This is a genomic window from Streptomyces sp. Z26 (genome assembly GCF_003665095.1).
GTDB lineage: Bacteria > Actinomycetota > Actinomycetes > Streptomycetales > Streptomycetaceae > Streptomyces > Streptomyces phytohabitans.
Genome location: NZ_RCHV01000002.1, coordinates 4,234,532 through 4,291,214 on the forward strand (window position 1 = coordinate 4,234,532; position 56,683 = coordinate 4,291,214).

Genomic DNA, 56,683 nt, shown 5'->3' on the forward strand with positions numbered 1-56,683 from the left:
CCGTCCCGGGGCGTGGGCAGCGGGAGGGACAGGGGCATGGCTCCTCGGAACACGGGGTGACGGTGACGGCGGTCCCGCGGGATCGCGGACGCCGGGCCGGGTGACGGCGGCCCGCGCGGCGCGCGGCGGCGCGGCGTCGGGGCGGCGGCGGGGCGTGGGGCCACCGTAGCGAGGCGCCCGGGGCGCACGTCCGACGTCTGCGCGATTTTCACCCGGACGGGTACCTTCCGGGCGCGGGGCCCGGCGCCCGCCGCGCGCGGCCGCGCCCCTACCGCCGGGGCGGGCGGGGGCGGCGCCCGCCGGGCCGTGGCCCTACGGTGTGCGCATGGGACGTGACTGGCTGAACGGGTCGAGGCTCCTGGTGCTGTGCGCCGCGCTGCTCGGCATCGCCGCCGTGGGCGTCGTCGCCCTCGCGCTCTCCGGCGGTGGCGACGACGGTGACGGCGGCGGCGACGGCGGCGGTCGGGCCGGGGACGGCGCGGCCAGCACCGCGCCGGAGGAGTCCGGGCCGCCCGCCCCGAAGCGCCCCGCCCGGCTCGGCCCGGCACCCGCGGCCGTACCCGCCGTACGCGACTGGCGTCCCGTACGCGGTCCCGGCTGGCGCCCGGACGACGGCGGGCGCGTGGTCGCCGACGCCGACGGGTCGCTCGCGGACGAGGCGCGGCTGCTCGCGCGGGAGCTGCGGATGCCGTACGCCGAGGGGCCCGCCCGCAACGGCGACGTGGAGCTGCGCACGGTCGACGACCCGGCGACCCCGCGCGAGGCGTACGTGCTGACCAGCCGCGACGGCCGGGTGCGGATCACCGGCTCGTCGGACGCCGGGGTGTTCTACGGCACCCGCACGCTGCTCCAGACGGTGCGGGCGCGCGGCGGGTTCGCGGACGGGGTGGTGCGGGACCGGCCGGACCGGCCGCAGCGCGGCTTCATGCTGGACATCGCGCGCAAGCACTTCGACGCCGACTGGATCGAGGACCGCGTCCGCGAGCTGGGCGACCTCAAGCTCAACCAGCTCCAGCTGCACCTCTCCGACGACCAGGCGTTCCGCGTCGAGAGCGACTCCCACCCGGAGATCGTCTCGAAGCCGCACCTGACCAAGCGCGAGGTGCGCGACATCGTGCGACTGGCCGCGTCCCGGCACATCACGGTGATCCCGGAGATCGACTCGCCCGGCCACCTCGGCGCCGTCCTGCGCGCCCACCCGGACCTCCAGCTGCGGAACGCGTCGGGCGCGCGGGTGCAGGGCGCCGTCGACATCGCGAACCCGAAGGCCGGGAAGCTGGTGGACGAGCTGCTGGCGGAGTACGCCGAGCTGTTCCCCGGCCCGTACTGGCACCTGGGCGGCGACGAGTACCGCGCGCTGATGGCCGAGGACCCGGGCGCCGCCTACCCGAAGCTGGCCGCCGCCGCCCGCGAGCGCCACGGCGCGGACGCCGGCGTGACCGACCTGGCGACGGCCTGGCTCAACGACCGGGCCGCGGCCGTACGGAAGCACGGCAAGACACCGCAGGTCTGGAACGACGGCATGCACCGCGGCGGCGAGGTCAAGCCGAGCGAGCAGCGTCAGGTCGCGTACTGGACGGGCAAGGAGATCGGGGAGCGGCAGCCGGAGGAGTACCTGAAGGAGGGGTGGCGGCTGATCAACCTGAACGACGAGTACCTCTACTACGTCCTCGGGGAGCCCAACGACTTCACGTACCCGACCGGCGAGCGGATCTACGAGCGGTGGACGCCCGCCGTCGTACGCGGCACCGGCAGCGTGCCGGACGCGCTCGCCGGGCCGGACCGCATCCTCGGCGGGCGCTTCGCGGTCTGGTGCGACCTCTCGGACGCGCAGACCACGGCGCAGGTGGCGAAGGGCATCCGGATGCCGCTGCGCGCGACGGCGCAGAAGCTGTGGGACCCGCGCGACCCCGAGCTGAGCTGGGCGGACTTCCGGGCGCTGGCCGACCAGGTGGACTGACCGGGGCGGGAAGCGGAGTCGGGGTCGGGGACTCCGGTGGGGCCCGGAACGGGCCCGGAAACGGAAGACGGCCGAGGTCGCCACCCCCCACAGGAGAGACCTCGGCCGTCCTCACGGTACGGACGCACCAACCAGCAGCAGGTCCGTATCTTCTACAGCGCCGGGTCCCCGAAAACTGTTACCGCCCCCGCGTCACGCCTCCGCGACGGCCGCGGAACCGGCGCGCGCGGGCTACTCACGCGTCCGGCATGGACGCGGGCGCACACTTGGTCGTACCGTTCAGCAAACGCATCGACGCAGATCGATGCAGAGTGCAAGCAGCGACACGAGCGGTGTCCGGCCAGGGACACCGGAGAACGGATCGCGACGTCGCGGATGGCGAGGACACGGGCGTGCAGGGGGATGACGCGGAGCTGACCGCCGCGGTGCGCGCGGCACAGGACGGAGACGAGAGCGCCTTCCGTACCGTGTACCGCACCGTGCACCCGAGGCTGCTCGGATACGTACGGACGCTGGTGCCCGACGCCGACGCGGAGGACGTCGCCTCCGAGGCGTGGCTCCAGATCGCCCGGGACCTGACCCGCTTCAGCGGCGACGCCGACCGCTTCCGCGGCTGGGCCGCCCGTATCGCCCGCAACCGCGCCCTGGACCACATCCGGATGCGCGGCCGCCGCCCCGCCGTCGCGGGAGACGACACCGAACTCGCCTCGCTCCCCGGCGGCGCCGACACCGCCGACCTCGCCATGGAGTCCCTCGGCACCGGACGGACGATGCGCGCCATCGCCACCCTCCCGCGCGACCAGGCCGAGGCGGTCGTGCTGCGCGTCGTCGTCGGACTCGACGCCAAGAGCGCCGCGGAGGTGCTCGGGAAGCGGCCCGGCGCGGTCCGTACGGCCGCCCACCGCGGACTGCGCAAACTCGCCGAACTGCTCGACGGGGACGCGGAGGGGCCGGAGGGCGAGGCGCCCCTGCACGCCGACGGGAACGGCGGCGCGCCCCCGCCGCGCCGCGACCCCTCCCCACGGGGTCTGCGGCGCGGTGTGACGCGGAACGCCGCGCGAACGCTGAAGGAAACGTGATGTCGGACAACCGGTACGAATGGCTGGACAAAGAGACCGCGGAGCGTCTGCTGCGCGGTCTGCCGGTCGACAGCACCCGGCTGAACGGCAGCGCCGACAGCGCGGAGCGGCTGGCGACGGCCCTCGGGGCGCTGTCCGCGGAGCCGGCTGACGGCCTGCTGCGCCGCACCGCCGCCGAGGTGCCGGGGGAACTCCCGGGCGAGGCGGCGGCGATGGACGCGTTCCGCTCGGCGCAGGAGGGGGTCCTGCGCAGCCGCCCCGTGGCGACGGTGCCTGACGCCGTACCCGAGGCGGCCGTGTCGGGCGCGCGGGTCGGCGCCGCGGCGGGGGCGGGAGCCTGGTCCGGGTCAGGGGCCCGGTCCGGTTCCCCTTCCGTACCGGCGTTCCCCGCGGTCGGATCGCGTACGGGTGTCGGCGGCGGCCGTCGCCCGTGGACCGTCACGCTGCCCGGCCTGGCCGGGCTGGCGGGCAGGCCCCTGCGGGCCGGATTCGCGATGGCCGTCGCGGGCTGCGCGCTCGGCGGCGTCGCGGTCGCGGCGGGCGCGGGCGTGCTCCCGACACCCTTCGGCGGCGTGGGCGGCGGCCCGGCGAAGCCCGGGGTGAGCGCCTCGACGACGGAGAGCGCGGAGAACGAGGAGCGCGAGGGCGTCGGTGACGACGCGGACGGGCGCAAGGGCGGCCGTGAGGGGAGACCCGGCTCGTCGGAGGGCGAGCGTGGCGGCCCCACGGGCGGAAAGTCCTCCGCGCCCGGCAAGGGCGTGATCGGCGAGGGATGGAACGGCGAGCGGCTGCCGGACGACGCCGCCACGGCGGCCATCGTGCAGGCGGTGTGCAAGGCGTACGCGGACGGCACCATCGCGGGTGACGACCGGCGGAAGCTGGAGAAGGCGGCGGGCGGCCCGGCGGCCGTCGAGGCGTACTGCGCGAAGTTCGGCGGCACCCCGGGCGCGAGCACCCCCGGCGGCGGTACGCCGGGCGGCGGGCTCCCCGGTGGCACCCCGGGCGGCGGCGAAGGCGGCGAGGGCGGGGAGTCCGGCGACGGGTCGACCGGTGATCCGGGTGGCGACGGCGGTACGGGTGAGCCGGGCGGACCGGGCGGCGAGGGCGGCGACTCGGGCGACCCCGGCGGCGAGGGCGGCGACTCGGGCGAGTCCGGGGACGGTACGACGGGCGGCGAGACCGGCGGCGAGTCGGGCGACGGCTCGTCCGGCGGTGACGCGGGCGGCACGGAGTCCGGCGGTACGGAGTCCGGCGGCACCGGGTCCGGCGGCGAGACGGGCGGGACCACGAGCGCCGACACGAGCGGCGGGTCCGCCGACGACTCCACGGGCGGCGACGGTTCCGGCCCGTCCGGCACCTCGGACCCGGGGTCCGGCGGCGGCGCGGCGACCCGCGACGGCACGGCCTCCTGACGCGTCCGCGCGGGAGGCGCCCTGTCGCGGCGGGGTGGTACGGGGGCGCGACGGCGGATTCCGTCAGCCCTCCGACGCCCGGACGCCACCACTTTTTCAGACAGTCGGAAGACCGGTGTGACACTTTCGCTGCGCGTGACGCTGAAGAGAATGAGCCGACTGGTCATCGGCGGCGCGAGATACCCGGGGTTCCCCCGTACCTCAGGGTTCGCGCGATGGCGCGGACGGGACACGTTCCCCCGGTCCCGTCCGCGCCACACAAACAAACGGGGGCCACGGGGGCCGTCCCCCGGGGCGCACCACCCTTGATCCGCTCCTATCGGCGGGTGTGCGGGTGGCGCCCCGGGGGATGGCGATTTCTCGCCCCTCTTACGGTGCCGCCCCCGCCTCTTCCGCCCGCTCCCCGGCTTCTTCCGGCCGCTGTGCCCCCGGTGCTGCCGGGGGCGTTGTCGACGGCGCGTCCATGGACCAGGATGGTTGGACTACCGGCGAGTAACAGGAGGGGTTCACGTGCCCGGACCGGACGAGGACGTCCCCGCGAGCCCCGCCCCCGACACCGCCCTCGGCGCCGTAGCGCCGCCCGCCCCCGCTCCTGACGCCGGGCCCGCTTCCCCCGGGGAGGCCGCTCCCGCGCCCGCACCCGGCCTCGCCGCGCAGGCGCGCGCGCTCGCCGCGGGCGAGGTCACGTCGCGGGCGCTCACCGAGCGGGCACTCGCCCGTATCGACGCCACACAGACCACGTTGAACGCCTTCCGCATCGTCCGCCACGAAGCGGCGCTCGCCGAGGCGGACGCCGCCGACGCGCGGCTCGCGGCGGGGGAGCGGGCGCCGCTGCTCGGGGTGCCGGTCGCGGTCAAGGACGACACGGACGTGGCCGGGGAGCCCACCGCGTTCGGCTGCCCCGGGGACTTCACGCCCAAGACGGCGGACGCGGAGGCCGTACGGCGGCTGCGGGCGGCCGGTGCCGTCCTCGTCGGCAAGACGAACACCCCGGAGCTGGGCCAGTGGCCGTTCACCGAGGGGCCCGCCTTCGGCGCCACCCGCAACCCGTGGGACCTGGCGTACGCCCCGGGCGGCTCGTCCGGCGGCTCCGCCGCGGCCGTCGCCGCCGGGCTGGTCGGCGGCGCCCTCGGCTCCGACGGGGCGGGCTCGGTGCGCATCCCGTCGGCGTGGACGCACCTCGTGGGCATCAAGCCGCAGCGCGGCCGGATCTCGTCGTGGCCGGACCCGGAGGCCTTCCACGGCATCACCGTGCACGGCACCCTCGCGCGTACGGTCGCCGACGCGGCCCTCCTCCTCCAGGCCGCCAGCGGCTCGACCGCCGGGGACCTGCACCGGCCGCCGCCCGTGGACGTCGTGGCGGCGGCCGGGCGGGAACCGGGGCGGCTGCGGATCGCGCTGTCGTTCGCGACGGCGTTCACCGGTACGCCCAAGGAGCTGGACCCGGTCGTACGGGCCCGGGTGTCGGACCTCGCGGAGCGGCTGGCCGCGCTCGGCCACGAGGTCGTGCCGGTGGACCCGCCGTACGGCCTGATCGGCGCGACGTTCGTGCCGCGCGCCACCGCGGGCGTACGCGCCTGGACCCGGCGGGTGCCGGACCGCGCGCTGCTCGACCCGCGGACGCGCGGCGTGGCCCGTACGGGTGGGCTGCTCGGCGGCCCGGCGCTGCGGCTCGCGCGCGCGGCGGAGGAGCCGTTGCGGCGGCGGGTGGGCGCGGTGTTCCGCCGCCACGACGTGGTGCTGGCGCCGACGACGGCGACCCCGCCGCCGCGGATCGGTGACTTCGACGGGCTGTCGGGCTGGCGGACGGACCGCCGGATGATCGCCCACTGCCCGTACGCCTGGCCCTGGAACGTGCTCGGCTGGCCCGGTGTCAACGTCCCGGCCGGTTTCACGGACGGCGGGCTGCCGCTGGGCGCGCAGCTGCTGGGCCCGGCGGGCAGCGAGCCGCTGCTGGTGTCGCTGGCCGCGCAACTGGAGGCGGACCGGCGCTGGTACGAGCGGTGGCCGTCACCGGTGCACGGCGCGGGCGCGGGCGCCGGGGCCGCCGCCGGGTGACCGGGGACGGGCGCGGCCGTGTGACCCTGGTCGGGCCGGGCCGTCCGCCCGGCCACGGGTTCCGTGAGCCGAATGGGGTGGTGTGAGCATGTCCGTACCGCGGGTGGTCGTCGTCATGGGGGTCTCCGGCACGGGCAAGTCGACCGTGGGGGAGCTGGTGGCGGAAGCGTTGGGCGTGCCGTACGCGGAGGCCGACGCGTTCCACCCCGAGGCGAACATCGCCAAGATGTCCGCCGGCACACCCCTCGACGACGCCGACCGCGCGCCGTGGCTCGACGCGATCGGGGCGTGGGCGGCCGACCGTACGGCACGCGGGTTGGGCGGGGTCGTCAGCTGCTCGGCGCTGAAGCGCCGCTACCGCGACCGGCTGCGGGCCGCCGACCCCGCGCTGTTCTTCCTGCACCTGGACGGCTCGCGCGAGCTGGTCGCGGAGCGGCTGGCCGGGCGGCGCGGGCACTTCATGCCGCGCGCGCTGCTGGACTCGCAGTTCGCGGACCTGGAGCCGCTGGAGCCGGACGAGCGGGGCGCCGCGCTGACGATCGACGCGGAGCCGCGTACGCTCGCCGCCCGCGCCGTCGCCCTGCTGGGGGCGCCGCCGGAGGGCGGCCCGGAGGCGGGCGGTGCGGAGTCCGGCGACACTACATGAGGCCGAGCCGGGTCACGAGCACGGCGACGAGCACCAGCAGCGTCCAGCCGAGCGCGTGCTCCAACAGGTCCTGGAACCCGTCGTCGTCGGGCCCGCCGGTGCGGGAGAGGGACGTACGGGAGAGGGCCGCGCGGGAGAAGGGCGCGGTCAGCCGGGTCGCGAGCGCATGGGTCATGGGTGTTCCTCGTGCTCGGTGGGCGTACGTGGTGCGCGGCGGCGGACCGTACGGGCGGCGGGGCGCGGGGCCCTCGTACCGTCCGGTCGTCCGGCCCGGTCGTCCCGCCCACCTTGCGCAAACCACCCGCTCCGCGACCAGCCGTCCGCGTGCTTTGTGAGGCTTCACACCCCGGCCGCGCGCCGCGCGCCCGCACCCGTGTGACCGGTGGGGCGTGTGGTGCCCACGGTCCGGGTGCGGCGCGGGCACGTCGCGGCGCGCGGTCGGGGTGCGCTCAGCGCGCGGGCGCCGACGCGCGCACCGGCCCGTACGGCGGCGCGTACCGCCGCGCGTACGCCGCCACCTCCGCCGGGTCGTCCGTGGCCAGCCCCACGTAGCCGTCCGGGCGGACGAGGTACAGCGCGGGGCCGGTGCCGTACGCCGCGTGGGCGTGCGGCTCGGTGGGCGTGACCGCGTACGCGCGGACGGGGAGCGGCCCGCTGCCCGGCGGCGGCGGCAGCGGCGGCAGCGGGGCGCCGCCCACCGCGAGCAGCGTCCAGTGCGGCCCGCGGAACGCGTCGAAGAGGCGTACCCGCGCCCCTTCCGCCAGCGCGCACTCCGCGTCCGGCGCCCGGTCGCCCGCGCGCAGCGTCCCGCCGGGCGCGCGCCGGGTGTCGCGGCTGAGCGGCCCGTCCCGGTAGCCGAGGTCCAGCTGGTGCGTCTCGCGCCCGCGCCGCCGCCCCTCCGGGCGGCCCGCCTCGGCGGCCCGGTGCAGCCGGGTGCTGAGGCCGATGACGTCCTCGGCGACGGGCCGCCGCTCCCGCTCGTACGAGTCGACCAGCGCCTCCGCGTCGGCGGCGGCCACGCCGTCCGCGAGGGCCGTGGCCAGCTTCCAGCCCAGGTTGTACGCGTCCTGCACGCTCGTGTTCAGCCCCTGCCCGCCGTCCGGGGTGTGCAGGTGCGCCGCGTCGCCCGCGAGCAGCACCCGCCCGTCCCGGAACCGGTCGGCCAGCGCGGCGCGCGGCCGGAACGCCGACACCCAGCCCACGTCCCGTACGGCGGACGCGGCGAACGGCGTGCGCTCCGCGACGAGCCGCCGTACGCCCGCCGGGCTGGTGTCCGGGCGGGCGCCGTCCCCGTACCGCGCGACGATCTGGAACTGGTCCGTGCCCGCCAGCGGACAGCAGGCGACGGCCCCGCCCGGGGCGTCCGCCCAGACGTGCCAGTGGTCCCGCGACATGCCGTCGACGCGGGCGTCGGCGACGAGCACCTGCGTGTCCGAGACGGCGCCGCCGGTCATGTCGACGCCGAGCAGCGCGCGTACGGTGCTGCGCCCGCCGTCGGCGGCGACCAGCCAGCGCGCCCGTACGGACGTGCCGTCGTCGAGGCGCGCCGTCACGCCGTGCGCGTCCTGCGCCAGATCGGCCAGCCCGGCGCCGAACCGCACGTCGCCGCCGAGCGCGCGCAGCCGCTCGTACAGCACCCGCTGGGTGCGCCACTGCGGCAGCATCCGGCCCTCCGGGTACGGGACGCCGGGTACGGGCCCGGTGGGGCGGGCGACCATCTCGTACGCGCCGAGCGGCCGGTCGCCGTCCCAGCCGAGCATCGGCGGGTACGGGCCGCCCGCCGCGAGGACGGCGTCGACGACGCCGAGGTCGTCGAGGACCTCCAGGGTGCGGGGTTGGAGGCCCTTGCCGCGCGAGCCGGGGAACAGCGCGGCGTTCCGTTCGAGGAGCAGCGCGGGTACGCCGCGGCGGGCGAGGTCGACGGCCAGGGCGAGGCCGGTGGGTCCGGCTCCGACGACGAGCACGGCGGGGTCGGCACCCGCGTGCTTAACGTTGTTAAGTGGGCTCATGGGGGAAGCCTCGACTTAACGGTGTTAAATTGTCAAGCGTGGACGACGAGAAGAAGCCCCCGAGGGCGCGCGCCGCACGACGGCCCGGACTGGAGCGCGGCCAGGTGGTGGACGCCGCGCTGCGGCTGCTGAACGAGGTCGGGCTCGAAGGGCTCACCCTGCGCCGCATCGCCAAGGAGCTGGACGTCCAGGCGCCCGCGCTCTACTGGCACTTCGCGGGCAAGCGGGAACTGCTCGACGAGATGGCCACCGCGATGTTCCGCGCCGTCCTCGGCGGCGGCGACGGTGCTGGCGGCGGCGCGGCGGTGGCCGCCGACGGCGGTGACTGGCGGGAGTGGCTGGCCGGGACGCAACGGGCGCTGCGGCGCGGGCTGTTGGCGTACCGCGACGGCGCGAAGGTCTTCAGCGGCTCCCGCTTCACGGACTTCGGGCACGCGGCGGTCCTGGAGTCGTCCCTGCGTACGCTCGTCGCCGCCGGATTCACCCCGGACGCCGCCGCCCGCGCGCTCGCCGTCGCGTCCGCGTTCACCCTCGGCTTCGTCACCGAGGAACAGGGCGTCCACCCGGTGCCGGGCGAGCGCCGCCCCGGCTACGACGTCGCGGAGCGCGCCGAACGCATCGGCGCGGACCACCCGCTGGCGGCGCGGGCGGGTGCCGAACTCTTCGGGAACTACGAGGAGCGCTTCGAGGAGGGCCTGGAGGTCGTCGTCGCGGGCATCGAGGCGAGGCTGCTGCCCCGCACGTGACGGCCGCCCCGCCGCTGACCGCCGCCCACCGGGCCGCCGCCGCGGGGGCCCGTCACGTCGCGAACGCCTTGCGCAGCCGCGGCGTCAACGGCCGCTCCACCAGCCTGTGCAGCAGCCACGCCAGCAGCAGCAGACCACCGATCGCCAGCGGCAGCACGGCCCACGACGGCAGCCCGAAGTCCCGGTGCAGGACGCGCACGACGACCCAGCCGAGGTGCTCGTGCACCAGGTAGAACGGGTACGTGAGCGCGCCCGCGACCGTCAGCCAGCCCCAGTCCGCCCACTGGAAGCGGCCCAGGGCGATGGCGGCCACCAGCACGTAGCCGAGGGTCACGACGGCGATGATGCCGAGCGACGAGCGGTACGCGAACGGCGAGTCGGCGACCGGCCGCCACAGGCTGGCGACGGCGTAGTGCTGGCCGATCAGCCAGCTGCTGACGACGATCGCCCAGGCCGTCGCGTCGTGCCCGAAGCGGTGCACCAGGTGGAGGCCGACGCCGCCGATGAAGAACGGCGCGTACTCCGGCATCACGACCAGCGTCAGCGGCTCCCAGTCCGACGCCTGCGCCAGCACGGCGGCCATCATCCAGCCCGCGCAGAAGAACACGACGCGCCGCCGGGTGGCACCGGGGATGACGACGAACAGCGCGAAGAGCAGGTAGAAGCGCATCTCGACCCAGAGCGTCCAGTCGACGCCCAGCACGCGGTCGGTGCCGACGGGCTCCTGGAGCATCGTGAGGTTCACCAGCATGTCGCTGGGCGACACCGCCTCGTACGTCACCCAGGGCAGCGCGAAGACCAGGGTGACCAGCACCACGGCCGCCCAGTACGCGGGCATCAGCCGCGAGATCCGGGAGGCGGTGAAGGCGCGCAGGCCGCGCCCCCAGCCGCTCATGCAGATCACGAAGCCGCTGATGACGAAGAAGACGTGGACGCCCAGGCAGCCGTACGAGAACAGCTGCGACAGCGTCGGGAACTGCTGGGACGGCGAGGAGCCCCAGGCGTCGGTGATCTCGCCGTTGCGGCCGCCGAGGTGGTAGCAGGCGACCATCAGCGCCGCGACCAGGCGCAGCCCGTCCAGCGCGCGCAGCCGGGGCGGCCCGGACCGGCGGGCGGTGGCGCGCTCCCGTGGCGGGGCCGACGTGGCCGCCGCCGAGGTGGGGGCGGCCGGGGCGGTGGACGCCCCGGTCAGGCGCGCGGCGGTACCGGCGACCGCCGCGGTTATCGGGACGCTCATGTCGACGTACTCATTTCCCCGTGCTCCGAACGTGTTCGCTCGCCGTGCTCGTCCCGCCGTGCCTGCTCCGGCGTCCCCGCGTCGGCGCGCCTACTTCAGCGTGCTCCGCTTGATGGCCCGCGCGTGCCGGGCGACCCTGCGCACCACGGCGTTGCGCGGCAGGAACGACAGCTGGGCCGGTACGGCGCCGGGCAGCCCCAGCGCGGTGAGCCTGCGCCGCTTGAAGTACGTCCAGGTGCGCTCGTCCAGCCGCGTCGACAGGTACTGCTCCGCCTCCGGCCGCAGCCCCGGGTAGATCTGCGCCTGCATGCAGAAGCCGACCGCCCGCACCAGCCCGGTGAGGTCGCGCCGTACCGCCTCCGCGTCCGGCGTCCGCCAGGACTCCACGGCCGCCGGGTCGGCGAGGTCGGGCAGCAGCGCGTCCACGAGCGTGACGGGGACGCGGTTGCTGTTCTGGTACGGCGTCAGCCGCTCCAGCAGCAGGTCCGTACCCGTACGCGCGACGCGCAGCCCGTAGAACGCCGACGCCGTCATCAGCGCCGTGGAGAAGCAGCCGACGACGAGCGCCGGGCGCAGCCGCTCGTACAGCACCTCCGCGAGCACCGGGTCGTCCAGCACGGTGAGTTCGACGCCCAGCTCCCCGGCCTCCTTCTCCAGTACGCGGGACTGGCGGGCGGGTGCCACCGGGTGCGGCTTGAACACCACGCGGCGGTGGCCGAGGGCGACGGCACCGCGCAGCATCCGTACGTGCAGCCGCTCCTCCTCCTCGGCGGAGAGGATGTCCAGCGCCGAGAGGTACTGCCCCAGCAGCAGCGCCGGTGCCGGGCCCTGCCCCACCTTCGCGGTGACGGACTCCGGGACGTCCTCGGTCAGTTCGGCCAGCACGTCCCGGAACGCGTCGGTGGGCACCGTCTCCGGCGCCACCCCGAACTCGGTGAGCAGCAGCGGGCGCAGGCCCGGCAGCAGGTCCAGGTGGAGCACGCGGCGGACCCGGGTGCCCACCAGCGGGTCCAGCTTGTTGCGCGTCGGGCCGTAGCTCATCAGCCCGTCCGCGTACACGTCGATCGGCGCGTCCGGGAACATCTGGCAGAGCGCCAGCGCCGGGTTGACCTGGATCGACTCGACGACCAGCTCGACCGCGTCCTGGTGCGGCTCACCGAGGCCCCAGAGCAGCCGCAGATGGCGCTCCCACAGCGGCACGTCGTCGCCGCGCGGGGACCAGCCGCCGGGGTGGAACGGGCGGATCGTCTCGTTCCACGACAGCACCCGGTCGAAGCGGTCGCGCAGCCGCTCGAAGCCCGCCATCCGGTCGAGCGCGGGCGAGGTCTCGGGCGTCGCGGCGTTGTTGCTGACGAGCAGCAGCCGCCGGTCGGCGGAGTCGAAGCAGCCGGAGTCCAGGGCGGCGGCCAGGGTGGCGGCGCCGTAGAGGGACGAGGCGAAGAAGATCTGCGTACGCATCAGGCGGCCGCCTCCGCGTTCACCGGGCGCCTGCGCAGGCGGCGCAGCCGGGACGCGCGCTGCACGTCCATCGAGTCGAGGGCCTCGGTGAGCACGTCGGCGGGCAGCCGCTTCAGTGCCGCGGCGCTCATCTGGCGCAGCTTGCGTGCCACTTGCGGTTCGAACCTTCCGCTGCTCAGGTGGTGGGAGATGATCGCGCAGTACGTGCGTACGGCCTTCGGCAGCAGCTTGTCCGCCTCCGGGTCGCGGGACGTCTCGTCGATCACCCGGTCGAAGGCGGTGATGAAGTCCAGCTGCCGCACGTCCCCGATCTGCGTCAGCGACGACGCGACGCCCCGCCGGTAGAAGACGCCGGTCAGGCCGACCACGGCGAACGACTTCGCCTCGCGGTGCAGCCGCCAGATCCACGGCCGGTCCTCGGCGGTGCGCAGACCGTCCACGAAGTGCAGCAGCCCGTCGTCGAGGAGCCTGCGGTGGTAGATGCCCGCCCAGGCGTACGCGTAGTCGACGGAGGTCGTGCGGTCGGCGGGCAGGATCGCGTCCCGGGGGCTCAGTACGACGCCCCGGCGGCCGTGCGGCACGCGCGAGAGGGTGCGGGCGCGGCCGGTGCACTGGACGTGGTCCGTGCGCACGAAGTCGCAGCCGAGGCCCTCGATGGTGTCGAGGAGCTGGCGGTAGTAGCCCGGGGCGAGCCAGTCGTCACCGTCGAGGAACGTGACGTACTCGCCGTTCGCCGCGTCCAGTCCGGTGTTGCGGGCGGTCGCGAGGCCGCCGTTCTTCTCGTGCCGCACCCGCACCACGCCCCGGATGTCGCGCTCGGCGCGTTCCAGGATTTCCGGTGTCCCGTCGGACGAACAGTCGTCGACGAGAATGAATTCGAAATCCGCGCGCGCGTTGGCCTGCAGACTTCTGAGGGTGTCCAGGGCATAGGACTGCACGTTGTAGAACGGCACGATGACGGAGAGCTTGACCACCCGCGAGACATTAGGTGTCCGCCCGGCATTCGTCTTGACCTGCGGAGTACGCGCGGGTGAACGCCGTGTGGCGGAATGGTTAACCCACCGGCCGGGCAAGGCGGTTGGCCGGACGTCGATCCGCTGTTAACCGTCTGTTGTACTGGCGTTGGGCCGCGAAACGAAATGCCTTCCTAGCGTCGGTGACGTGCCCACTCGTACTTCTGAACCCGCCACCTCCCCGGTCCGGGTCGCCGTTCTCGCGGACTCCGACACGCGCTGGAAATGGGGCGTGCTGACCGCCCGCCGAATCGCTCCGGACGCCCGGATCGAGGGCCTCCTGCTGCGCGGCCGGGCCACCCCGACCCCGCGCCAGCTCGCCGAGGTGGGCGTCGAGGTCGACTCCGTACGGGAGGTCACCGGCACGCACTTCGTCCGTACGGCCGGGCGCGACGCGTACGACGTGATCGTCCTCGCCTGCGTCGGCGGCGCCGTGCAGGCGATGGTGCACGGTCTCGCGGCGAACGCGCGGGCCGCCGCCGGGGCCGGGGACACGGCGGGGGCCCGCCGCCCGGTGCTCGTCACCGGCTACGTGGGGATCGTCTACGAGAAGCTGGCCGACGGCCTGCTGCTCCGGCACGGCGCCGACATGGTGCTCGCCAACTCCCGCTACGACGCCGAGCGGTTCCGCGCGGTGTACGAGGGGGTCGGCGCGGACGGCGGGAGCGTCGTCGAGTGTGCCCTGCCCTTCCTGGGCGGCACCGGGCCGCGTCCGGACGGGGGGCCGGACGCGGTCGGCACGGCCGGGAAGCCCGCCGGTTCCCACCCGTTCACCGTGGCGTTCGCCGTCCAGCCGTCCGTACCGGACAACCGCGGCGACCGCGCGTACCTGCTCCGCCGCGCCGCCGAGCACGCCCGGCTGCACCCGGACCGCGAGGTGCTGGTGAAGCTCCGCAGCAAGCCGGGCGAGCACACCACGCACATCGAGGAGGAGCCGTACCAGCGGCTCGCCGAGCGGCTGCCCGGCGGCCTCCCCGCCAACTGCCGCCTGGTGTACGGGCACATGGGCGAGGTCCTGGACCGTACGGACCTGCTCGTCACCGTCAGCTCCACGGCCGCCCTGGAGTCCCTGCACCGCGCGGTGCCCACCGCCGTCCTCACCGACCTCGGCGTCCGCGAGGCCCTCGGCAACCACCACTTCCTCGGCTCCGGCTGCCTCGTCTCCTGGGACCAGCTCGACGCGGGCGAACTGCCGAAGGCCGACCCGGGGTGGACCGCCCGGCAGGGCGTCTGCCCGACCGACGGCGGCGCGGCCACCTCGTACGCGACGGCGTTCGACACCGCCCGCGACCACCTCGCGGACCTCGTCGCGCGCGACAGCCTGCCGCTGCCCGCGCCCTTCTACACCCCGGCCACCGCGCCCGGCTACCTGCCGCGGGTCCTCGCCCGCTACGGCTTCGCGCCCGACGGCACCCCCCGCCCCGGCACCGACACCGCCGAGGACGCGACCGGCATGCGCCGGGCCGTACGGAACGCCGTACGCGAGGCGGCGCGCGGCGCGTACCGGCACGGCGTCCAGCGCGTCGCCCCGGTGATCCGCCGGATGGGGGAGCTGTGAGCACGTCCGACCACCAGGCCGCACAGGCCGCGAAGGGAACACAGATGGCACACCCCGAGCCGACGGCAGAACCCGCCGCCGTACGGAACGACGGCGTCGGGGAACAGCACGTGCTGGCCGTCATCCCCGCGCGCGGCGGCTCGAAGGGCGTGCCCGCCAAGAACCTCGCCGAGGTCGGCGGCGTCCCCCTCGTGTCCCGCGCGGTGCTCGCCTGCCGGGCGGCCCGCCTCGTCACGCACGTCGCCGTCTCCACCGACGACGCCTCCATCGCCGCCGCCGCGCGCGCGGCGGGCGCCGAGATCGTGGAACGCCCCGACGACATCGCGGGCGACCTGGCCACCAGTGAGGCCGCCGTACTGCACGCCATGGACACGCACGAGGCGCGGCACGGGCACCCCGTGGACGCGGTGCTGCTGGTGCAGTGCACCAGCCCGTTCATCGCGGCGGAGGACATCGAGGGCGTCACGGCGGCGGTCGTCGAGGGCGGCGCGGACAGCGCGCTCACGGTCGCCGCGTTCCACGGCTTCGTCTGGCGCGACACCGACCGCGACACCCACCGTGACGCCCACCGGGGGAGCGCCGCCGAGCGGGACGCCGTCGGCGTCAACCACGACAAGGCGTTCCGCCCCCGCCGCCAGGACCGGCCGCAGGACTTCCTGGAGACGGGCGCCGCGTACGCCATGGACGGCCCCGGCTTCCGCAAGGCGGGCCACCGCTTCTTCGGCCGCACCGAGACGGTCCGTACGGACCCGGCGCGCGTGCTGGAGATCGACGACCCGCACGACCTCGCCCGCGCGCGTGCTCTCGCGCCGCTCCTCGACGCGGGCTCCGAAACGACCGCGGCGGCGGCCCCGCGCCCCACGCGCGCCGACATCGACGCGGTCGTACTCGACTTCGACGGCACCCAGACCGACGACAGGGTGCTCGTCGACTCCGAAGGACGGGAACTGGTCGCGGTGCACCGCGGCGACGGCCTCGGCATCGCCGCGCTCCGCCGGGACGCGCTGAAGATGCTGATCCTGTCCACGGAGCAGAATCCGGTCGTCGCCGCACGGGCGAACAAGCTCAAGATCCCCGTGCTGCACGGCATCGACCGGAAGGACCTCGCACTGCGCACCTGGTGCGAGGAGCAGGGCATCGCGCCGGAGCGCGTGCTCTACGTCGGGAACGACGTCAACGACCTGCCGTGCTTCGACCTCGTCGGCTGGCCCGTCGCGGTCGCGAGCGCACACGACGTCGTACGCGGCGCGGCCCGCGCGGTCACCTCCGCACCCGGTGGTGCCGGCGCGATCCGCGAGATCGCCTCGTGGGTCCTCGGCCCCTCTCTCTGACCCCCCTCAGCCCTCAGCTCCTAGCAGAAGGAACCCCTCTCCTCATGACCAACAGCAACCGCCTCCGGACCCTGGGTGACAAGACCGCCGGACCCGGCCAGCCCGTCTACATCACCGGTGAGATCGGCATCAACCACAACGGTGACCTGGAGAACGCCTTCAAGCTGATCGACGTCGCCGCCGAAGCGGGCTGCGACGCGGTCAAGTTCCAGAAGCGCACGCCCGAGATCTGCACCCCGCGCGACCAGTGGGACATCGAGCGCGACACCCCCTGGGGCCGGATGACGTACATCGACTACCGCCACCGCGTCGAGTTCGACGAGGACGGCTACCGCGCTATCGACGAGCACTGCCGCAAGGCGGGCATCCACTGGTTCGCGTCGCCGTGGGACACCGAGGCCGTCGCGTTCCTGGAGAAGTTCGACCTCCCGGCGCACAAGGTCGCGTCCGCGTCGCTGACCGACGACGAGCTGCTGCGCGCCCTGCGGGCCACCGGCCGTACGGTCATCCTCTCCACCGGTATGTCGACGCCGAAGCAGATCCGGCACGCGGTCGAGGTCCTGGGCAGCGAGAACATCCTGCTCTGCCACGCCACGTCGACGTACCCGGCCAAGGCCGAGGAACTCAACATGCGGATGATCCACACCCTCCAGGCCGAGTTCCCGAACGTGCCGATCGGCTACAGCGGCCACGAGACGGGCCTCCAGACGACCCTGGCGGCCGTCGCGCTCGGCGCCACGTTCGTCGAGCGGCACATCACCCTCGACCGCGCCATGTGGGGCTCCGACCAGGCCGCCTCCGTGGAGCCGCAGGGCCTCCAGCGCCTCGTCCGCGACATCCGCACCATCGAGGAGTCGCTCGGCGACGGCGTCAAGAAGGTCTACGAGAGCGAGCTGGGCCCGATGAAGAAGCTGCGCCGCGTCCAGGGCGTCGTGGCCGACGCCGAGCCCGCGACCGTCTGATCCGGCCGACGCGTTGAGCCACGCCGACACAGCCCCCGAGCCGGACCCGGCCGAGCCGCGCGTCGACGCGCGCCGCGCCGGGCCGGCCCGGGGGGACGGTCGCTACGCCGCCACCCTCGCGTTCGTGGAGAGCCCGGTCCAGCTGCTGAACGTACTGGAGTGGGCGCACACGAGCACGGGGCCGGCGGGGCAGGACACCGGGCCGTACGGGGACACCCGGCGGCCCGGGGACACGGGCCCGGCCGGGGACGCCGGGCGGCCCGACGGGGCGGGACGGCAGCGGCGCCGGACGGGCTGGTCCGGCAAGGCGCGGGCGTCGGCGGGTGCCCGGCCCGCGTTCGAGCTGGACGTCGTGATCCTGCCGCCGCACGACCCGATGACCCGCGGCCAGCTGCGCCGCATGGCCGAACTCGCCCGCGACGAGGGGCACTCGGTCCGGTGGGCGGAGGCGCGCGGCGGCGCGTCCGCGCCCCTCAAGACGCTCTCGTCGCTGGCCCGGCCGCTGCGCCGCGCGTCGCGGATCGTCATCGGTGACCCGTTCTCGCGCTACGTGCAGCTGCTGCTCAACCTCACCGCCGCGCGGGAGGTCGTCGTGGTCGACGACGGCACCGCCACCATGGAGTTCGTCGGCCAACTGGCCCGCGGCGAACGGCTCACCCGCTGGCACCGCAAGGGCGCCGGCGGGCCGGTCGCCGTGCTGTACGGGCCGGTGTCGCACCGCGCGCGGCGGCGGCTGACACCGACGGGCGGGCGGCGCGTCGAGGTGTTCAGCTCGATGCCGGTGGACGACACCGTCGCCGAGCTGGGCGTCACCGTCCGCGCGAACGACTTCGCCTGGACCCGCTCCCGCTTCGGCCCGCCCCGCCTCACCGGCGGTACGGACCTGGTCGGGACGTCGCTGGTGGAGACCGGGGTCGTCGACACGGACCGGTATCTGGAGGCCGTCGCCCGGCTCGCCCGCGAGCACGGCGCCACGCGCTACTTCGCACACCGCCGGGAGAGCGCCCAGAAGCTGCACCGGGTCGCGAACGGCGCGCAGCTGGAGATCGTACGGCCGGACCTGCCGCTCGAACTCGTCGCCCGGCGCGGACCGATCGGCCACACGATCCTCAGCTTCCCCTCCACGGTGGTGCACACCCTGCCGCTGGCGCTGGCGGGCACCGACGTGAAGGTCGCCGTGTGCGACGTGGACCCGGCGTGGCTGACGGAGCAGGCGTCGCCGCGCGCGCAGGGGTTCCTGTCGGGGGTCACCGGCACGGCGCGGGCGGCGCACCGGCTGCCGTCGTGAGCGCGCGGTGAACCCGCGTCGGTGGGGCCACGGCGGTGAGCCCGCGGGGTGGGGCCCACGGCGGTGACCCGCGGTGGGCTTCGTCCGTCATGCCCGGAACGTGCCCGTGTCCTGCCCCGAGGGGGCGGCGCGGGCGTCCGAGCACGCCGTGACGCACACGTCACCCTGGGCGAGAGAACGAGAAGGCATACCCAACTCTCGGTAGAGACAACCGCCGCGCAGCGTATTTTTTGGTCCCCTGTGGGGCTGAACTTTGTGTGATCCACTGTCAGTTGCCCTCCCGCACGCTCTAGGCTCCCGTCATGAACCAACTCCTGTCCCCGGAGCCGAAGGCCGCGTCACCCGGCGAACCCGCACTGCCCGGCACGTTGCCGGACGCCCTCCGTACCGAGTTGATCGCCTTCCGGCGCGACCTCCACATGCACCCCGAGCTGGGCAAGCAGGAGTTCCGCACGACGGCCGCGATCAAGGAGCGGCTGGAGCGGGCGGGGCTGGAGCCGCGCGTCCTCGCCACGGGGACGGGACTCGTGTGCGACATCGGCGGACCGGCCGGAGCCGGTGACGCCCTCGCGCTGCGCGCCGACATCGACGCGCTGCCGATCCCGGACACCAAGTCCGTCCCGTACCGCTCCACCGTCGCCGACCGCGCCCACGCCTGCGGGCACGACATCCACACCACGGTCGTCCTCGGCGCCGGGCTCGTCCTCGCGGACCTCGCCCGGCGGGGCCTGCTGCCCCGCCCCGTACGGCTGATCTTCCAGCCCGCCGAGGAGGTGCTGCCCGGCGGCGCGCCCGACGCGATCGACTGCGGGGTGCTGGAGGGCGTCGGCCGGATCATCGCCGTGCACTGCGACCCGCGGGTCGACGTCGGGCACATCGGGCTGCGCCAGGGCCCCATCACCTCCGCCTGCGACCGGCTGGAGGTGGCCCTCAGCGGGCCCGGCGGCCACACCGCGCGCCCCCACCTGACGACCGACCTCGTCGCCGCGGCGGCCGCGGTGGCCACCGAGGTGCCCGCGCTGCTGTCCCGCCGCGTCGACACGCGTTCCGGCGTCTCGCTCACCTGGGGCCGTATCGCCTCCGGTCACGCCTGCAACGTCATCCCGCAGCGCGCCGAGCTGTCCGGCACCCTGCGCTGCCTCGACCTGCCCGGCTGGCACGCGGCACCCGACCTGGTGCACGCCGCGATCGACGAGGTGGCCGCCCTGCACCGGGCCAAGTCGGAGATCAACTACGTACGCGGAGTGCCTCCCGTCGTCAACGAGCCCGGCGCCACCGAGCTGTTGCACGACGCGATGGTGGCGCGGCGCGGCCCGTTCGGCGTGGAGAACACCGAGCAGAGCCTCGGCGGTGAGGACTTCTCCTGGTACCTGGAGCACGTGCCGGGCGCCATGGCCCGGCTCGGTGTCCGTACGCCGGGGGAGCGGGCGGTGCGCGACCTGCACCAGGGCGACTTCGACGCGGACGAGCAGGCGATCACGGTGGGCGTGGAGCTGTTCACCGCCGCCGCGCTGCTCGACGCGGGCCGCTGGTAACTCCCGCTCGCGACCCCGGAGTCCGGCCCCGCGCCACCCGCACGTCGGGCGGCGCGGGGCCGCTCCCGTACGCCGTCGGCCGGGTGCCGTACGTACGCGCGCCACCCGCGCTTAACACCGATCCGATAACGGCCCAGGCGGACGCCTTTACGTGCTATCTACGCGCGTTAATCTGGGGCGGCAATCAGCGCCGGAAGTGGCGCTTCCGAGAGTCGAAGGGGACGTCCTCGTGCGTCGGGTACCCAAGCTTGCAGCCGTGGTCAGCGCCACCGCGGCCCTCGCACTGACGGCCACGGCCTGCGGTGAGAGCTCCACCGAGTCCAACTCCGGCAAGGACAAGGGCGTGGGCCTCGCCTTCGACGTCGGCGGCCGCGACGACCACTCCTTCAACGAGTCGGCCGCGCGCGGCGCCGACAAAGCGAAGAAGGACCTCGACGTGGACGTCGAGATGCTGACGGCGGGCAACAACGAGACCGAGGAGGACCGCGTCCAGCGGCTCACCTCGCTCGCCCAGGACGGCTACAACCCCGTCATCGGCGTCGGCTTCAGCTACGGCAAGTCGATCGAGAAGGTCGCGAAGGACTTCCCCGACACGACGTTCGCCGTCGTCGACTCGGTGTCCGAGGGCAAGAACGTCGACAGCATCGTCTTCTCCGAGCACGAGGGCTCGTACCTCGCGGGTGTCGCGGCGGCCCTCAAGACCAAGACCGACAAGGTCGGCTTCATCGGCGGCGTGAACAACGCGCTGATCCAGAAGTTCGAGGCGGGCTTCGCGCAGGGCGTCAAGGACACGGACCCGAAGCTCAAGCTCACGTCGGAGTACCTCTACCCGACGAACGACAAGGGCTTCAACGACCCGGCCGCCGCCAAGGAGAAGGCGAAGGGCATGCTCGACCGGGGCATCGACGTAATCTACTCCGCCGCGGGCCAGTCCGGCGCCGGCTCCATCGAGGCGATCAGCAAGCAGAAGGGCGCCTGGGCGATCGGCGTCGACTCCGACCAGTACCAGCAGCCGGGTCTGGCGAAGTACAAGGACTCGATCCTCACCTCCGTCGTGAAGAACGTCGACGTGGCCGTCTACGACCTCATCAAGAGCGTCGAGGACGACAAGCCGCTCACCGGCACCAACGCGTACACCCTCAAGGAGGACGGCGTCTCCCTGGCGACGTCCGGCGGGTTCATCGACGACATCACGTCGAAGATCGACGAGGCCAAGAAGAAGATCGCGGACGGCGAGATCAAGGTCAGCGAGTCCCCGAAGAAGTAGCGGCGACCCGTACGGCCGGTCACACCGGGCCCGGTGCGGTGAGGTCACCCCTCCGCACCGGGCCCGTTCCACGTCCAGGGCACGCCCCTCCGCCAGCGGTACGCGGACCCCGGCGACCCCCGGCACACCGGGTGGTCCCGGCGGCGGGGAGGCTACGCGCGTAGGGCCGGAGCGGGCGCGATAGCGTCGCCTTCGCCCCACACCCTCCACTCCGGTCGGCCCGTCCCAGGCCGACCCCCTCCTTCACCCCGAGGAGAGTGCGTCATCACTTCCAGCAGCAGCCCGCCGACCGGCGGTTCGCCGGTGGACAGCGCCACCGGCGCGGCCGGGGCCGACGCCGCACCGGCGGTCCGGCTCCACGGCATCACCAAGCGCTTCCCCGGCGTCGTCGCCAACCACGACATCGACATCACCGTGCGGCGCGGCACCGTCCACGCCCTCGTCGGTGAGAACGGCGCGGGCAAGTCCACGCTCATGAAGATCCTCTACGGCATGCAGCAGCCGGACGAGGGCACCATCGTGCTCGACGGCGAGACGGTGACGTTCGGCAGTCCCGCCGACGCCATCTCGCGCGGCATCGGCATGGTGCACCAGCACTTCATGCTCGCCGACAACCTCACGGTCCAGGAGAACGTCGTCCTCGGCGCCGAGAAGCTGTACGGCATCCGCGGCGGCGCCCGCCGCAAGATCACCGAACTGTCCGACGCGTACGGCCTGAACGTCCGCCCCGACGTCCTCGTCGAGGACCTCGGCGTCGCCGACCGCCAGCGCGTCGAGATCCTCAAGGTCCTCTACCGCGGCGCCCGTACGCTCATCCTCGACGAGCCCACCGCCGTCCTCGTGCCGCAGGAGGTCGACGCCCTCTTCGACAACCTCCGCGAGCTGAAGGCGGAGGGGCTGACCGTCATCTTCATCTCCCACAAGCTGGGCGAGGTGCTGTCCGTCGCCGACGACATCACCGTCATCCGGCGCGGTACGACCGTCGCGGCCGTGCACCCCTCCGAGACCACGCCGAAGCAGCTCGCGGAGCTGATGGTGGGCAGCGAGCTGCCGTCGCCGGAGACCCGCGAGTCGACCGTCACGGACGTGCCGATGCTCACCGTCGACGGCCTGCGGCTGTCCGCGACCGACACGGACGGCGCCGTACGCACGGTGCTCGACGGCATCACGTTCACCATCCGCAAGGGCGAGGTGCTGGGCGTCGCGGGCGTCGAGGGCAACGGCCAGGCCGAGCTGGTCGAGGCCGTGATGGGCATGCGGCACCCGGACCGCGGCACGGTCACGCTGGACGGCGACGACATCTCCCGCCTCAGCACCCGCAGGCGCCGCGAGGACGGCATCGGCTACATCCCGGAGGACCGGCACCGGCACGGACTGCTGCTGGACGCGCCCCTGTGGGAGAACCGCATGCTCGGGCACGTCACCGAGACCCCGAACAGCCGCGGCCAGGTCCTGGACCTGAAGGCGGCCCGTACGGACACCGAGCGGATCGTCAGCGAGTACGACGTCCGCACACCGGGCATCGAGGTCACCGCCTCCAGCCTCTCCGGCGGCAACCAGCAGAAGCTGATCGTCGGCCGCGAGATGAGCCACCACCCGAAGCTGCTGATCGCCGCGCACCCCACCCGGGGCGTGGACGTCGGCGCGCAGGCGCAGATCTGGGACCAGATCCGCGAGGCGCGCCGCGAGGGCCTGGCGGTGCTGCTGATCTCCGCCGACCTGGACGAGCTGATCGGCCTCTCGGACACCCTGCGGGTCATGTACCGCGGCCGCCTGGTCGCGGACGCGGACCCCGCCACGATCACCCCCGAGGAGTTGGGCTCCGCGATGACCGGCGCCGCCAGCGGCCATCTCGAACACCACGAGGACGGGACCGGAGGGGAGCGGTCGTGAAGCTCGACAGGAACAGGCTGGTCCTCGCCGTCGCGGCGCCGCTGCTCGCGGTCGTCACCGCGCTGGTGATCACCTCGCTGATCATCGCGGCCACCGGCGAGGACCCGTTCCGCGCCTACCAGGTGATGCTGGACTTCGGCTCCAAGAGCGACAGCCAGGTCTGGATCATCAACAAGGCCGTCCCGTACTACCTCTCCGCGCTGGCCGTGGCCATCGGCTTCCGGATGAACCTCTTCAACATCGGCGTCGACGGGCAGTACCGCATCGCGGCCTTCTTCGCCGCCGTCGTCGGCGGGGCGCTGTCGCTCCCCGGCTTCGTGCAGATCCCGGTGATCATCCTCACCGCGATGGTGACCGGCGCCATCTGGGCCGGTATCGCGGGCGTGCTGAAGACCACCCGGGGGGTCAGCGAGGTCATCACCACGATCATGCTGAACTTCACCGCGGGCTCCCTGATCGGCTACTTCCTCCAGGAGGGCCGCCTCGCGGAGAAGGACGGGAACCTCTTCCACACCCCGGACATCCCGGACTCCGGCCACTTCTTCACGTTCCCGACGAACCCGAACCCGGTCGGCGGCTTCATCGTCGTCGCCGTCCTGGTCGGCGCCCTCTACTGGTTCGTGATCAACCGCACCCGCTTCGGCTTCGACCTGCGCGCCGTCGGCCGCTCGGAGTCCGCGGCGGAGGCCAGCGGCGTCAGCGTGAAGCGCATGGTGTTCACCTCGATGGTGCTCTCCGGGGCGGCCGCCGGGCTGGTCGGCATGCCCACGCTGCTGGGCGAGTCGTACAACTACGGCAACGACTTCCCCACCGGCATCGGCTTCACCGGCATCGCGCTCGCCCTGCTCGGCCGCAACCACGCGGTCGGCATGGCCTTCGCCGCGCTGCTCTGGGGCTTCCTCGACCGGACCGGCAGCCAGCTCGAACTGGAGGGCTACGCGCAGGAGATCATCGAGGTGATGAAGGGCGTCATCGTGCTCTGCGTCGTCATCGCCTACGAACTGGTGCGCCGCTACGGCCTCCGCCTCCAGCAGCGCAGGGTCGGCGAGGAACTCGCCGCGCAGGCCCGGGACAACGGCACGAACGACAAGGCGGGGGTGTCCGCATGAGCACGAACATCACTGCCAGGCTCCAGGGTTCGCTGAGCGGCGCGGGCAAGGACAAGCCGGGCGCGGACGGCTCCGGACGGCGCCGCCTCACGTACCCGGTGGTCCTGCTGCTCGTCGCGGGCGGGCTGGTCTTCCTCTCGGCGCTCCGCGCCATCACCGACGTCGACGACCTGACCAGCTACGGGCAGTACAGCGCCGCGCTGGGCTGGGCCGTGCCGATCGGGCTGGCCGGGCTCGGCGGCCTGTGGGCCGAGCGGGCGGGCGTCATCAACATCGGCCTCGAAGGCATGATGATGCTCGGCACGTTCGCCGCCGGCTGGATCGGCTGGCAGCACGGGCCGTGGGCCGCGGTCGCCGCGGGCATCCTCGGCGGCGCGCTCGGCGGCCTCGTGCACGCCGTCGCGACCGTCACCTTCGGGGTCGACCACATCGTGTCCGGTGTCGCCGTCAACATCCTGGCGCTGGGCATGGTGCAGTTCCTCGCGAAGCTGTGGTTCGGCGCCCCGGGCAGCGACGCGGCCTCGCAGGGCGGCAACGACAAGCAGTCGCCGCCGATCGACGACATGCCGACGTTCACGGTGCCGGGGCTGGCCGACTGGCTGGCCTCCGTCGAGAAGCACGAGTGGTTCCTCGTCTCGGACACCGCGGGCATCCTCCGCGCCGCCTGCGACAACGTGTCCTGGGTGACGCTCCTCGCCGTGCTCCTCTTCGTCGGCACGTACGTGGTGCTGTGGCGTACGGCCTTCGGGCTGCGGCTGCGTTCCTGCGGCGAGAGCCCGGTGGCGGCCGAGTCCCTGGGCGTCAACGTCTACACGTACAAGTACGCCGCCGTCGTCGTCTCCGGCGCCCTCGCGGGCCTGGGCGGCGCGTTCCTCGCGGTGTACGTGCACCACTACCAGGAGAACCAGACCGGCGGCCGGGGCTACGTCGGCCTCGCCACCATGATCTTCGGCAACTGGCGTCCGGGCGGCGTCGCCATGGGCGCGGGCCTGTTCGGCTTCATGGACGGCTCCCAGCTGCGCGGCGGCGGCCCGACGATCCACGCGCTGCTGCTCGTGGCGGCGCTGCTGCTCGCCGGGTACGCGGTGTGGAAGTTCCGCGGCGGCAACCGTACGGCCGCCGCCGTGGCGCTCGTCGTCGCCGTGCTGACGGCGACCTGGTACGCGCTCACCGACACGGTGCCGCTGGAGCTGGTCGAGGCCAGCCCGTACCTCACCACGCTGCTCGTGCTGTCCCTGGCGGCGCAGCGACTACGGACGCCGAAGACGATCGGCAAGCCGTACCGCAGAGGCCAGGGCGCATGACGTCCGGGCACACGCGGGGGCCCGCGGGCGGCACGGCCGTCGACTGGACCGGCCTGCGGGCCACGGCCCGGGACGTCATGTCCCGGGCCTACGCCCCGTACTCCGGCTTCCCCGTCGGCGCCGCGGCGCTCGTCGACGACGGCCGTACGGTCGCCGGGTGCAACGTGGAGAACGCGGCGTACGGCGTCGCGCTCTGCGCCGAGTGCGGCCTCGTCTCCGAGCTGTACGCCACCGGCGGGGGCCGTCTCACGGCGTTCACCTGCTGCGACCGGCACGGCGAACCGCTGATGCCGTGCGGCCGCTGCCGCCAGCTGCTGTGGGAGCACGGCGGCCCGGACATGCTGGTCGACACGGCGGGCGGCGTACGGCCGCTGTCCGACCTGCTGCCCGCCGCGTTCGACGCGAAGGACCTCGCGGAACGCCACGGCGACCGCTGACCGCTGACCGCCGGGGCAGCCGCGCGCCGCACCACGGCGGCCGCCGAACCGCACGGGTGCCCGCCGCCGGGCCGGACGACGTCGGGACGTACGCCACCAGGACGTACGCCCGCAGGACGTACGACGTCGCCGGGCCGGTCGGGTCGCCCCGTACCACCCGTACCGAAGGAGCCGAGTCCCATGGACGCGATTTCCGTCATCCGCGCCAAGCGCGACGGACAGCCGCTCAGCGACGACCAGATCGACTGGGTCATCGACGCGTACACACGCGGCGAGGTCGCCGACGAGCAGATGTCCGCCCTCGCCATGGCCATCCTGCTGAACGGCATGTCGCGTGCCGAGATCGCCCGTTGGACGGCGGCCATGATCGCCTCCGGCGAGCGCATGGACTTCTCCTCGCTCAGCCGCCCCACCGCCGACAAGCACTCCACGGGCGGCGTCGGTGACAAGATCACGCTGCCGCTGGCACCGCTGGTCGCGGCGTGCGGCGCCGCCGTACCGCAGCTGTCCGGACGCGGCCTCGGCCACACCGGCGGCACCCTCGACAAGCTGGAGTCGATCCCGGGCTGGCGGGCGTCGCTCAGCAACCCGGAGATGCTGGACATCCTCGACGCGAGCGGCGCCGTGATCTGCGCGGCGGGCGACGGGCTGGCCCCGGCCGACAAGAAGCTGTACGCGCTGCGCGACGTCACCGGGACCGTCGAGTCCATCCCGTTGATCGCCAGCTCCATCATGAGCAAGAAGATCGCGGAGGGCACCGGCTCCCTCGTCCTGGACGTGAAGGTCGGCTCGGGCGCGTTCATGAAGAACGCCGCCGACGCCCGCGAACTCGCCGCCACCATGGTCGGCCTCGGCAACGACCACGGCGTACGCACCGTCGCCCTGCTCACCGACATGTCCACGCCGCTCGGCCTCACCGCGGGCAACGCCCTGGAGGTACGCGAGTCCCTGCACGTCCTCGCGGGCGGCGGCCCCAAGGACGTCGTCGACCTCACCCTGGCACTCGCCCGCGAGATGCTGGACGCCGCCGGGCTCACCGACGCCGACCCGGCGAAGGCCCTCGCGGACGGCTCCGCCATGGACCACTGGCGCCGCATGATCAGCGCCCAGGGCGGCGACCCCGACGCGCCCCTGCCGACCGCCCGCGAGCGGCACGTGATCCCGGCCCCGGCCTCCGGCGTGCTCGCCCGCCTCGACGCGTACGCCGTGGGCGTCGCCGCCTGGCGCCTCGGCGCGGGCCGGGCGCGCAAGGAGGACCCGGTGCAGGCGGGCGCGGGCGTCGAACTCCACGCCAAGCCGGGCGAGGAGGTCACGGAGGGCCAGCCGCTCCTGACGCTGCACACGGACACGCCGGAGCGCTTCCCGTACGCGCTGGAGGCACTGGCCGACGCGTACGAGGTCGGCACCCTCGCGGCCTCGCCGCCGCCGATCGTGCTGGACCGCATCGACTGACGCGCGGGGCGCGGACGGGGCCGTGCGAGGGCGGAACGTCACTGCTGACCTGCGGGTTTCCCGTACGGGTGACGCTCCGCCGCTGGACCGTTCCGGCAGGGGTTCGGCATGATGGGATCGGCGACGCACCGATATGAGGAGACCGCCATGACCGCACTCCCCGTCGACCACGGGCCGGACTCCGGCTACGACTGGTACGACGACCAGGTCGTTCGTGTCTGGAAGGGCACGCTCGTACCCGAGGGCTGCAAGGTGGAGATCATCGAGGGGATCGTCACCGTGGCACCGCCGCCGTCCAACGCACACAACTTCGCCGCCGAGGAACTCCAGCGGCTGCTCTACACCGCCATGCCCGGGGACTGCGGCGTCTACCAGACCCAGGGTGTCACCATCGGTGGGACCAGCGAGCTGTACATCCCGGACCTGGTCGTGCTGGCACGGGAGGTCGTGCGCAACAGTCCTGGGTACGCCGTCCCCGCCGAGGAGGCGTTGCTCACCGTCGAGATCACCTCACGGGGCAACGCCAACCACGACCGCGTGGCGAAGGCGCGCGGCTACGCGCGGGCCGGGGTCCCGCTGTACCTGCTGCTCGACCCGTGGCACTCCGGCAGGCCGACCGCCACGCTGTTCGGGGAGCCCGAGGGCGGGACGTACCGGATGCTCCAGGCCGTCGAGTACGGCGGGGTGCTGACGCTGCCGGAGCCGTTCGACCTGAAGATCGACACGGCGGTCCTCCAGGACTGACGGCCGCCCCCACCCCCGTCCCGGCCCCGCGGTCTCAGCCCGCCGCCACCGTCGTCGCCGTCGCGCGCGACTCCCGTACGGCGCGCCGCGTCGCGTACAGCGTCACGCACGCCGCCAGCGCCAGCGCCGCCAGGGCGAAGGCGGCCGTGGCGCCCCAGCCCGCCGCGCGGTAGGCGAGCGCGCCGACGGCGCCGCCGAGGGAGCTGCCCAGGTAGTACGCCATCTGGTAGAGCGCCGCCGCCTGCGCGCGGCCCGTCGTGACCGTCCCGCTCACCGCGCCGGAGGCGACGACGTGCCCGGCGAAGAAGCCCGCCGTGATCAGCACCAGACCGGCGATCACCACGGCGAGGCGGCCCGAGAGGGACAGCAGCAGCCCCGTGGAGGCGGTGCCGATCGCGAGGTACAGCGCGCCGCGCCGCCCGAGCCGGGCGGTGAGCCGCCCGGCGGCGGTGGAGGAGGCGGTGCCGACGAGGTAGATGACGAAGACCGAGCCCGCCAGCCCCTGGGACAGCCCGAACGCGTCGCCGGTGAGGCGGTAGCCGATCACCGTGTAGACGGACCCGAAGACGGTCATGAACAGCAGCCCGATCGCGTACAGCCGCAGCAGCAGCGCGTTCCCGAGGTGCCCGCGTACGGTGCGGGCGAGCGCGCGCGGGCTCGCCGCCTGCGGGGTGAAGTGCCGGGCGCGGGGCGCGAGGACGCAGAACGCGACCACGCACAGCAGCGAGGTCGCGGCCACCGCCGCGAGCGCCGCCCGCCAGCCCCACGCCTCGGTGACCCAGCCGGTGAGGATGCGGCCGGACATGCCGCCGATGCTGTTGCCCGCGACGAACAGGCCGACCGCGCCGACCAGCGCCTTCGCCCGTACCTCCTCGGAGAGGAACGCCATGGCGGACGCCGGTACGCCCGCGATGGCCGCGCCCTGCACCACCCGCAGCGCGATCAGCCAGCCCAGCGAGGGCGCGAGGGGCAGCAGCAGGGCCAGCCCCACGGCGACGCCGAGGGCGACGGTCATGACACGGCGGCGCCCGTAGCGTTCGGAGACGGCGCTGAGCGGCAGGACGGCGAGGGCCAGCCCGACGGTCGCGCCGGACACGGTCCAGCTGGCGTGGTCGGCGGGGACGCCGAGGTCGGCGGAGATGGTGGGCAGCAGCGCCTGCGTGGCGTACAGCAGCCCGAACGCGGCCAGCCCGGCGGCGAACAGCGCGAGCGTCATCCGGCGGTAACCGGCCTGCCCCGGGCGGAGCCTGGTCGACTCGGGATCGGTCTCGGCGGGTACGGAGTCCACCGCTCCGGTGGGCGCGGCCGTGTCGGCGGAAGGCATGGACCGAACGTACGACCGCGTCCGCTGATGCGTCCAATGCGTGGAACTGCGAGAATCGTTCCCGTCACGCATCACGCCTGTACGGCGCGGTGTCCCGCGCGCCGAGGGGCCGCCCGTACCGCCGTCCGTACGAGAGGGAGCACCGCCCGATGACCGCCGACCGCTGGGGCGCCGCCCTCACCCCGCGCCTCGCGCACTTCGTCGCCGTCGCCCGGCACGAGCACGTCACCCGGGCCGCGGACGAACTCGGCGTGCCGCAGTCGACGTTGAGCCGCGCCGTGGCCCGCCTCGAAGCGGACCTGGGGGTGGCCCTCTTCGCGCGCCGTGGCCGTACGGTCGCGCTCACCCCGGCGGGCCGTACGTTCCTCGCGTCCGCCGAACGGGCCCTGGCCGCCGTCGAGGAGGCCGCCGAGACCGTACGCGCCGACGCCGATCCCGCCGCGGGCAAGGTCGCGTTCGGCTTCCTGCACTCGCTCGGCTGGGAGACCGTGCCCGGCCTGATCCGCGCCTTCCGCGCCGAACACCCGCGCGTCCGCTTCGCGTTGGTGCAGAACTACGGCGAGGCGATGCTGGAGCGCCTGCGCGCGGGCGAACTGGACCTCTGCCTCACCTCGCCCGTACCGGACCCGGACGACCCCGACGTGGTCGCCCGCCGCCTCGACGAGCAGCGGCTCAGCCTGGTCGTACCGGACGACCACCCGCTGGCGGCGCGGAAGCGGGTGCGCCTCGCGGAGGCGGCGGACGAGCCGTTCGTGACGCTGGAACCGGGGTACGGGCTGCGGCACATGCTCGAAACCCTCTGCGCGGAGGCCGGGTTCCGGCCGCGGATCGCCTTCGAGGGCGAGGAGACGGAGACCATCCGCGGGCTGGTGGCGGCGGGCCTCGGCGTCGCGCTGCTGCCGCCGCCGGGCATCGCGCGGCCGGGCGTACGCGAGCTGGCGGTCACGGCGCCGCGCGCGGTCCGCGAGATCGGCCTCGCCTGGTCGCGGGGGCGGGCGGATACCCCGCCGGTGGCCGCGTTCAAGGGCTTCCTGCTCGGCCACCGCGGGCACCTGCTGCCGTGACGTCCGTCGGCCACCTGCTGCCGTACGTCCGCCGCCCCGGCGGCGGGCGGGCGCGGGGGATCAGCGCGGGAGCGAGCTGCCGAACCCGGCGGCCAGCGGCATCCGCAGCCCCAGCGGCGGCGGCGCCGCGAGGGCGTCCGCGAGGGGGCGGGCGAAGTCCCGGCCGCCCAGCGTGCCGAGGACGAAGTCCTCGGCGAGGGCGGTGACTTCGGCGCGGTGCTGGTGCAACCCGTGCCCGTCGGAGTGCACCTCGAAGCGGCAGACGTCGGCGTTGGTCTTCTTGGCGCGTTCCGCCAGCCGGTACGACAGCTCCGGGTCGCTCCGCTCGTCGTTCGTGCCGTGCACCAGCAGTACCCGCCGCCCGGCCAACTGCGCCACCGGCTCCCGCTCGACCGCGCCCGGCTCGTCCGCCGGGTCGGGCAGCCACGGAGCGATGGCCAGCACGGCGCTGACGGCCGGGTGCCCGCCCGCGCGCAGTGCCGCGCGCCCGCCCACGTCCGTACCGACGAGGCAGACGGACACGTCGCCGTAGCGCCGCACCACCTCGTCGACGGCCCACTCGGTGTCGGCCACGGGGTGGGCGGCGGCGCCGTTCCAGCCGCGGTAGCGGTAGTGGACGAGGTGGACCGCCAGGGCCTCCTCCTGGCCCGCGCGCGCGATCCGGCGCGCCAGCGGCAGCGCGGCGGCGACGGACACGGCGGAGCGGCGGCGCAGGCCGCGGGGCTCGCCGCCGGGCAGCAGGAGTACGACTCCCTGCACCGATCGGCGTTCACCCATCGGCCGCCCCAACTTGGCTTCCCGGTCCGGCAGTCGGTCCGGCGACGCTTGCTGAGCCATGGCAGAACGATGACAGAAGGCGGGGTGCGACCGCCCGTGCCCGTTGATCACCTTTGGGTATCGAAGCGCGGTCCCCGCCTGCCTGTTCGGAAGCGGACGGGCCCGCTCCGGCGGGTACGGGGAAGCGCCGCGCACTGCCGATCTACGCGCGTAGGCGTTACAGTGCGAAGATGACGAGCGAGTCCCCTCTCACCCTCCCCACGAGGGAGCAGATCCGCCGCGCCCCGAAGGCGCTGCTGCACGACCATCTCGACGGCGGTCTCCGTCCGGCCACGATCATCGAGCTGGCCCGGGAGTGCGGTTACGACGGCCTTCCCGAGCCCGACGACGCGGGCCGGCTGGAGACGTGGTTCCGCGAGGCCGCCGACTCCGGTTCGCTGGTGCGCTATCTGGAGACGTTCGCGCACACCTGCGCGGTCATGCAGACCCGCGAGGCGTTGACGCGCGTGGCCGCCGAGTGCGCCGAGGACCTGGCGGCGGACGGCGTGGTCTACGCGGAGGTGCGGTACGCACCGGAGCAGCACCTCGAACGGGGCCTCACCCTGGAGCAGGTCGTCGAGGCCGTCAACGAGGGCTTCCGCGAAGGCGAACGGCGTGCCCGCGCCGCCGGGCACCGCATCCGCGTCGGCGCCCTGCTCACCGCGATGCGGCACGCCGCGCGCGCCCTGGAGATCGCCGAACTCGCCAACCGCTACCGCGATTCGGGCGTCGTCGGCTTCGACATCGCGGGCGCCGAGGCGGGTCACCCGCCGACCCGGCACCTCGACGCGTTCGAGTACCTGAAGCGGGAGAACAACCATTTCACGATCCACGCGGGCGAGGCGTTCGGCCTGCCGTCCATCTGGCAGGCGCTCCAGTGGTGCGGCGCCGACCGGCTGGGCCACGGCGTACGGATCATCGACGACATCGAGGTCGCGGACGACGGCACGGTCGAACTGGGGCGCCTCGCGTCGTACGTACGCGACAAGCGGGTGCCGCTGGAGCTGTGCCCGACGTCCAACCTCCAGACGGGCGCCGCCCCGTCGTACGCAGAGCACCCCATCGGGCTGCTGCGGCGGCTCCACTTCCGCGCCACGGTGAACACGGACAACAGGCTGATGGGCGGCACGACCATGAGCGAGGAGTTCGCGCACCTGGTGCGGACGTTCCAGTACACGCTCGACGACATGCAGTGGTTCACCGTCAACGCGATGAAGTCCGCGTTCATCCCTTTCGATGAACGGCTGGCCATGATCAACGAAGTGGTCAAGCCGGGGTACGCCGAGCTGAAGGCCGAGTGGCTGTTCCACGGCTCGACTCCGGAGGCCGCGCTGACCAGCGGTTCCGGCGGCTCGGCGGGCTGACGCGCGGCAGCGGGGGCCCGGCTCCGGCGCGGGGGTGACACACCCCGTCCGGCCGCCGGGGCTTCCTTGTGACCGGTCCTGATGTGTGGCTACGTTCGCCGGGCTCCACCCACCTCCACGCAGGGACGTAGTCACTCATGAAGCAGGCAACCCTCAGGACCCTCGGCACCGCCGCGCTCGGCGCCGCCTTCGTCGCGGCGGGCTCCGGCTCCGCCTCCGCCATCGACCTGACCGGCACGCTGGGGCCGGTCCACGAGCCGGTCAACCAGCTGGCGCAGGACGTCGCGCCCCTCCAGAACGCGCTCGTCGGCGAGGGCTCCATCGCCAAGGCCCCGACGACGCCCGAGGACGTCGTGTCCGAGGAGCGGCTGGCGGAGGAGCGCTCCGCGCCGGGCCCGCTGGGCAACCTCTCGTCGTCCAACGCGGGCGAGCTGCTCGGCGGCCTCCCGCTGGTCGGCCAGCTCACCGGCTCCACCGGCGGCCTGCCGACCACCGGCGTGCCGCTGGGCTGACCGCCACGGCGCGGCGCCCGCCGTGGGGGCGGGGGCCGCGCCGGGCGCTCGGCTCACCAGGGTCGGTCACCGGGCGGGTGTCACCAGCCGGGTGTCACCAGGCGGTGCGCTCGTGCTCGTTCGGCAGGAGCACCCACAGCGCGAGGTAGAGCAGGAACTGCGGCCCCGGCAGCAGACACGAGACGACGAACAGGATGCGCATCGTGTTCGACGTGGTGCCGAAGCGGCGGGCCAGCCCGGCGCACACTCCGCCGAGCTTCCGGTCGTCGCGGGGGCGGGAGAGGGCGGTGGACATGACGGGCTCCTTCGGTTTCGCGGGCGGTGTTCCGGCGCCCCGCCGCGGTCGGTGGTGTCCGCCGCGGCCGGTGCTCCGGACCGTGTGCCCACGCTAGGAGGATTCAGCCCGCGAGTCGTCCGGCCAGCGAGCTACCCGGACCCTGGGACTTCTCGGGGTGGCTCCGGGCGACCTCGTCCTTCAGGCTTACGTGGTGCTTCAGCCCCGGGTGGTGCCGGAGCCCCGGACGGCGCTCCCGGCCGACGTGCCCCTTCAGTCCGACGCGACCCCTCAGTCCCGTCCGACCCTTCAGCCCGACGAGGCCGTAAGGCCCCACGCGCCGCAGCCGGGCCCGTACGCCACCGCGCCCCGTGCCGCCGCCCCGGAGCAGCCACCGCCGCAGCGGCGGGTAGAGCAGCAGGTACGCGGCGCCCACGCCCGCGGTGTTCAGCATGACCGCGTCCACGTTCCCGACCTGTCCGGGCACGCCCGTCTGCGCGAGCGCGATGGCCAGGGCGACGAGCGCCCCCGCCACCGTCGTACGGAACGCGGTGCCCGCCAGTCCCCGCCGCAGCTGCCCCGTGGCCAGCGGCAGCAGCACCCCCAGCGGGGCCAGCAGCAGCAGTCCGCCGCCGATGCCGTGCAGCGCCTCCTGCGGCCCGCCCGCCAGATCGGCGCGGATGGTCGTGAACGGGCGCAGATTGGTGGGGGAGACCCAGAGGACCGAGCGGGGGCGCAGGGTCGCCCAGGCCACCGCCAGGAGATGCGCCAGCAGCAGCACGGCACTGGCCGCTCGGACACGGGACAAGGGAACGCCGCTCTCGGCATGACGCTGCACGGGGAGAAGGACGCCCGCCCCGAACCGGTGGTTCCGCTGCCGGGTGTGACCCGCTACACCACGGTTCCGGCGGTCTCCGCCGCTTCTGGGTCGTTCCGCAGCGAGGAGTCGCACTCGTACCGGCGCAGCGTCTCCCCCTCGCCGCCCGCCGGTCCGCCGACGACCACCGCCCCGTCGTCGTCCGCGATGCCCGTGTCCGCGTACGAGCACACGACCTGCGCCAGCGCGAACTCCGGCAGCCGGTCCGGCGCCGTGCTGAGCCGCAGCGCGTTCTCCGGGTCGCCCGCCCGGCCCGTGGTCACCCGGAGGTCGCGCGGCACCGCGCTGGCGAAGCCCGCGGTCTCCTCGTCCGTGCCGGGCGGGTCCTGCAACTCGTCGAGGAGGGCGCCGACGAAGTCGGGGCGCTTCTCCGGGAGTCGGACGAGCCGCTGCACCGGCGCGACGCGGGAGCCGCACACCAGGTAGACGCGTGCCGTGGTGCTGTCCGGGACCGCGCGGGTCTCGCCGCCGCCGGGGACCACGCACGGGACCCGGGACGGCGCGGCACCGGCGTCGACCGGTACGGAGGTGGAGCGGATGCCGCAGCCGCCGAGGAGGGCGGCGACGGCGCCCAGCGCCAGCGCGCCCGCGGCGAGCCGGCCGGCCCGGCCCGTACGGCGCCCCGCGCCCGTACGGCGTGCCCCGACGCCCGTCCGGGACGCACCGCCCGTACGGGAGCCCCCGCCCGCACCCGGCTCCCCGCCCGTACGTCCCGCGCGTGCGCGCCCCGGGCTCATGGTGCCTTCCCCTCGTCCGGTGCGGGCCGGTCCGTGTCGCGGTCCTCGCCCGCCGCGGCGAGCCCGCTCGCGTCCTGCGGCAGCCGCAGCGTGAACACCGCGCCGCCGTCCGCCCCCTGGGCGTTCCGCGCGGTGATCTCGCCGCCGTGGATGTGCGCGTTCTCCAGCGCGATGGACAGCCCGAGGCCGCTGCCCTCGGAACGCGGCCGGGACGCGCTCGCCTTGTAGAAGCGGTCGAAGACGTGCGGCAGCACGTCCTCCGGGATGCCCGGCCCGTGGTCCGCGACCTCGATCAGCAGCTGCTCCTCGCCGGTCGTGGACCACCCGGTGCGTACGGAGACCCGTACCGGGGAGCCGCCGTGCTTCAGCGCGTTGCCGATGAGGTTCGCCAGGATGACGTCCAGCCGTCGCGGGTCGAGATGGGCCATCAGGCCGCGGTCCGCGTCGAGTTCGACGGCGTCGAGCCAGGCGCGCGCGTCGACGCAGGCCGTCACCTGGTCCGCGACGTCGACGGTGTCCAGGACCAGCCGGGCGGTGCCCGCGTCGAAGCGGGTGACCTCCATCAGGTTCTCGACCAGGTCTCCGAGGCGCCGTGTCTCGCTCACGACGAGCCCGACGGCCGGCGCGATCATCGGGTCCAGGTTGTCCTGCTCCTCCTCCAGCACCTCGGTCACCGCCGAGATCGCCGTGAGGGGCGTACGCAGCTCGTGCGACATGTCCGCGACGAACCGCCGCGACGACGCCTCCCGCGCGCTCAGCGCCTCCACCTGCTGCTCCAGGGACTCCGCCGTACGGTTGAACGTACGGGAGAGGTCGGCCAGTTCGTCCGCCCCGGACACCTTTAGCCGGGTGCTCAGCTCCCCCTCGCCGAGCCGCCGCGCGGCGTCCGCGAGCCGCCGTACGGGACGCAGCACCGTCGTCGCGGCGGCCTGCGCCAGCAGCATGGCGGCGATCAGGGCGAGGCCGGTGGCGATGCCCAGGGACCAGGCCAGGGAGTTGAGGTCGTCGCGCTCGGGGGCGAGGGACTTGAGCATGTAGCCGGTGGGTGTGGGCCCTTCCCCGACCAGCTTGGCGCCGCCGACGAGCTGCGGCTCCTCGCCCTTGGTGATGCGCTGCCAGTAGAGGTGGTACGGGAAGTCGTTGTCGTCGTCGACCGGCCGTTCCCGGCCGACGGCGCGGGTCAGTTCGGCGGGCACGTCGTCGAGGGTGAAGTCGTTCGCGTCCGAACTCACCGTGCACCGGCGGCCGTCGCGGTCGGTGGCGCGCAGCACCACCTCGTAGCTCTGGGTGGAGTCGGCCATGCGGACCGCCGCGTCGCGGAGTTCGTCGCAGCCGAAGCCGGTCGGCAGCTGCCCCGCGCTGTCCTCCATGGCCTTGCGGAAGTCGTTGAGCGCGGCGTTCTGGGCGCGGGTCAGGACGGCGTCGCGGTTCAGCCAGTACGCGATGCCCGACGCGGAGACCGCGGCCGTCAGCGCGACGAGCGCGAAGACGATGACCAGGCGCAGCCGCAGGGACGGGAGGATGCCCAGCACCCGGCCGCGCATCCGGCCGGGTGGAGCGTCGCTCACGAGGGCGCGTCCAGCCGGTAACCGACTCCGCGCACCGTACGGATCAGGGTCGGCGACGACGGTACGTCCTCGACCTTGGCGCGCAGGCGCTGCACGCAGGCGTCGACCAGCCGCGAGTCACCGAGGTAGTCGTGCTCCCAGACCAGCCGCAGCAGCTGCTGCCGGGACAGGGCCTGGCCCGGTCGGCGGCTCAGCTCCAGCAGCAACCGCAGCTCGGTGGGAGTCAGTTGGAGGTCCTCGCCGCTCTTGGTGACGGTCATCGCGGACCGGTCGATGACGAGGGAGCCGAAGGACGCCGAGTCGCTCGACTCCCGTTCGCCGCGCCGCATCACCGCGCGGATACGGGCGTCCAGCACCCGGCCCTGCACGGGCTTCACCACGTAGTCGTCGGCGCCGGACTCCAGGCCGACGACGACGTCGATGTCGTCGCTGCGCGCGGTGAGCAGGATGATCGGCAGCTGGTCGGTGCGCCGGATGCGACGGCACACCTCGAAGCCGTCGATGCCGGGCAGCATCACGTCGAGCACGATCAGGTCCGGACGCTGTTCGCGCAGCAGTTTCAGACCGTCCTCGCCCGACGCGGCGGTCACCACGCGGTGGCCCTGGCGGGACAGGCTCATCTCCAGGGCGGTACGGACGGCGTCGTCATCCTCGATCAGCAACAGGAAAGCCACGCGCGCCATTCTGTCCCATGGCGCCCCCGGACTTCGACTGCGAGGTCCCGAGGAGTGCGCGGGGGGGCCGCGACGCGGTGGGGGAAGCAGCCACCTGCCCCTGTGACAGCCCTGTGACAGACGGGCGACCCGGTGATGAAACAGGCTCGGCAAGGTATTCCCCACGAGCAGCGACCGGCAGGCTCCACGAGGGAGGCGCGAGATGAACGCTCTGCACAGGACTTCGACCGGCACAGTGGTTCACACGCGTCTGCACACCCCCGTGGTTCCCGCCGGGTGTGCCCCGGCGACGGGGGACACCGGGACCTTCCGGATCGCGGAGAAGTCCGGTGCGGTGAGCGGGCGGGGGTGCGCTCTCGGCACCGGACGCAAGCGTCCGCCGCACATCGCGGCGGTGGACGGCGGCCTCGGGGGAGAGGCCGACGGGGGAGCACGGGGGGACGGCGAGTACGGGGAGGCCCGTGGGGAACGGCGTGGCAGCGTCTCGGAGGCGGAGTTCACCGCCTACGTGCGCGAGCGCCGGGCCTCCCTGTACGCCACCGCCTACCACCTGACCGGTGACCGCTTCGAGGCCGAGGACCTGCTCCAGAGCGCGCTGTTCTCGACGTACCGCGCCTGGGACCGGATCACGGACAAGGCGGCGGTCGGCGGCTACCTGCGCCGCACGATGACCAACCTGCACATCAGCGCCTGGCGTCGGCGCAAGCTCAACGAGTACCCGACGGAGGAGCTGCCGGAGACGGCCTCGTCCGACCACGACGCGATGCGCGGCACCGAACTGCGCGCAGTGCTCTGGCAGGCGCTGGCCCGGCTGCCCGAACTCCAGCGCACGATGCTGGTGTTGCGCTACTACGAGGGCCGTACGGACCCGGAGATCGCGGAGATACTCGACATCAGCGTCGGCACCGTCAAGAGCAGCATCTGGCGTTCGCTGCGCAGGCTGCGCGAGGACGACGTCCTCAGCTTCGGCCAGGACCGGGAGCAGTGCTTCGGGGAGCTGGTCGCGTAGCGCCCACGGGCGCCGGACAGGACTTCCGGACCGCACCCGGGGGGTCGGGGCGGTACGGGGGACGGGGGGACACGGGGGAACGGGGGAAGAGGGGGCGAGAGGAGCGGGTCCGGCCGGCCGGGGGGTACGGCAGGGCCCGCTTTCTCGTGCGCGCGGGCGGGTGGCGCGTACGGACCCCGGCGCGTACGGGCGTCAGCGCGCGCCCGTGTCCGCCGCGCGCTCCCGCCCGGGCCCGCGCTCCGGCTCGTGCGCCCGCAGCTCCGCGATCCGGTCCAGCGCCTCGTCGCGCCCGCACGCGTACGCGCCCAGCGCCCGGTGCCGCGCCACGATCGCGCCCTCGGACCGCATCAGCGCCCAGCCCCGGCGGACGAGGAACGGCACGGACTTGCGGCTCTCGCGCACGTCCCGCAGCAGCCGCCGCCGGAACGTCGTGAAGGGCCGCCCCCGTAGGCAGATCGCGTCGGCCAGCAGGCCCAGCCCGGCGCAGCGCTCCGCGATGTCCGCCGCGAAGATCCCCTCGGCAACGAACAGCGGGGCGCCGCCCAGCGTGAGGGTGTCCTCGCCGGTACGGGCGCTCGCGGAGATGTCGTAGCGCGGGACGGTGGTGCGCCCGTACGCGCAGAGCGTCCGTACGGCCTCGACCGCCGCGTCCGCGTCCCACGAGCCGGGGGAGTCCCAGTCGGCGGCGCCGCCGGGGAGGCGGGGGAGGGTCGGGTCGTCGTGCTCCTTGTAGAAGTCGTCGAGCCGCAGCACCGGCAGCCCGGCGCGGGCGGCGAGCCGTGACTTGCCGGAGCCCGAGGGGCCGGTGAGCAGGACGACGCGGGCGCTTGCCCGTGGACGCCCGCGCTCGGCGGCGGACGCCTGCGCGGGGGCGGAGGCCGGCGCGGTGGCCGGGGCGGGGGCCGGATCGGCGGCGGCGGTGCGGCCGACGGCGGGATGGGCGGCGCTGGAGGTCACGAGAGACCATTGTCGCGCATCCGTACGGTTGTGGACACGGGCCCGTCCTCTTCCGTTCTCCCGGACAGGCCCGTGCCCCCCGCCGCCCCCGCGCCGTCCGTCGCCGTTCCGCCCGGTCAGTCGCCCTGCGCGGCCCGCTGCTCCGCGACGGACCTGCCGCCCTCCAGCAGGGTCTTGAGGCCGGAGAGGATCATCGTCCAGCCGCCGCTGACGCTGGCGAGCATCCGGCTGTCCGGGCCGTCGAACCCGTCGTGCGTGATGGTCAGCTTCACGCCGAGCGCGGGGTCCTCGGCCGGTTCGATGTCGAACGTCACCCGCGAGCGCTCCGTACGCGCCGCCGCGAACTCCTCGTCCGACATCCCCAGCATGTCCTGGTGCGCCGGTTGGAGCGTGTGCCAGGTGTACGCGAGCCGCCTGCCCGGCTCGGCCGCCAGCACCCGCTGCCCCAACTCCTCGAACTCGCCCGCCGGGTCGGACTTCCAAAGCACGGGCGCCCCGACCTCCCAGGTCGACCGGGGGCCGGTGCCGCCGAAGTAGACGTCGGTGAACTCCGGCCGGGTCAGCGCCTCGTACAGCCGCTCCGGGGTGGTCTGGATGTAGGTGACGTAGACGAACTCGGGCCTGCTCATGGTGGTTCCTTCCAGGGATCGCTTCAGTCCGGAGAGCGCGTCGAGCCGCCCCCGCTCGTACCGGCCGATCCACCGCCCGGCCAGCTCGTGGATCGGCACGGGGTTGAGGTAGTGCAGCTTCTCCCGGCCGTGCCGTACGGCGGTGACCAGGTGCGCCGACTCCAGTACGGCGAGGTGCTTGCTCACCGCCTGGCGGCTCATGTCCAGCCCCTCGCACAGCTCGCGCAGGCTCTGCCCGTCGCGGGCGTGGAGCCGGTCGAGCAGTCGGCGGCGGCTCGCGTCGCCGAGCGCCTTGAAGACGGCGTCCATGCCTCACTCCCGTTCTCTCGCCCCCCAGATTGGCAACCAAACGGTTGCCTGTCAATGCGGGTGAACGGGTGGCGGACGGACCGGGTCCGCCCGCGTCATGCACTACGCTGTGTGCCCGTCCCGTCACCCATGTGTTAGGCAGGTGGAACGATGAGTCCCCGTCCGCGTCACGCGAAGACCAAACAGCCGCGCAGCTCCCGTACGTTGCTGCGCGCCGGACTGACCGTCACGGCGGCGGGCGCGGCCGTGCTCGCCGGGAGCGGGCTGGCCTCCGCCGACACGAGGATCACGGGGGAGGAGACGGGGCTGCCGATCGGCTCGGTCGAGACGGACGCCCTCGACGACCCCACCGGCACGTTGCAGCGGCAGCTCGACGCGGGGCTCACGTACTCCGTCGCCCCCGTCAAGGACCTCCAGCTCTACCCGCTGGCGGGCACCCCCGTGGACCTGCTGGCGAACTCGGTGGACACGCAGGTCGCGGACTTCCAGGGCGTCAGCACCGAGGCCGTCACCGGCCCGCTGTCCGAGGGCGCCTCGCTGCGCGAACTGCCCCTGCTGGGCCAGGTGGCGGACGTGCTCCCCGGCTGACGGGCCGACCGCCGGGCCGGGCCCGGGGCGCCCGTGGCCCCCGGCTCCGCCGGGCGTACGACTCCCGTGCCCCGTACGGCCGTTCAGCCCCGGGCGCGCCCGTGCCGGGGGTCGTTGGGCACATAACCAAGATGCGCGGGCACCGGGACCTCCCCGCCCGTGCCGTCGTGGAACGGCCGCAGCAGCGCGGGCAGTTGCGGCGGCCACAGCGGCTCCGCGCACACGGCCAGCTCCGCCGGGGTCCACCAGTGCCAGCGCAGGATGCCGTCCTCCGCGTGCGCCGCCGACAGGTCCCCCACCGGCTCCGGGCGCGCGCCCCGGGGCAGCCGCGCCAGATGGATCTGTTCCCACTGCCGTACGGGCACCCCCGCCCGCGTGTAGTCGTGCTCCCAGGTGCACAGCAGGGGGCCCGGCGCCACGTCCGTCCACCCGGTCTCCTCGCGCAACTCCCGCCGCGCGCCCGCCTCCGGCGTCTCGCCGGGCTCCAACCCGCCGCCGGGCATGGCCCAGTGGACGCCGACCTCCTCGTTGTCGTAGCGGAAGAGGAAGACCGCTCCCCGGTCGTCGAGCACGGCGATGCGGGCCGCGCGGCGAGGTGTCCGCACGTCCCTAGCTCCAGCCCTGCTCGGTGAACCGTGGGGCGCCGCCGTCCAGGTACGCCGCCAGCGCCGTACGAGACGACGGCACGAACGCGTCAGGGAGGGCGTCCTCCGGCGTCCAGCAGACCCGACTGTGCTTCTCCGGCTCGGTGTTGACCGGTTCGCCCGACCACGTGTGCGTCACGAAGACCGTCTGGAGGAAGCCGTCCGGGGCGTCCACCCCGCGCGCCGCGTGTGTCACGTGCGCCAGCCGCAGCGCGCCGGGGTCGGCCGACAGGCCGGTCTCCTCGCGCAGTTCGCGTACGGCGGTGGCCGTCAGCGGCTCGCCCGGCTCCTGCTTGCCCAGCGGCAGGTCCCACAGCCCCGGGGCGAACCGGGCGTCGGGGCCGCGCCGCAGCAGTACGATCCGCCGCCGCTCCCGGTCGTGCACGATGACGGCGGCGACGAGCCGTACGGCCGTGCCGTCCGCGAGCGGATGCCGTGCGGTCGACGGCAGGTCCCGGGCGTCGGGGCGCGGCGGCTGGGGCACGGGCGGTCCTCCTCGGGTACGGGCGCGGGCCCGGCCAGCGTACCGACGGCGTGGCCGCGCGGCGCCGCGTCCGGCGTCCCGACGGCCGCCGGGCGCCCGCGCGTCGGGCGTCACGCCGTCCGGCGGCGCAGCAGGAGCAGCGCGATGTCGTCGTGCCACTCCCGCGCGCGGGCCGGGGCGACGAGCGCGTCCGCGAGCGCGTCGAGCGACCCCGGCTCCGTTCCCGTGGGCACGTCCTCGCGCACCAGTCGCGTGAGGCGGTCGGCGAGGGCGCGCACCGACGCGTCGTAGTCCTCGCCGCGCCGCTCCACCAGCCCGTCGGTGTAGAGCAGCAGCGTCGCGCCGGGCGGCAGCGGGTACTCGGTCACGGGGTAGCCGTCGTCCGCGCCGTCCGGCCCGGCTTCCGCGCCGTCCCCGCCGTCCCGCTCACCGTTCGGGAAGCAGCCGAGCGGGATGCCGCCGGCCACCGGCAACTCCCGTACGCGGCCGTCCGGTTCGAGCAGCAGCGGCTGCGCGTGGCCCGCCCTGGCGAGGCGCAGCAGGCCGTTCCCGCCGGTCACCTCCACCGCCGTACAGGTCGCGAAGCGCTCCGTGTCCAGGTCGCACAGGATGCGGTTGCCGTGCCGGAGCAGCGCGCCCGGACCGATGCCCTGCTTCGCGTACGCCTGCATGGCGACCCGCAGGTGCCCCATCACGGCGGCGGCGGGCGCGCTGTGCCCCTGCACGTCCCCGACCGTGACCACGACGCCGTCACCCCCGGACGGCAGCACGTCGTACCAGTCGCCGCCCACCTCCAGCCCGTCCGAGCCGGGCACGTAGCGGACGGCGACGTCCAGCCCGGGGAGGTCCGGTACGCGGCCGGGCAGCATCAGGTGCTGCAACTCGGTGAGTTGCTCCCGCCGCAGGTCCAGCACCCGCGACCGGTCCACGGCCTGCGCCAGCACGCCCGCGGTCGCGTGGCAGAGCGCCTTGTCGTCCTCCGAGAAGCGGTGCGGGCGCGCGAAGCCGATCACGCAGATCCCCGCCGTGCCCTGGGTGACCACGGGCAGCGTCGCCCACGCCCGCAGCGCGCCGGTCGGCGCCGAACCCGCCGGGAAGGGGGAGTGGAACGACCCGGACGACGGCAGGAACGACGGCTGCCGCAGCAGCCCCGCCAGCAGCTCCGGCACGTCCGCCACCGCCCGCGCCTCGGCGCGCATCCGGTCCAGCTCGCCGTCCTCGAAGCCGTACGAGCCCGCCGGTTCGAAGGTGTGGCGCTCCCGTACGAACAGCGCGAGCGTACGGGCGCCGAGGACCGGGAGGACGCGGGCGGCGGCGGTGTCGATGACCTCCTGGGTGGAGAGGGCGTTGGTGACGCCCCGCGTCACACCGAGCAGGAACTCCCGGCGCGCCGCGTCCCGCGCCTCCCGCCGGTGCTCCTCCGTACGGTCCCGCACGATGCCGACGAGGCCCTGCGGTCGCCGCCGTACGTCCTGCGACACGCGGCCCTCCATCGCCAGCCGCCGTACCGCGCCCCCGGCGTGCACCGCGCGCGGCGACGCGGTGAACCGGCCCGAGTCGAGGCTCGCCGCCCGCGCCGCCTCGAACGCCCGCCGGTCGTCGGGGTGGAGCGCGGCGCGGAAGGTGCCGATGCGCTCGTCGAACTCGTACGGCCGTACGCCCAGCATCCGGCACAGCCGCTCGTCGCAGGTGATGCGGCCGGTGCCGAAGTCCCACTCGAAGAAGCCGATGTCGGCGCCCGTCATGGCGAGTTCGAGCCGCGTCTTGCGGGTGCGGCTGTCGATCAGGCTCAGGGCGCGGCCGAGGCGGGTGCCGCCGGGCGTCTCGACCGAGCCGCCGAGCGCCAGCAGGTGTTCGAGGCGGTGCGCGCAGGCCGTCGTGATCATGGTGGCGGCGACGACCATGGGTGGCGTGGGCGGTGTCCCGTCGGTCTGGAGGAGCGCGGCGCCCAGGCAGTGGTCGTCGACGAGGAGGGGGAAGGCGGCGAAGCCGTACGGCTGCCGGAACAGCTCCACGTGCGGGTAGTCCTTGCGGTACTCCCCGAAGTCCCCGAACACCGGCCGCCGCCACTGCACGGACTGCGCGGCGGGCAGCTGGGTGCGCGGGGAGACCGTACGGAAGCGCTCGGCCAGGTCGTCGGCGTAGCCGCGGACGGCGGCGAGGCGGAGCCAGCCGTCGTCGTGCAGGAGGTAGACGACGCCGTGTCCGCTGCCGAACCGCTCCAGACAGGCGTCGAGGGCGAGGCCGAGCAGCCGGGACGAGTCGGTGCAGGCGAGGACGCGGAGGGCGGCGCGCTGGAGGGAGGTGTACGGGCCCTCGAAGCCGCCGTCGGCGGCGTCACCCGCACCCGGGTCGGCACCCGCACCCGCGCCCGTACCCGCGCCGCCGCTCCCGGGCGTGACCTCGTCCGCCGTCCCGTCCGCCACCGGCACCAGCCTCGCAATCGGCCGCGGCCGACCGCGGCCGCCGCACTCGCCTCGGCGCCCCGCCCCGGCGGACTCCCCCTGTCGGAATCGCCGGGTTCGGCGGGGTTCATGCCATTGTGCACAGCGGTCGCGCGTCCGCACGACGCCCGGGACGCCACCGGTGTCCGGGCGCCGTGCGGAGGTGACGGGTCAGGCGCCGACCGGGTGCCAGACCGTCTTCGTCTCCAGGAACGGCAGCATCCGGTGCGTACCGGGGTCCGCCGACCAGTCCTCCTCCGCGGGCCGCGCCGGGTCCGCCGCGGCGGCGTCCGTACGCGCGGGCCGCAGCACCCGCTTCAGGTTGTCCGCCGCCGCGATCTCCAGGTCACGGGCCAGCTCGGGCCCGGCGCCGGTCAGGTCGATCGCGTTCACGTCCTGGTGCGCGGCCAGCGGGGTGCCCAGCTCGCCCGTACGGCCCGACAGCACGTTCACCACACCGCCCGGCACGTCCGACGTGGCCAGCACCTCCGCCAGGGAGAGGGCGGGCAGCGGGCGCCGTTCGGAGGTGACGAGCACGGCGGTGTTGCCCGTGACGATCACCGGGGCGAGGACGGAGACCAGGCCGAGGAGCGACGACTCCTGCGGCGCCAGCACCGCCACCACGCCCGTGGGCTCCGGCGAGGACAGGTTGAAGTACGGGCCCGCGACCGGGTTCGCGCCGCCCGCGATCTGCGTGACCTTGTCGGACCAGCCCGCGTACCAGACCCAGCGGTCCACGGCCGCGTCCACCCGCGCCGCCGCCTTCGCCTTCGAGACGCCCTCGGCCTGCGCCACCTCGGCGGTGAACTGCTCCCGGCGGCCCTCCAGCATCTCCGCGACGCGGTACAGCACCTGCCCCCGGTTGTACGCCGTGGCCCCCGACCAGCCGCCGAACGCCTTCCGGGCCGCGGACACCGCGTCCCGGGCGTCCTTGCGGGACGCCTGGGGGGCGTTGGCCAGCCAGTTCCCCTTCGAGTCGGTCACCTCGTACACCCGTCCGCTCTCGGACCGGGGGAACTTCCCCCCGACGTGGAGCTTGTACGTCTTCAGGACGCCGAGCCGCGCCGCAGCCGTGTCAGACATCGAGGTACGCCTCCAGACCGTGCCGACCGCCCTCGCGGCCGAACCCCGACTCCTGGTAACCGCCGAACGGCGAGGTCGGATCGAACTTGTTGAACGTGTTGGACCAGATGACGCCTGCCCGCAGCTCCCGCGCCATCCTCAGCATGCGCGAGCCCTTCTCCGTCCAGACGCCCGCCGACAGCCCGTACGGCGTGTTGTTCGCCTTGGCCACCGCCTCGTCCGGGGTGCGGAAGGTCAGCACGGACAGGACCGGGCCGAAGATCTCCTCGCGCGCGATCCGGTGCGCCTGCGTGACGCCGGTGAAGACCGTCGGCGCGAACCAGTAGCCCGTCGTGGGCAGTTCGCACGCCGGGGACCAGCGCTCCGCGCCCTCCTCCTCGCCCGCGCGCGCCAGCTCGGTGATCCGGGCCAGCTGCTCGGCCGAGTTGATCGCGCCCACGTCGGTGTTCTTGTCCAACGGGTCGCCCACGCGCAGGGTGGTGAGGCGCCGCTTGAGCGCGTCCAGCACCTCGTCCCGTACGGACTCCTGCACCAGCAGCCGCGAACCCGCGCAGCAGACCTGGCCGCCGTTGAAGAAGATGCCGTCGACGATGCCCTCGACGGCCTGGTCGACGGGGGCGTCGTCGAAGACGATGTTCGCGCCCTTGCCGCCCAGCTCCAGCGTCAGCCGCTTACGGGTGCCCGCGACCGTACGCGCGATCTCCTTGCCCACCGCCGTCGAGCCGGTGAACGCGACCTTGTCCACGTCCGGGTGCGCCACGAGGGCGGCGCCGACCGGGCCGTCGCCCGTGACGATGTTGACGACGCCCGGCGGCAGGCCCGCCTGACGGCAGACGTCCGCGAAGAACAGCGCCGACAGGGGCGTCGTCTCGGCGGGCTTGAGCACCACCGTGTTGCCCGTGGCCAGCGCGGGCGCGACCTTCCAGGCGAGCATCAGCAGCGGGAAGTTCCACGGGATGACCTGGGCGGCGACGCCCAGCGGGCGCGGGGCGGGGCCGAAGCCCGCGTGCGGGAGCTTGTCGGCCCAGCCCGCGTAGTAGAAGAAGTGGGCGGCGACCAGCGGGAGGTCGGCGTCCCGCGTCTCGCGGATCGGCTTCCCGTTGTCCAGCGTCTCCAGCACCGCCAGCTCGCGCGCCCGCTCCTGGAGGATGCGCGCGATCCGGAACAGGTACTTGGCGCGCTCGGCGCCCGGCAGCGCGGACCAGCGCGCGAAGGCGGCGCGCGCCGCCCGTACGGCCGCGTCCACGTCCTCCGGACCGGCCTGCGCCACCTCGGACAGGACCTCCTCGGTGGCGGGCGAGACGGTCTTGAAGACCTTGCCGTCGGCCGCCTCGCGGAACTCGCCGTCCACGAACAGCCCGTAGCTGGGCGCGATGTCGACGACGGCGCGCGACTCGGGCGCGGGGGCGTAGGCGAACGCCTCGGACGGGCCCCGGGGGACGGGTGCCTCGGCGCGGGGGGTGTCGGGTCGGGGTGCTTCGCGTGTCATCTGGCTCAGTCCACCGTCACGTAGTCGGGACCGGAGTAGCGCCCGGTGCTCAGCTTCTGGCGCTGCATCAGCAGGTCGTTCAGCAGGCTGGAGGCGCCGAAGCGGAACAGGTCCGGGGTGAGCCAGTCGGCGCCCGCCGTCTCGTTCACCAGCACCAGGTACCTGATCGCGTCCTTCGACGTACGGATGCCGCCCGCGGGCTTCACGCCGACCAGCGCGCCGGTCGCGGCGCGGAAGTCCCGTACGGCCTCCAGCATCAGCAGCGTGTTCGGCGGGGTCGCGTTGACGGCGACCTTGCCGGTCGAGGTCTTGATGAAGTCGGCGCCCGCCAGCATCGCCAGCCAGGAGGCGCGGCGGATGTTGTCGTACGTGGCCAGCTCGCCGTTCTCGAAGATCACCTTGAGGTGGGCGGCGCTGCCGTCGGGGCGTACGCACGCCTCCCGTACGGCGCGGATCTCCTCGAACACCGACAGGTACCGGCCGGAGAGGAACGCGCCGCGGTCGATGACCATGTCGATCTCGTCGGCGCCCGCCGCCACCGCGTCCCGGGTGTCCGCGAGCTTCACCGGCAGCGCCGCACGCCCCGCCGGGAAGGCCGTCGCCACCGACGCGACGTGCACGTCCGAACCGGCCAGCGCCTCGCGGGCGGTGGCGACCATGTCCGGGTAGACGCAGATCGCCGCGACCCGGGGGACCGTTCCGTCCGTGGGGTCGGGGCTGAGGCCCTTGGCGCAGAGCGACCGGACCTTGCCGGGGGTGTCGGCGCCTTCGAGGGTCGTCAGGTCGATCATCGAGACGGCCAGGTCGATGGCGTACGCCTTGGCCGTCGTCTTGATCGAACGGGTCGCGAGCGCGGCGGCGCGCGCTTCGAGGCCGACGGCGTCGACGCCGGGCAGGCCGTGCAGGTAGCGGCGGAGGGCGGCGTCGGACGCGGTCACGTCGGCGAACGCGGCGAACGGTGAGCCGGTCGCGGCCGGGTCTCCGGACGCGCGCGCGGGCGCGCTCGCGGAGGGGGCCGCCGCGGGGGTGGAGGGGGCTGAGGACATGGTCACCAGCGGAGCATATCTACACGCGTAGCGTCCTCTGAAGCGCGGAGTCGGAGATCGATGCCGGACCGCAACGTCCGGCATCCGGACGGTCGGGCACAATCGGCCCCATGACGAGCGAGCACCAGGGCCCCGAACGGCGCGAGAGCACGCGCGAGCGCGAGCGGGAGGAGCGGGCCGGTACGGCGGACGGGGTCGAGGCCGGTACGGCGGAGGGCGCGGACGGTCCGGACAGCCCGGACGCCGGGGAGGTCGCGGGTGAGGCCGGGGCGGAGGCCGGTGCCGTGCCGGCACCGCAGCCCGAGCCGCCCAAGTACGCCGAGCACGTCTACCGCGCGCCGTCCGCCATCGCCGGTGGCGTCGTCCTGCTCGCCCTCGCCGCCTGGCTGGGCACGGACGCGGTCCTCAACGGCTCCGGCCGCACGCCCGCCATCTCCCTCGCCGGGCTGCTGCTCTTCGTGCCGGTCGTCGTCGCGTACACCCTGCGCCCCGCCGTCTTCGCCAACACCGAGCGGCTGCGCGTACGGAACCCGCTGCGCACCATCACCGTGCCGTGGCCGTCCGTCGAGTCGCTCCAGGCGGGCTACACCAGCGAGGTCGTCGCGGACGAGCGCACGTACCAGCTCTGGGCCATCCCCGTCTCGCTCCGCGCCCGCAAGGGCGTCCAGCGCCACAACGCACGGGTACGGGCCGGGGAGCCGCCCGCCCGCGGCTTCCTCGGCATCGGCGGCCAGGCCGTCACCTCCGAGGCGGACATGGTCGAGCGGCGGGCCAGCTCCGACCAGGCGATCGACGAGCTGCGGGAGTTGGCGTTCCGGCACGCCGAGGACGGCGACGCGCCCGCCCCGGCGGGCCGGGTCACGGTGCGGTGGGCGTACGAGGTGCTCGTCCCGGCCCTGCTCGGCGCCGTGGCGCTCGCGCTCCTCGTCGGCACGCGCTGACACCTCGGCGGACGCGGCAGCGCGGGGCGCGTCGTACGGCGCGGGGCCGGACGCACGCGGGGCCGGACGCACCCGGGGGCGGGGCGTCCCCCGTACGCCCCGCCCCCGTGTCCTCGCGCGCGCCCGTGGTCCGGCGCGCGCCGCCCTCGACCGCCGGTCGTCAGATGCCCGCCGCCGCGCCCAGGTCCGCCTTCAGCGCCGCCAGCACCTCCGCGGCGCGCTCCCGCGCTGCGGGCAGCGCGGCGGCGTCCGCCACCGGCACGACCGCCTCCAGGTAGCACTTCAGCTTCGGCTCCGTGCCGCTCGGCCGTACGACGACGCGGGCCGCGCCGTCGCCCAGCCGGTAGCGCAGCCCGTCGGTCGGCGGCAGGTCGGGGGAGCCCTCGGTCAGGTCCTCGGCCGAGGCGACGGGCAGCCCCGCGAGCGTCGTGGGCGGGTTGGTGCGCAGCCGTTCCATGGCGGCGGCGATCAGGGAGAGGTCCTCGACGCGTACGGACAGCTGGTCCGTGGCGTGCACCCCGTGCTCCAGGGCGAGGTCGTCGAGCAGGCCGGTGAGCGTACGGCCCGACGCCCGCAGTTCGGCGGCGAGTTCGGCGACGAGGAGGGCGGCGGTGATGCCGTCCTTGTCGCGTACGCCGCTGGGGTCGACGCAGTAGCCGAGGGCCTCCTCGTACGCGTACCGCAGCCCGTCCACGCGGGCCAGCCACTTGAAGCCGGTCAGCGTCTCCTCGTACGGCAGCCGCGCGGCCATCGCGATGCGCTCCAGCAGCGACGACGACACGATCGTCGTCGCCAGCGCGCCCCGCGCCCCCTTGCCCACCAGGTGCGTGGCGAGCAGCGCGCCGACCTCGTCGCCGCGCAGCATCCGCCAGCCCGGTTCCGCCGCCGGGTCGGGGACGGCGACGGCGCAGCGGTCGGCGTCGGGGTCGTTGGCGACGATCAGGTCCGGGGTGGGGTCGGCGGCGCGCGCGGTGGCGTACGCGAGGTCCATCGCGCCCGGTTCCTCGGGGTTGGGGAAGGCGACGGTCGGGAAGTCCGGGTCCGGCTCGGCCTGTTCGGTGGTGGCGACCGGCGCGGGGAAGCCCGCCCGTACGAACGCGTCGTGCAGCGTACGCGCGCCCACCCCGTGCAGCGCCGTGTGCACGGTGCGCACGTGGCGCGGGGAGCCCTCGGTGAGCACCGTGCCCGTACGGTCCAGGTACGCCTCGACGATCTCCTCGCCCAGCGTCTCCCAGCCGTCGTCCGGCCGGGGCACCCCGGCGAGCGGGCCGACGGCGGCGATGGCGGCGGCGATGTCCGCGTCGGCGGGCGGCACGATCTGGGCGCCCTCGCCGCCGAGGTAGACCTTGTAGCCGTTGTCGCGCGGCGGGTTGTGGCTGGCGGTGACGGTCACCCCGGCGGCGGCGCCGAGGTGGCGTACGGCGAAGGCCAGCACGGGCGTCGGCAGCGGGCGCGGCAGCAGCGCGGCGCGCAGCCCGGCGCCGGTCATCACGGCGGCGGTGTCGCGCGCGAACTCGGCGCTCTTGTGCCGCGCGTCGTACCCGACGACGACGAGCCCGCCGCCCGCGCCGCTGTACGTACGCCGTACGTACGCCGCCAGCCCGGCCGCCGCCCGGATCACCACGGCGCGGTTCATCCGCATCGGCCCGGCGCCCAGCTCGCCGCGGAGCCCGGCCGTACCGAACTGGAGGGTGCCGGCGAAGCGGTCCACCAACTCCCCGGCGGCCGCGGCCTCCCCGGCGTCGGCCCGCTCGACCAGTCCGGCCAGCTCCGCGCGCGTACCCGGGTCCGGGTCCTCGGCGAGCCATGCGCGGGCCTGGGCGATGACATCGTTGTGCACGGGGGTTCCTGCCTCTCGAACGGTCCGGTCCGTACTACGGGGTCCGGGCCGCACGCGCTGCCCGGGACGACGGTCTTCCCGCTCAGATGCGGCCGAGCACCTGCGACAGCAGGGAACCCATGCGGCTGGCGGAGTCGCGGCCCGCCTGGAGGACCTCCTCGTGGCTGAGGGGTTCGCCGGTCATGCCCGCGGCGAGGTTCGTGACGAGGGAGATGCCGAGCACCTCGGCGCCCGCCTCGCGCGCGGCGATGGCCTCCAGCACGGTGGACATCCCGACCAGGTCGCCGCCCAGGGTCCGGAGCATGTTGATCTCGGCGGGCGTCTCGTAGTGCGGCCCGGTGACCTGCACGTACACGCCCTCCTCCAGGGAGGGTTCGATCTCCTGGCACAGGGTGCGCAGGCGCGGCGAGTACAGGTCGGTGAGGTCGACGAAGTGCGGGCCGACGATGGGCGACGCGGCGGTGAGGTTGATGTGGTCGCGGATCAGCACGGGCTGCCCGGCGCGCATGCCGTCGCGCAGGCCGCCGCAGCCGTTCGTCAGCACGATGGACTTGCAGCCCGCGGCCACGGCCGTACGGACGCCGTGCGCGACGGGGGCGACGCCGAGGCCCTCGTAGTAGTGCGTGCGGCCGAGGAAGAGGAGCGCGCGCTTCTCGCCCACCTTGTACGAGCGGACCTTCCCGGAGTGGCCCTCGACCGTCGGCCGGGGGAAGCCGGGCAGCTCGGTGACGGGGAACTCGTGCTCGGGCGCCCCGAGCACCTCGGCGGCGGGATGCCAGCCGGAGCCCATCACGAGGGCGACGTCGTGGCTGTCCACCCCGGTGAGCTCCCGGAGGCGGTTGGCGGCGGCCTCGGCGGAGGGGGTGCCGTGGTCTTCGGGAGTGCCCGATACGGGAGATGCGTTCACGCGCACGAGGGTAGCCTGCATGAGCCTACGCGCGTAGACGGGGTGATGGGGCAGTCTTGCGGAACGGCGGATTCCGGCCACCTGGGGCGCAGTTGACCCGGGAGCGCGCTGACGCACCGCCGGGTCCGTACGCCCTCCCTGGTCACGGCCGTCGCGCACGGCACACGCGGCCCGCCGGGCGGCCCTCTAGCAGGGGCGCTTGCGCAGCTCCGTCACGTAGTCGTGCGGGGCGCCCGCCGACTCGGCGGCGTCCGCGATCTCCCCGAGGTAGCGCGCGGAGGGGAGGCCGCCCTCGTAGCCGTTCAGGACGTAGCACCAGGCGGGTTCGTTCCCGTCCAGGGTGTGGACCCTGATCCGCATCCGGCGGTAGATGTCCAGGCCGACGCCCTCCCACCGGTCCATGGCGTCCTCGTCCATGGGCGCGATGTCGTACATGGCGACGAAGACCTGCGAGCGCGGCGCCTCGACCACGGTGGCCAGCGCGCCCTCCCAGCCCATGTGCTCGCCACCGAAGGTGAGGCGCCAGCCGTCCAGCCATCCGGTGCCGCGCAGCGGCGAGTGCGGAGCGCGGCGTGACATCAGCCGCGCGTCGAGGGTGCCGGCGTAGGCGGCGAAGAGCGACATGGGTCGAGAGTACGGGAGTGCTCCGCCGGGTTCACCGCACAGGACGTCGCGCGGGACGTACGCCACGGTGCGCGCGTGGGCGGAACCGACGCGTCCGGAAACCGGCGCACGGCCTCCCCGCGGGGGCGGGGCGCGGAACGCGGGACGTGTGGGGGACACTGGACAGGTGACTCGGATCGTGATCATCGGTGGCGGACCTGGCGGCTACGAAGCGGCGCTGGTGGCGTCGCAGCTCGGCGCGGAGGTGACCGTCGTCGACTGCGACGGCCTCGGCGGCGCCTCGGTGCTCACCGACTGCGTACCGTCGAAGACGCTCATCGCGACCGCCGAGGTGATGACCAACTTCGACTCCTCGCACGAGGAGCTGGGCATCCGGATCGAGGACGACACCCCGCCCATAGAGCAGGCCGCCCGCGTCGTCGGCGTCGACCTCGGCAAGGTGAACCGCCGCGTCAAGCGCCTCGCGCTGGCCCAGTCGCACGACATCGCCGCGTCCGTCACCCGTTCCGGTGCCCGCGTGATCCGTGGCCGGGGGCGGCTGGAGCCGAACCAGGCGCCGGACGGCTCCCGGCAGGTCGTCGTACGGGACGCGGAGGGCGGCGAGGAGAACCTCACCGCGGACGCCGTGCTGATCGCCACCGGCGGCCACCCGCGCGAGATCCCCGACGCCCGCCCGGACGGGCGCCGCATCCTCAACTGGACGCAGCTGTACGACCTGGAGGAGCTGCCGGAGGAGCTGGTCGTCGTCGGTTCCGGCGTCACCGGCGCCGAGTTCGCCGGGGCGTACCAGGCCCTCGGCTCGCAGGTCACCCTCGTCTCCTCGCGCGACCGCGTGCTGCCCGGCGAGGACCCGGACGCCGCCGCCGTGCTGGAGGACGTCTTCCGGCGGCGCGGCATGAACGTCATGGCGCGCTCCCGCGCCGCCTCCGCGAAGCTCGCGGGCGACGGCGTGGAGGTGACCCTCAGCGACGGCCGTACGGTCACCGGCACCCACTGCCTCGTCGCCGTCGGCGCCGTCCCCAACACCGGTGACATGGGCCTGGAGGAGGCGGGCGTACGGCTGCACGACTCCGGCCACATCCGTACGGACAAGGTCTCCCGTACGTCCGCACCCGGCGTGTACGCGGCGGGCGACTGCACGGGCGTGCTCGCGCTCGCGTCGGTCGCGGCGATGCAGGGGCGGATCGCGATGTACCACTTCCTCGGCGACGCGGTGGCCCCGCTGAACCTGAAGACGGTGTCGGCGAACATCTTCACCGACCCCGAGATCGCCACCGTCGGTTACTCCCAGGCGGACATCGACGGCGGCATCATGGACGCCCGCGTCGTGAAGCTCCCGCTGCTGCGCAACCCGCGCGCGAAGATGCAGGGCATCCGGGACGGCTTCGTGAAGCTGTTCTGCCGGCCCGGTACGGGAATCGTCGTGGGCGGGGTGATCGTGGCCCCCCGCGCGAGCGAACTGATCCACCCGATCTCGCTCGCGGTCGACAACAACCTGACGGTGGAGCAGGTCGCGAAGGCGTTCACCGTGTACCCGTCGCTGAGCGGCTCGATCGCCGAGGTGGCACGGCAGTTGCACAGCCGTAAGGGCGCCGACGGCTGAGCCCCGGCGAACCGGGCGCGTGGCTATACCACTTCGGCATCCGCGGTACGAACAATTTCCGATAATTGCCGCAAGGAGCTGAAAGCAGACGGTCGGGGGAGTTACTGTCAGTTCTGTGTTCGCTGCAGAACGTCGCCAACTGATCCTCGAAATGGTCCGCGCCAATGGAGCCGTTTCCCTCCGTGAACTAGCCCGGGTCGTCCAGACCTCCGAAGTGACCGTCAGACGCGACGTGCGGGCACTGGAGTCCGAAGGACTGCTCGACCGCCGTCACGGAGGCGCGGTGCTGCCGGGCGGGTTCACCCGGGAGTCCGGGTTCCCGCAGAAGTCGCTCGCCGCCACCGCCGAGAAGACCGCCATCGCGGAACTGGCCGCCGGTCTCGTCGAGGAGGGCGAGGCCGTCGTCGTCGGCGCGGGGACGACCACGCAGGAGCTGGCCCGTCGGCTCGCCCGCGTGGCCGGACTCACCGTCGTCACCAACTCCCTGCTCGTCGCCCAGGCGTTGGCGCACGCCAACCGGGTCGAGGTGGTGATGACCGGCGGCACCCTGCGCGGCTCCAACTACGCGCTCGTCGGCAGCGGAGCCGAGCAGTCCCTCCAAGGGCTGCGGGTGTCCCGGGCGTTCCTCTCCGGCAGCGGCCTCACCGCCGAACGGGGCCTCTCCACCTCCAACATGCTGTCCGCGAGCGTCGACCGGGCGCTCGTCCAGGCCGCGTCCGAGGTCGTCGTCCTCGCCGACCACGGCAAGCTGGGCACCGACACGATGTTCCAGACCGTGCCCACCGAGCTGATGACGCGCCTCGTCACCGACGAGCCGATGACCCACGACGACCGCGGGTCACGGGAGTTGCAGGCCCTGGCCGACCAGGGCGTGCAGATCAGCGTCGCGGGCGGCCCGGCGGGCGCCGGTACGGGCCCGGAGCGCTCGTACCAGCCGGGCGCCGCCCAGGGCCCCGGCCACGGCGGTCCCGGCGGCCACGCCGGGCACGGGCCCGGCGCGGGGCGCCGGGAGCCGCTGCCGGGGCAGCGCCGCAACCGGCCGCTGCGGAACGGCGGCACGGGCACGCCCCCCACGCTGCGGAGCGCGCCGACGCCGCCCTCGGCGCTGCCGGAGGGCTTCCGCTGACGGGCGGCGGCCGTACGGACCGCGCACCCGCGCCACGTACGGCCGCCCCCCGCCAGCACGTCGGCCGGGGACCGTACGGCGTACGGTCCCCGGCCGACAGAACGTTCCCGCCCGGTGGCGGTCCCGGCTCAGTCCTTGATCTCGCAGATGACCGAACCGGCCGACAGCGAGCCGCCGACCTCCGCCGCGAGGCCCTTGACGGTGCCCGCGCGGTGCGCGTTCAGCGGCTGCTCCATCTTCATGGCCTCCAGCACGACGACGAGTTCACCCTCCTCGACCTGCTGGCCCTCCTCGACGGCGACCTTGACGATCGTGCCCTGCATGGGCGAGGCGAGCGCGTCGCCGGAAGCGGCGGCGCCGCCCTTCTTCGCGGCCTTGCGCTTGGGCTTCTTGCCGCCGTTGGCGGGAGCGGCCACACCGGTCGACGCGCCCAGCGAGGCGGGCAGCGAGACCTCCAGGCGCTTGCCGCCGACCTCGACGACGACGACCTCGCGGCCGTCCGTCGCCTCGTCCTCGTCGGCGCCCGGCACGGCGAACGGCTTGATCTCGTTGACGAACTCCGTCTCGATCCACCGCGTGTGCACCGTGAACGGGTCCGAGGTGAACGCCGGGTCCACGACCACCGCCTGGTGGAACGGGATCGCCGTGGCCATGCCCTCGACCGTGAACTCCGCCAGCGCCCGCTTCGACCGCTGGAGCGCCTGCTCGCGCGTCGCGCCGGTCACGATCAGCTTCGCCAGCAGCGAGTCCCATGCCGGGCCGATGACCGAGCCGCTCTCGACGCCCGCGTCGAGCCGTACGCCGGGACCGGAGGGCGGCGCGAACGTCGTGACGGTGCCGGGAGCGGGCAGGAAGTTGCGGCCCGGGTCCTCGCCGTTGATGCGGAACTCGAACGAGTGGCCCCGCGGCTTCGGGTCGTCGTAGCCCAGCTCCTCGCCCTCCGCGATGCGGAACATCTCGCGGACCAGGTCGATCCCGGTGACCTCCTCGGTGACCGGGTGCTCCACCTGGAGGCGGGTGTTGACCTCCAGGAACGAGATGGTGCCGTCCTGCCCGACGAGGAACTCGCAGGTGCCCGCGCCCACGTAACCGGCCTCCTTGAGGATGGCCTTCGACGCGCGGTACAGCTCCGCGTTCTGCTCCTCCGTCAGGAACGGCGCGGGCGCCTCCTCCACCAGCTTCTGGTGGCGGCGCTGGAGCGAGCAGTCACGGGTGGACACGACGACGACGTTGCCGTGGGTGTCCGCGAGGC

51 protein-coding genes (2 of these 51 cut by a window edge) are annotated in these 56,683 nt (G+C 74.3%); 26 read left to right on the plus strand and 25 right to left on the minus strand.

Going from position 1 to position 56,683, the window contains the following annotated elements:
* Positions 1 to 38: the beginning of a 2-oxo-4-hydroxy-4-carboxy-5-ureidoimidazoline decarboxylase gene (locus tag D7M15_RS18830; protein ID WP_121518583.1), read on the minus strand. It extends 526 nt beyond the left edge of the window; 38 of the gene's 564 nt are visible here — the first part of the coding sequence; it begins with the start codon at positions 36 to 38; the stop codon falls past the left edge of the window.
* A gap of 287 nt (positions 39 to 325) precedes the next feature.
* Between D7M15_RS18830 and D7M15_RS18835 the strand changes: the two genes are divergently transcribed.
* The 5 genes from D7M15_RS18835 (at position 326) to D7M15_RS18860 (ending at position 7,155) form a co-directional block, all read left to right on the plus strand.
* Complete coding sequence (locus tag D7M15_RS18835; RefSeq protein ID WP_121518584.1) at positions 326 to 1,960, plus strand: glycoside hydrolase family 20 protein; 1,635 nt, start codon at positions 326 to 328, stop codon at positions 1,958 to 1,960.
* 392 nt (positions 1,961 to 2,352) lie between these two features.
* Positions 2,353 to 3,039: an RNA polymerase sigma factor gene (locus tag D7M15_RS18840; RefSeq protein WP_206337386.1), complete on the plus strand. Its 687-nt coding sequence runs from the start codon at positions 2,353 to 2,355 to the stop codon at positions 3,037 to 3,039.
* Positions 3,039 to 4,451, plus strand: a complete 1,413-nt coding sequence (locus tag D7M15_RS29440) for a hypothetical protein (RefSeq protein ID WP_165906289.1) — start codon at positions 3,039 to 3,041, stop codon at positions 4,449 to 4,451. Before D7M15_RS18840 ends, D7M15_RS29440 begins: the two co-directional genes overlap by 1 nt.
* A gap of 510 nt (positions 4,452 to 4,961) precedes the next feature.
* Positions 4,962 to 6,509, plus strand: a complete 1,548-nt coding sequence (locus tag D7M15_RS18855; protein ID WP_121518588.1) for an amidase — start codon at positions 4,962 to 4,964, stop codon at positions 6,507 to 6,509.
* 88 nt (positions 6,510 to 6,597) lie between these two features.
* Complete coding sequence (locus tag D7M15_RS18860) at positions 6,598 to 7,155, plus strand: gluconokinase (RefSeq protein ID WP_121521008.1); 558 nt, start codon at positions 6,598 to 6,600, stop codon at positions 7,153 to 7,155.
* Here D7M15_RS18860 and D7M15_RS18865 read toward each other — a convergent pair.
* Positions 7,148 to 7,330 carry an SCO1431 family membrane protein gene (locus tag D7M15_RS18865; protein WP_121518589.1) on the minus strand — a complete coding sequence of 61 codons (183 nt, stop codon included), beginning with the start codon at positions 7,328 to 7,330 and terminating at the stop codon, positions 7,148 to 7,150. The two genes, D7M15_RS18860 and D7M15_RS18865, sit on opposite strands and share 8 nt — an antisense overlap.
* 274 nt (positions 7,331 to 7,604) lie before the next feature.
* Complete coding sequence (locus D7M15_RS18870) at positions 7,605 to 9,164, minus strand: FAD-dependent monooxygenase (protein ID WP_121518590.1); 1,560 nt, start codon at positions 9,162 to 9,164, stop codon at positions 7,605 to 7,607.
* A gap of 38 nt (positions 9,165 to 9,202) precedes the next feature.
* Here D7M15_RS18870 and D7M15_RS18875 point away from each other — a divergent pair, with 38 nt between their 5' ends.
* A complete protein-coding gene (locus tag D7M15_RS18875; protein WP_121518591.1) occupies positions 9,203 to 9,910 on the plus strand; it encodes a TetR/AcrR family transcriptional regulator C-terminal domain-containing protein in 708 nt (235 codons plus the stop codon).
* A 52-nt stretch (positions 9,911 to 9,962) separates the two neighbouring features.
* Here the strand turns inward: D7M15_RS18875 and D7M15_RS18880 are convergent, their stop codons facing one another.
* The 3 genes from D7M15_RS18880 to D7M15_RS18890 form a co-directional block, all read right to left on the minus strand.
* The gene (locus D7M15_RS18880; protein ID WP_121518592.1) at positions 9,963 to 11,147 is read right to left on the minus strand and encodes an acyltransferase; all 1,185 of its coding nucleotides are present in this window, start codon (positions 11,145 to 11,147) and stop codon (positions 9,963 to 9,965) included.
* Between the two features lie 90 nt (positions 11,148 to 11,237).
* Positions 11,238 to 12,605 carry a polysialyltransferase family glycosyltransferase gene (locus D7M15_RS18885; protein WP_121518593.1) on the minus strand — a complete coding sequence of 456 codons (1,368 nt, stop codon included), beginning with the start codon at positions 12,603 to 12,605 and terminating at the stop codon, positions 11,238 to 11,240.
* A complete protein-coding gene (locus D7M15_RS18890; RefSeq protein WP_121518594.1) occupies positions 12,605 to 13,579 on the minus strand; it encodes a glycosyltransferase family 2 protein in 975 nt (324 codons plus the stop codon). Before D7M15_RS18890 ends, D7M15_RS18885 begins: the two co-directional genes overlap by 1 nt.
* A gap of 187 nt (positions 13,580 to 13,766) precedes the next feature.
* Between D7M15_RS18890 and D7M15_RS18895 the strand changes: the two genes are divergently transcribed.
* The 12 genes from D7M15_RS18895 (at position 13,767) to D7M15_RS18950 (ending at position 28,498) form a co-directional block, all read left to right on the plus strand.
* Positions 13,767 to 15,176 (plus strand): DUF6716 putative glycosyltransferase, encoded by a 1,410-nt coding sequence (locus D7M15_RS18895; protein ID WP_121518595.1) that lies wholly within the window; start codon positions 13,767 to 13,769, stop codon positions 15,174 to 15,176.
* Between the two features lie 44 nt (positions 15,177 to 15,220).
* A complete protein-coding gene (locus D7M15_RS18900) occupies positions 15,221 to 16,507 on the plus strand; it encodes an acylneuraminate cytidylyltransferase (RefSeq protein WP_121518596.1) in 1,287 nt (428 codons plus the stop codon).
* A gap of 44 nt (positions 16,508 to 16,551) precedes the next feature.
* A complete protein-coding gene (locus D7M15_RS18905) occupies positions 16,552 to 17,469 on the plus strand; it encodes an N-acetylneuraminate synthase family protein (protein WP_121518597.1) in 918 nt (305 codons plus the stop codon).
* Between the two features lie 13 nt (positions 17,470 to 17,482).
* Positions 17,483 to 18,757: a hypothetical protein gene (locus tag D7M15_RS18910; RefSeq protein WP_240649370.1), complete on the plus strand. Its 1,275-nt coding sequence runs from the start codon at positions 17,483 to 17,485 to the stop codon at positions 18,755 to 18,757.
* Positions 18,758 to 19,059: 302 nt separating this feature from the next.
* Entirely contained in the window at positions 19,060 to 20,292 is a 1,233-nt protein-coding gene (locus D7M15_RS18915; RefSeq protein WP_121518598.1) for an amidohydrolase, read from the plus strand.
* 229 nt (positions 20,293 to 20,521) lie between these two features.
* Complete coding sequence (locus D7M15_RS18920; protein WP_121518599.1) at positions 20,522 to 21,559, plus strand: BMP family ABC transporter substrate-binding protein; 1,038 nt, start codon at positions 20,522 to 20,524, stop codon at positions 21,557 to 21,559.
* 303 nt (positions 21,560 to 21,862) lie between these two features.
* A complete protein-coding gene (locus D7M15_RS18925; protein WP_240649371.1) occupies positions 21,863 to 23,452 on the plus strand; it encodes an ABC transporter ATP-binding protein in 1,590 nt (529 codons plus the stop codon).
* A complete protein-coding gene (locus D7M15_RS18930; protein WP_121518601.1) occupies positions 23,449 to 24,561 on the plus strand; it encodes an ABC transporter permease in 1,113 nt (370 codons plus the stop codon). Before D7M15_RS18925 ends, D7M15_RS18930 begins: the two co-directional genes overlap by 4 nt.
* Entirely contained in the window at positions 24,558 to 25,865 is a 1,308-nt protein-coding gene (locus D7M15_RS18935; RefSeq protein ID WP_121518602.1) for an ABC transporter permease, read from the plus strand. Before D7M15_RS18930 ends, D7M15_RS18935 begins: the two co-directional genes overlap by 4 nt.
* Positions 25,862 to 26,302, plus strand: coding sequence for a cytidine deaminase (locus D7M15_RS18940; RefSeq protein WP_121518603.1), 441 nt, complete (start codon positions 25,862 to 25,864; stop codon positions 26,300 to 26,302). The genes D7M15_RS18935 and D7M15_RS18940 overlap by 4 nt, the downstream gene beginning before the upstream one ends.
* A gap of 180 nt (positions 26,303 to 26,482) precedes the next feature.
* Positions 26,483 to 27,754 carry a thymidine phosphorylase gene (locus tag D7M15_RS18945; protein ID WP_121518604.1) on the plus strand — a complete coding sequence of 424 codons (1,272 nt, stop codon included), beginning with the start codon at positions 26,483 to 26,485 and terminating at the stop codon, positions 27,752 to 27,754.
* 147 nt (positions 27,755 to 27,901) lie between these two features.
* Positions 27,902 to 28,498, plus strand: coding sequence for a Uma2 family endonuclease (locus tag D7M15_RS18950; RefSeq protein WP_121518605.1), 597 nt, complete (start codon positions 27,902 to 27,904; stop codon positions 28,496 to 28,498).
* 34 nt (positions 28,499 to 28,532) lie between these two features.
* Here D7M15_RS18950 and D7M15_RS18955 read toward each other — a convergent pair whose 3' ends face one another.
* Positions 28,533 to 29,822, minus strand: coding sequence for an MFS transporter (locus tag D7M15_RS18955; protein ID WP_121518606.1), 1,290 nt, complete (start codon positions 29,820 to 29,822; stop codon positions 28,533 to 28,535).
* 149 nt (positions 29,823 to 29,971) lie between these two features.
* On the opposite strand from D7M15_RS18955, the gene D7M15_RS18960 reads away from it, so the two are divergent.
* On the plus strand, positions 29,972 to 30,886 hold the full coding sequence (locus tag D7M15_RS18960; protein ID WP_121518607.1) for a LysR family transcriptional regulator: 915 nt from the start codon (positions 29,972 to 29,974) through the stop codon (positions 30,884 to 30,886).
* A 60-nt stretch (positions 30,887 to 30,946) separates the two neighbouring features.
* Here D7M15_RS18960 and D7M15_RS18965 read toward each other — a convergent pair whose 3' ends face one another.
* Positions 30,947 to 31,723 carry an alpha/beta hydrolase gene (locus D7M15_RS18965; RefSeq protein ID WP_121518608.1) on the minus strand — a complete coding sequence of 259 codons (777 nt, stop codon included), beginning with the start codon at positions 31,721 to 31,723 and terminating at the stop codon, positions 30,947 to 30,949.
* A 170-nt stretch (positions 31,724 to 31,893) separates the two neighbouring features.
* On the opposite strand from D7M15_RS18965, the gene D7M15_RS18970 reads away from it, so the two are divergent.
* Both D7M15_RS18970 and D7M15_RS18975 read left to right on the plus strand, forming a co-directional pair.
* A complete protein-coding gene (locus tag D7M15_RS18970) occupies positions 31,894 to 33,066 on the plus strand; it encodes an adenosine deaminase (RefSeq protein ID WP_121518609.1) in 1,173 nt (390 codons plus the stop codon).
* Between the two features lie 137 nt (positions 33,067 to 33,203).
* Positions 33,204 to 33,578: a hypothetical protein gene (locus tag D7M15_RS18975; protein ID WP_121518610.1), complete on the plus strand. Its 375-nt coding sequence runs from the start codon at positions 33,204 to 33,206 to the stop codon at positions 33,576 to 33,578.
* Between the two features lie 94 nt (positions 33,579 to 33,672).
* Here the strand turns inward: D7M15_RS18975 and D7M15_RS18980 are convergent, their stop codons facing one another.
* The 5 genes from D7M15_RS18980 to afsQ1 form a co-directional block, all read right to left on the minus strand.
* Positions 33,673 to 33,873 (minus strand): PspC domain-containing protein, encoded by a 201-nt coding sequence (locus D7M15_RS18980; protein WP_121518611.1) that lies wholly within the window; start codon positions 33,871 to 33,873, stop codon positions 33,673 to 33,675.
* Between the two features lie 103 nt (positions 33,874 to 33,976).
* Positions 33,977 to 34,660 (minus strand): VanZ family protein, encoded by a 684-nt coding sequence (locus tag D7M15_RS18985; protein ID WP_240649372.1) that lies wholly within the window; start codon positions 34,658 to 34,660, stop codon positions 33,977 to 33,979.
* Positions 34,661 to 34,743: 83 nt separating this feature from the next.
* Positions 34,744 to 35,466, minus strand: a complete 723-nt coding sequence (locus tag D7M15_RS18990) for a hypothetical protein (protein WP_276314464.1) — start codon at positions 35,464 to 35,466, stop codon at positions 34,744 to 34,746.
* Complete coding sequence (locus D7M15_RS18995) at positions 35,463 to 37,010, minus strand: HAMP domain-containing sensor histidine kinase (protein WP_121518613.1); 1,548 nt, start codon at positions 37,008 to 37,010, stop codon at positions 35,463 to 35,465. Before D7M15_RS18995 ends, D7M15_RS18990 begins: the two co-directional genes overlap by 4 nt.
* Positions 37,011 to 37,030: 20 nt before the next feature.
* Positions 37,031 to 37,708 carry a two-component system response regulator AfsQ1 gene (gene afsQ1, locus D7M15_RS19000; protein ID WP_206337387.1) on the minus strand — a complete coding sequence of 226 codons (678 nt, stop codon included), beginning with the start codon at positions 37,706 to 37,708 and terminating at the stop codon, positions 37,031 to 37,033.
* Positions 37,709 to 37,910: 202 nt separating this feature from the next.
* Between afsQ1 and D7M15_RS19005 the strand changes: the two genes are divergently transcribed.
* Positions 37,911 to 38,717, plus strand: coding sequence for a SigE family RNA polymerase sigma factor (locus D7M15_RS19005; RefSeq protein ID WP_121518615.1), 807 nt, complete (start codon positions 37,911 to 37,913; stop codon positions 38,715 to 38,717).
* Positions 38,718 to 38,909: 192 nt separating this feature from the next.
* Here D7M15_RS19005 and D7M15_RS19010 read toward each other — a convergent pair whose 3' ends face one another.
* Positions 38,910 to 39,530, minus strand: a complete 621-nt coding sequence (locus D7M15_RS19010) for a hypothetical protein (protein WP_240649685.1) — start codon at positions 39,528 to 39,530, stop codon at positions 38,910 to 38,912.
* A gap of 260 nt (positions 39,531 to 39,790) precedes the next feature.
* A complete protein-coding gene (locus tag D7M15_RS19015) occupies positions 39,791 to 40,612 on the minus strand; it encodes a metalloregulator ArsR/SmtB family transcription factor (RefSeq protein ID WP_121518616.1) in 822 nt (273 codons plus the stop codon).
* A gap of 150 nt (positions 40,613 to 40,762) precedes the next feature.
* On the opposite strand from D7M15_RS19015, the gene D7M15_RS19020 reads away from it, so the two are divergent.
* On the plus strand, positions 40,763 to 41,200 hold the full coding sequence (locus D7M15_RS19020; RefSeq protein ID WP_121518617.1) for a hypothetical protein: 438 nt from the start codon (positions 40,763 to 40,765) through the stop codon (positions 41,198 to 41,200).
* An 83-nt stretch (positions 41,201 to 41,283) separates the two neighbouring features.
* On the opposite strand, the gene D7M15_RS19025 is transcribed toward D7M15_RS19020, so the two are convergent.
* The 6 genes from D7M15_RS19025 to deoC form a co-directional block, all read right to left on the minus strand.
* Positions 41,284 to 41,805: an NUDIX domain-containing protein gene (locus tag D7M15_RS19025; protein WP_121518618.1), complete on the minus strand. Its 522-nt coding sequence runs from the start codon at positions 41,803 to 41,805 to the stop codon at positions 41,284 to 41,286.
* 4 nt (positions 41,806 to 41,809) lie between these two features.
* On the minus strand, positions 41,810 to 42,295 hold the full coding sequence (locus tag D7M15_RS19030; RefSeq protein WP_121521014.1) for an NUDIX domain-containing protein: 486 nt from the start codon (positions 42,293 to 42,295) through the stop codon (positions 41,810 to 41,812).
* A gap of 143 nt (positions 42,296 to 42,438) precedes the next feature.
* Positions 42,439 to 44,754, minus strand: coding sequence for a SpoIIE family protein phosphatase (locus tag D7M15_RS19035; protein WP_165906290.1), 2,316 nt, complete (start codon positions 44,752 to 44,754; stop codon positions 42,439 to 42,441).
* 189 nt (positions 44,755 to 44,943) lie between these two features.
* On the minus strand, positions 44,944 to 45,855 hold the full coding sequence (locus D7M15_RS19040; RefSeq protein ID WP_121518620.1) for an aldehyde dehydrogenase family protein: 912 nt from the start codon (positions 45,853 to 45,855) through the stop codon (positions 44,944 to 44,946).
* A complete protein-coding gene (locus D7M15_RS19045; RefSeq protein ID WP_121518621.1) occupies positions 45,848 to 47,344 on the minus strand; it encodes an aldehyde dehydrogenase family protein in 1,497 nt (498 codons plus the stop codon). Before D7M15_RS19045 ends, D7M15_RS19040 begins: the two co-directional genes overlap by 8 nt.
* Before the next feature lie 5 nt (positions 47,345 to 47,349).
* Positions 47,350 to 48,390, minus strand: coding sequence for a deoxyribose-phosphate aldolase (deoC, locus tag D7M15_RS19050; protein WP_121521016.1), 1,041 nt, complete (start codon positions 48,388 to 48,390; stop codon positions 47,350 to 47,352).
* A 110-nt stretch (positions 48,391 to 48,500) separates the two neighbouring features.
* Between deoC and D7M15_RS19060 the strand changes: the two genes are divergently transcribed.
* The gene (locus D7M15_RS19060; protein WP_240649373.1) at positions 48,501 to 49,331 is read left to right on the plus strand and encodes a PH domain-containing protein; all 831 of its coding nucleotides are present in this window, start codon (positions 48,501 to 48,503) and stop codon (positions 49,329 to 49,331) included.
* 160 nt (positions 49,332 to 49,491) lie between these two features.
* Here the strand turns inward: D7M15_RS19060 and D7M15_RS19065 are convergent, their stop codons facing one another.
* From D7M15_RS19065 to D7M15_RS19075, 3 genes are all read right to left on the minus strand, one after another.
* Positions 49,492 to 51,171 (minus strand): phospho-sugar mutase, encoded by a 1,680-nt coding sequence (locus D7M15_RS19065; protein WP_121518622.1) that lies wholly within the window; start codon positions 51,169 to 51,171, stop codon positions 49,492 to 49,494.
* 82 nt (positions 51,172 to 51,253) lie between these two features.
* Complete coding sequence (locus D7M15_RS19070) at positions 51,254 to 52,078, minus strand: purine-nucleoside phosphorylase (RefSeq protein WP_121521020.1); 825 nt, start codon at positions 52,076 to 52,078, stop codon at positions 51,254 to 51,256.
* Between the two features lie 186 nt (positions 52,079 to 52,264).
* Entirely contained in the window at positions 52,265 to 52,702 is a 438-nt protein-coding gene (locus D7M15_RS19075) for a gamma-glutamylcyclotransferase (protein ID WP_121518623.1), read from the minus strand.
* 166 nt (positions 52,703 to 52,868) lie between these two features.
* Here D7M15_RS19075 and D7M15_RS19080 point away from each other — a divergent pair, with 166 nt between their 5' ends.
* Both D7M15_RS19080 and D7M15_RS19085 read left to right on the plus strand, forming a co-directional pair.
* Positions 52,869 to 54,305, plus strand: a complete 1,437-nt coding sequence (locus D7M15_RS19080; protein WP_240649374.1) for an NAD(P)H-quinone dehydrogenase — start codon at positions 52,869 to 52,871, stop codon at positions 54,303 to 54,305.
* A gap of 115 nt (positions 54,306 to 54,420) precedes the next feature.
* The gene (locus D7M15_RS19085; protein WP_121518625.1) at positions 54,421 to 55,431 is read left to right on the plus strand and encodes a DeoR/GlpR family DNA-binding transcription regulator; all 1,011 of its coding nucleotides are present in this window, start codon (positions 54,421 to 54,423) and stop codon (positions 55,429 to 55,431) included.
* A 128-nt stretch (positions 55,432 to 55,559) separates the two neighbouring features.
* On the opposite strand, the gene D7M15_RS19090 is transcribed toward D7M15_RS19085, so the two are convergent.
* Positions 55,560 to 56,683 carry the 3' portion of a biotin carboxylase N-terminal domain-containing protein gene (locus D7M15_RS19090; protein WP_121518626.1) on the minus strand. The gene runs 634 nt beyond the window's last position, so 1,124 of the gene's 1,758 nt are visible here — the last part of the coding sequence; its start codon lies beyond the right edge, outside the window; its stop codon occupies positions 55,560 to 55,562.

Bases quoted from the DNA above. Each gene is read 5' to 3' on its own strand.
- D7M15_RS18880 (WP_121518592.1), bottom strand. From the start codon at position 11,147: ATGAGCGTCCCGATAACCGCGGCGGTCGCCGGTACCGCCGCGCGCCTG.
- D7M15_RS18995 (WP_121518613.1), bottom strand. From the start codon at position 37,010: ATGCGCGGCCGGGTGCTGGGCATCCTCCCGTCCCTGCGGCTGCGCCTG.
- D7M15_RS18915 (WP_121518598.1), top strand. From the start codon at position 19,060: ATGAACCAACTCCTGTCCCCGGAGCCGAAGGCCGCGTCACCCGGCGAA.
- D7M15_RS18900 (WP_121518596.1), top strand. From the start codon at position 15,221: ATGGCACACCCCGAGCCGACGGCAGAACCCGCCGCCGTACGGAACGAC.
- D7M15_RS18940 (WP_121518603.1), top strand. From the start codon at position 25,862: ATGACGTCCGGGCACACGCGGGGGCCCGCGGGCGGCACGGCCGTCGAC.
- D7M15_RS18955 (WP_121518606.1), bottom strand. From the start codon at position 29,822: ATGCCTTCCGCCGACACGGCCGCGCCCACCGGAGCGGTGGACTCCGTA.
- D7M15_RS18885 (WP_121518593.1), bottom strand. From the start codon at position 12,605: ATGCGTACGCAGATCTTCTTCGCCTCGTCCCTCTACGGCGCCGCCACC.
- D7M15_RS18975 (WP_121518610.1), top strand. From the start codon at position 33,204: ATGAAGCAGGCAACCCTCAGGACCCTCGGCACCGCCGCGCTCGGCGCC.
- D7M15_RS18970 (WP_121518609.1), top strand. From the start codon at position 31,894: ATGACGAGCGAGTCCCCTCTCACCCTCCCCACGAGGGAGCAGATCCGC.
- D7M15_RS18935 (WP_121518602.1), top strand. From the start codon at position 24,558: ATGAGCACGAACATCACTGCCAGGCTCCAGGGTTCGCTGAGCGGCGCG.
- D7M15_RS18870 (WP_121518590.1), bottom strand. From the start codon at position 9,164: ATGAGCCCACTTAACAACGTTAAGCACGCGGGTGCCGACCCCGCCGTG.
- D7M15_RS19005 (WP_121518615.1), top strand. From the start codon at position 37,911: ATGAACGCTCTGCACAGGACTTCGACCGGCACAGTGGTTCACACGCGT.
- D7M15_RS18860 (WP_121521008.1), top strand. From the start codon at position 6,598: ATGTCCGTACCGCGGGTGGTCGTCGTCATGGGGGTCTCCGGCACGGGC.
- D7M15_RS18965 (WP_121518608.1), bottom strand. From the start codon at position 31,723: ATGGCTCAGCAAGCGTCGCCGGACCGACTGCCGGACCGGGAAGCCAAG.
- D7M15_RS18835 (WP_121518584.1), top strand. From the start codon at position 326: ATGGGACGTGACTGGCTGAACGGGTCGAGGCTCCTGGTGCTGTGCGCC.
- D7M15_RS18990 (WP_276314464.1), bottom strand. From the start codon at position 35,466: ATGAGCCCGGGGCGCGCACGCGCGGGACGTACGGGCGGGGAGCCGGGT.
- deoC (WP_121521016.1), bottom strand. From the start codon at position 48,390: ATGTCCTCAGCCCCCTCCACCCCCGCGGCGGCCCCCTCCGCGAGCGCG.
- D7M15_RS19045 (WP_121518621.1), bottom strand. From the start codon at position 47,344: ATGACACGCGAAGCACCCCGACCCGACACCCCCCGCGCCGAGGCACCC.
- D7M15_RS18980 (WP_121518611.1), bottom strand. From the start codon at position 33,873: ATGTCCACCGCCCTCTCCCGCCCCCGCGACGACCGGAAGCTCGGCGGA.
- D7M15_RS19060 (WP_240649373.1), top strand. From the start codon at position 48,501: ATGACGAGCGAGCACCAGGGCCCCGAACGGCGCGAGAGCACGCGCGAG.
- D7M15_RS19015 (WP_121518616.1), bottom strand. From the start codon at position 40,612: ATGGACGCCGTCTTCAAGGCGCTCGGCGACGCGAGCCGCCGCCGACTG.
- D7M15_RS18945 (WP_121518604.1), top strand. From the start codon at position 26,483: ATGGACGCGATTTCCGTCATCCGCGCCAAGCGCGACGGACAGCCGCTC.
- D7M15_RS18960 (WP_121518607.1), top strand. From the start codon at position 29,972: ATGACCGCCGACCGCTGGGGCGCCGCCCTCACCCCGCGCCTCGCGCAC.
- D7M15_RS19040 (WP_121518620.1), bottom strand. From the start codon at position 45,855: ATGTCTGACACGGCTGCGGCGCGGCTCGGCGTCCTGAAGACGTACAAG.
- D7M15_RS18950 (WP_121518605.1), top strand. From the start codon at position 27,902: ATGACCGCACTCCCCGTCGACCACGGGCCGGACTCCGGCTACGACTGG.
- D7M15_RS18905 (WP_121518597.1), top strand. From the start codon at position 16,552: ATGACCAACAGCAACCGCCTCCGGACCCTGGGTGACAAGACCGCCGGA.
- D7M15_RS29440 (WP_165906289.1), top strand. From the start codon at position 3,039: ATGTCGGACAACCGGTACGAATGGCTGGACAAAGAGACCGCGGAGCGT.
- D7M15_RS19075 (WP_121518623.1), bottom strand. From the start codon at position 52,702: ATGTCGCTCTTCGCCGCCTACGCCGGCACCCTCGACGCGCGGCTGATG.
- D7M15_RS18865 (WP_121518589.1), bottom strand. From the start codon at position 7,330: ATGACCCATGCGCTCGCGACCCGGCTGACCGCGCCCTTCTCCCGCGCG.
- D7M15_RS19020 (WP_121518617.1), top strand. From the start codon at position 40,763: ATGAGTCCCCGTCCGCGTCACGCGAAGACCAAACAGCCGCGCAGCTCC.